Source organism: Gemmatimonadaceae bacterium (assembly GCA_019752115.1).
In the GTDB taxonomy this organism is placed as follows: domain Bacteria; phylum Gemmatimonadota; class Gemmatimonadetes; order Gemmatimonadales; family Gemmatimonadaceae; genus Gemmatimonas.
Genome location: JAIEMN010000002.1, coordinates 115344 through 173014, shown reverse-complemented (window position 1 = coordinate 173014; position 57671 = coordinate 115344). Strand labels below are relative to the sequence as shown.

At 67.9% G+C, this 57671-nt stretch carries 48 protein-coding genes (2 of these 48 cut by a window edge); 30 read left to right on the top strand and 18 right to left on the bottom strand.

Going from position 1 to position 57671, the window contains the following annotated elements; translation table 11 throughout:
• The 7 genes from K2R93_01065 to K2R93_01035 all read left to right on the top strand — a co-directional run.
• Nucleotides 1-494, top strand: partial view of a DUF3857 domain-containing transglutaminase family protein gene (locus K2R93_01065; GenBank protein ID MBY0488403.1) — the 3' portion only. Its footprint begins 1561 nt before the window's first position; 494 of the gene's 2055 nt are visible here — the last part of the coding sequence; its start codon lies off the left edge, out of view; the stop codon is at nucleotides 492-494.
• The gene (locus K2R93_01060; GenBank protein ID MBY0488402.1) at nucleotides 494-1357 is read left to right on the top strand and encodes a neutral zinc metallopeptidase; all 864 of its coding nucleotides are present in this window, start codon (nucleotides 494-496) and stop codon (nucleotides 1355-1357) included. Before K2R93_01065 ends, K2R93_01060 begins: the two co-directional genes overlap by 1 nt.
• A gap of 8 nt (nucleotides 1358-1365) precedes the next feature.
• Nucleotides 1366-2148: a creatininase family protein gene (locus K2R93_01055; protein ID MBY0488401.1), complete on the top strand. Its 783-nt coding sequence runs from the start codon at nucleotides 1366-1368 to the stop codon at nucleotides 2146-2148.
• 142 nt (nucleotides 2149-2290) lie between these two features.
• Nucleotides 2291-3037: a CDP-alcohol phosphatidyltransferase family protein gene (locus tag K2R93_01050; protein MBY0488400.1), complete on the top strand. Its 747-nt coding sequence runs from the start codon at nucleotides 2291-2293 to the stop codon at nucleotides 3035-3037.
• Entirely contained in the window at nucleotides 3034-3504 is a 471-nt protein-coding gene (locus K2R93_01045) for a GtrA family protein (GenBank protein ID MBY0488399.1), read from the top strand. The genes K2R93_01050 and K2R93_01045 overlap by 4 nt, the downstream gene beginning before the upstream one ends.
• Complete coding sequence (locus K2R93_01040; GenBank protein MBY0488398.1) at nucleotides 3501-4841, top strand: aspartate aminotransferase family protein; 1341 nt, start codon at nucleotides 3501-3503, stop codon at nucleotides 4839-4841. The genes K2R93_01045 and K2R93_01040 overlap by 4 nt, the downstream gene beginning before the upstream one ends.
• Nucleotides 4838-6001 (top strand): Gfo/Idh/MocA family oxidoreductase, encoded by a 1164-nt coding sequence (locus tag K2R93_01035; protein ID MBY0488397.1) that lies wholly within the window; start codon nucleotides 4838-4840, stop codon nucleotides 5999-6001. The genes K2R93_01040 and K2R93_01035 overlap by 4 nt, the downstream gene beginning before the upstream one ends.
• A 15-nt stretch (nucleotides 6002-6016) precedes the next feature.
• On the opposite strand, the gene K2R93_01030 is transcribed toward K2R93_01035, so the two are convergent.
• Genes K2R93_01030 through K2R93_01020 form a run of 3 tightly spaced genes read right to left on the bottom strand, consistent with a single transcriptional unit; the run spans nucleotide 6017 to nucleotide 9790 of the window.
• Nucleotides 6017-7159, bottom strand: coding sequence for a PAS domain-containing sensor histidine kinase (locus tag K2R93_01030; GenBank protein ID MBY0488396.1), 1143 nt, complete (start codon nucleotides 7157-7159; stop codon nucleotides 6017-6019).
• On the bottom strand, nucleotides 7156-7866 hold the full coding sequence (locus K2R93_01025) for a response regulator transcription factor (GenBank protein MBY0488395.1): 711 nt from the start codon (nucleotides 7864-7866) through the stop codon (nucleotides 7156-7158). Before K2R93_01025 ends, K2R93_01030 begins: the two co-directional genes overlap by 4 nt.
• Nucleotides 7867-7870: 4 nt before the next feature.
• Nucleotides 7871-9790: an NAD+ synthase gene (locus K2R93_01020; GenBank protein ID MBY0488394.1), complete on the bottom strand. Its 1920-nt coding sequence runs from the start codon at nucleotides 9788-9790 to the stop codon at nucleotides 7871-7873.
• Between the two features lie 60 nt (nucleotides 9791-9850).
• Between K2R93_01020 and K2R93_01015 the strand changes: the two genes are divergently transcribed.
• From K2R93_01015 to K2R93_01005, 3 genes are all read left to right on the top strand, one after another.
• Complete coding sequence (locus K2R93_01015) at nucleotides 9851-11941, top strand: PBP1A family penicillin-binding protein (GenBank protein ID MBY0488393.1); 2091 nt, start codon at nucleotides 9851-9853, stop codon at nucleotides 11939-11941.
• Nucleotides 11942-12104: 163 nt separating this feature from the next.
• Nucleotides 12105-13340 (top strand): ferrochelatase, encoded by a 1236-nt coding sequence (gene hemH, locus K2R93_01010; GenBank protein MBY0488392.1) that lies wholly within the window; start codon nucleotides 12105-12107, stop codon nucleotides 13338-13340.
• 11 nt (nucleotides 13341-13351) lie between these two features.
• Nucleotides 13352-14491 (top strand): NAD(P)-binding domain-containing protein, encoded by a 1140-nt coding sequence (locus tag K2R93_01005; protein ID MBY0488391.1) that lies wholly within the window; start codon nucleotides 13352-13354, stop codon nucleotides 14489-14491.
• A 120-nt stretch (nucleotides 14492-14611) separates the two neighbouring features.
• Here the strand turns inward: K2R93_01005 and K2R93_01000 are convergent, their stop codons facing one another.
• Nucleotides 14612-16222: a GNAT family N-acetyltransferase gene (locus K2R93_01000; protein ID MBY0488390.1), complete on the bottom strand. Its 1611-nt coding sequence runs from the start codon at nucleotides 16220-16222 to the stop codon at nucleotides 14612-14614.
• 133 nt (nucleotides 16223-16355) lie between these two features.
• Here K2R93_01000 and K2R93_00995 point away from each other — a divergent pair, with 133 nt between their 5' ends.
• Nucleotides 16356-17252, top strand: coding sequence for an ABC transporter ATP-binding protein (locus tag K2R93_00995; protein ID MBY0488389.1), 897 nt, complete (start codon nucleotides 16356-16358; stop codon nucleotides 17250-17252).
• Nucleotides 17252-20836: an ABC transporter permease gene (locus K2R93_00990; GenBank protein MBY0488388.1), complete on the top strand. Its 3585-nt coding sequence runs from the start codon at nucleotides 17252-17254 to the stop codon at nucleotides 20834-20836. The genes K2R93_00995 and K2R93_00990 overlap by 1 nt, the downstream gene beginning before the upstream one ends.
• A 162-nt stretch (nucleotides 20837-20998) precedes the next feature.
• On the opposite strand, the gene lon is transcribed toward K2R93_00990, so the two are convergent.
• Nucleotides 20999-23551 carry an endopeptidase La gene (lon, locus tag K2R93_00985; GenBank protein ID MBY0488387.1) on the bottom strand — a complete coding sequence of 851 codons (2553 nt, stop codon included), beginning with the start codon at nucleotides 23549-23551 and terminating at the stop codon, nucleotides 20999-21001.
• A gap of 487 nt (nucleotides 23552-24038) precedes the next feature.
• On the opposite strand from lon, the gene K2R93_00980 reads away from it, so the two are divergent.
• A complete protein-coding gene (locus K2R93_00980; GenBank protein MBY0488386.1) occupies nucleotides 24039-26189 on the top strand; it encodes a serine/threonine protein kinase in 2151 nt (716 codons plus the stop codon).
• A gap of 10 nt (nucleotides 26190-26199) precedes the next feature.
• Nucleotides 26200-28518, top strand: a complete 2319-nt coding sequence (locus K2R93_00975) for a protein kinase (GenBank protein ID MBY0488385.1) — start codon at nucleotides 26200-26202, stop codon at nucleotides 28516-28518.
• Between the two features lie 38 nt (nucleotides 28519-28556).
• Here K2R93_00975 and K2R93_00970 read toward each other — a convergent pair whose 3' ends face one another.
• From K2R93_00970 to K2R93_00955, 4 genes are all read right to left on the bottom strand, one after another.
• Nucleotides 28557-29387, bottom strand: coding sequence for a cyclase family protein (locus tag K2R93_00970; protein MBY0488384.1), 831 nt, complete (start codon nucleotides 29385-29387; stop codon nucleotides 28557-28559).
• A 122-nt stretch (nucleotides 29388-29509) separates the two neighbouring features.
• On the bottom strand, nucleotides 29510-29818 hold the full coding sequence (locus tag K2R93_00965; GenBank protein ID MBY0488383.1) for a hypothetical protein: 309 nt from the start codon (nucleotides 29816-29818) through the stop codon (nucleotides 29510-29512).
• A 13-nt stretch (nucleotides 29819-29831) separates the two neighbouring features.
• On the bottom strand, nucleotides 29832-30686 hold the full coding sequence (locus tag K2R93_00960) for an alpha/beta hydrolase (protein ID MBY0488382.1): 855 nt from the start codon (nucleotides 30684-30686) through the stop codon (nucleotides 29832-29834).
• A gap of 114 nt (nucleotides 30687-30800) precedes the next feature.
• Entirely contained in the window at nucleotides 30801-31205 is a 405-nt protein-coding gene (locus K2R93_00955) for a hypothetical protein (GenBank protein MBY0488381.1), read from the bottom strand.
• Nucleotides 31206-31474: 269 nt separating this feature from the next.
• Here K2R93_00955 and K2R93_00950 point away from each other — a divergent pair, with 269 nt between their 5' ends.
• Complete coding sequence (locus K2R93_00950; protein ID MBY0488380.1) at nucleotides 31475-32617, top strand: hypothetical protein; 1143 nt, start codon at nucleotides 31475-31477, stop codon at nucleotides 32615-32617.
• 101 nt (nucleotides 32618-32718) lie between these two features.
• Nucleotides 32719-33843 carry a DEAD/DEAH box helicase gene (locus K2R93_00945; GenBank protein ID MBY0488379.1) on the top strand — a complete coding sequence of 375 codons (1125 nt, stop codon included), beginning with the start codon at nucleotides 32719-32721 and terminating at the stop codon, nucleotides 33841-33843.
• Nucleotides 33844-33858: 15 nt separating this feature from the next.
• On the opposite strand, the gene K2R93_00940 is transcribed toward K2R93_00945, so the two are convergent.
• Nucleotides 33859-34338 carry a hypothetical protein gene (locus tag K2R93_00940; protein ID MBY0488378.1) on the bottom strand — a complete coding sequence of 160 codons (480 nt, stop codon included), beginning with the start codon at nucleotides 34336-34338 and terminating at the stop codon, nucleotides 33859-33861.
• On the opposite strand from K2R93_00940, the gene K2R93_00935 reads away from it, so the two are divergent.
• The 3 genes from K2R93_00935 to K2R93_00925 all read left to right on the top strand — a co-directional run bounded on the left by K2R93_00935 (nucleotide 34337) and on the right by K2R93_00925 (nucleotide 37199).
• Nucleotides 34337-34693, top strand: coding sequence for a hypothetical protein (locus K2R93_00935; GenBank protein ID MBY0488377.1), 357 nt, complete (start codon nucleotides 34337-34339; stop codon nucleotides 34691-34693). The two genes, K2R93_00940 and K2R93_00935, sit on opposite strands and share 2 nt — an antisense overlap.
• A gap of 62 nt (nucleotides 34694-34755) precedes the next feature.
• Nucleotides 34756-35835 carry an ATP-dependent 6-phosphofructokinase gene (locus K2R93_00930; GenBank protein MBY0488376.1) on the top strand — a complete coding sequence of 360 codons (1080 nt, stop codon included), beginning with the start codon at nucleotides 34756-34758 and terminating at the stop codon, nucleotides 35833-35835.
• Nucleotides 35836-36206: 371 nt separating this feature from the next.
• Nucleotides 36207-37199: a hypothetical protein gene (locus tag K2R93_00925; protein MBY0488375.1), complete on the top strand. Its 993-nt coding sequence runs from the start codon at nucleotides 36207-36209 to the stop codon at nucleotides 37197-37199.
• Nucleotides 37200-37377: 178 nt separating this feature from the next.
• Here K2R93_00925 and K2R93_00920 read toward each other — a convergent pair whose 3' ends face one another.
• Nucleotides 37378-37965, bottom strand: coding sequence for a DNA-3-methyladenine glycosylase I (locus K2R93_00920; GenBank protein MBY0488374.1), 588 nt, complete (start codon nucleotides 37963-37965; stop codon nucleotides 37378-37380).
• Nucleotides 37943-38767 carry a hypothetical protein gene (locus K2R93_00915; GenBank protein ID MBY0488373.1) on the bottom strand — a complete coding sequence of 275 codons (825 nt, stop codon included), beginning with the start codon at nucleotides 38765-38767 and terminating at the stop codon, nucleotides 37943-37945. Before K2R93_00915 ends, K2R93_00920 begins: the two co-directional genes overlap by 23 nt.
• A gap of 62 nt (nucleotides 38768-38829) precedes the next feature.
• On the opposite strand from K2R93_00915, the gene K2R93_00910 reads away from it, so the two are divergent.
• Nucleotides 38830-41493, top strand: a complete 2664-nt coding sequence (locus tag K2R93_00910) for a DEAD/DEAH box helicase (protein MBY0488372.1) — start codon at nucleotides 38830-38832, stop codon at nucleotides 41491-41493.
• 10 nt (nucleotides 41494-41503) lie between these two features.
• Here the strand turns inward: K2R93_00910 and K2R93_00905 are convergent, their stop codons facing one another.
• Together K2R93_00905 and K2R93_00900 are read right to left on the bottom strand one after the other, a co-directional pair.
• Nucleotides 41504-43795 (bottom strand): EAL domain-containing protein, encoded by a 2292-nt coding sequence (locus K2R93_00905; GenBank protein ID MBY0488371.1) that lies wholly within the window; start codon nucleotides 43793-43795, stop codon nucleotides 41504-41506.
• Between the two features lie 7 nt (nucleotides 43796-43802).
• The gene (locus K2R93_00900; protein ID MBY0488370.1) at nucleotides 43803-44945 is read right to left on the bottom strand and encodes an FIST C-terminal domain-containing protein; all 1143 of its coding nucleotides are present in this window, start codon (nucleotides 44943-44945) and stop codon (nucleotides 43803-43805) included.
• Between the two features lie 318 nt (nucleotides 44946-45263).
• Between K2R93_00900 and K2R93_00895 the strand changes: the two genes are divergently transcribed.
• Nucleotides 45264-45878, top strand: coding sequence for a TetR/AcrR family transcriptional regulator (locus tag K2R93_00895; protein MBY0488369.1), 615 nt, complete (start codon nucleotides 45264-45266; stop codon nucleotides 45876-45878).
• 31 nt (nucleotides 45879-45909) lie between these two features.
• Entirely contained in the window at nucleotides 45910-46572 is a 663-nt protein-coding gene (locus tag K2R93_00890; protein ID MBY0488368.1) for a sigma-70 family RNA polymerase sigma factor, read from the top strand.
• A gap of 14 nt (nucleotides 46573-46586) precedes the next feature.
• Here the strand turns inward: K2R93_00890 and K2R93_00885 are convergent, their stop codons facing one another.
• Nucleotides 46587-47219 (bottom strand): hypothetical protein, encoded by a 633-nt coding sequence (locus K2R93_00885; protein ID MBY0488367.1) that lies wholly within the window; start codon nucleotides 47217-47219, stop codon nucleotides 46587-46589.
• 31 nt (nucleotides 47220-47250) lie between these two features.
• Nucleotides 47251-47904 carry a CGNR zinc finger domain-containing protein gene (locus K2R93_00880; protein MBY0488366.1) on the bottom strand — a complete coding sequence of 218 codons (654 nt, stop codon included), beginning with the start codon at nucleotides 47902-47904 and terminating at the stop codon, nucleotides 47251-47253.
• An 88-nt stretch (nucleotides 47905-47992) separates the two neighbouring features.
• On the opposite strand from K2R93_00880, the gene yjjX reads away from it, so the two are divergent.
• A complete protein-coding gene (gene yjjX, locus K2R93_00875) occupies nucleotides 47993-48553 on the top strand; it encodes an inosine/xanthosine triphosphatase (GenBank protein ID MBY0488365.1) in 561 nt (186 codons plus the stop codon).
• 26 nt (nucleotides 48554-48579) lie between these two features.
• Here the strand turns inward: yjjX and K2R93_00870 are convergent, their stop codons facing one another.
• Nucleotides 48580-49497, bottom strand: a complete 918-nt coding sequence (locus K2R93_00870) for a universal stress protein (GenBank protein MBY0488364.1) — start codon at nucleotides 49495-49497, stop codon at nucleotides 48580-48582.
• A 73-nt stretch (nucleotides 49498-49570) separates the two neighbouring features.
• Here K2R93_00870 and K2R93_00865 point away from each other — a divergent pair, with 73 nt between their 5' ends.
• The 7 genes from K2R93_00865 (at nucleotide 49571) to K2R93_00835 (ending at nucleotide 56702) form a co-directional block, all read left to right on the top strand.
• The gene (locus K2R93_00865; GenBank protein ID MBY0488363.1) at nucleotides 49571-50008 is read left to right on the top strand and encodes an acyl-CoA thioesterase; all 438 of its coding nucleotides are present in this window, start codon (nucleotides 49571-49573) and stop codon (nucleotides 50006-50008) included.
• Nucleotides 50009-50051: 43 nt separating this feature from the next.
• A complete protein-coding gene (locus tag K2R93_00860) occupies nucleotides 50052-51320 on the top strand; it encodes a 4-hydroxy-3-methylbut-2-enyl diphosphate reductase (GenBank protein ID MBY0488362.1) in 1269 nt (422 codons plus the stop codon).
• Nucleotides 51320-52003: a dienelactone hydrolase family protein gene (locus K2R93_00855; protein ID MBY0488361.1), complete on the top strand. Its 684-nt coding sequence runs from the start codon at nucleotides 51320-51322 to the stop codon at nucleotides 52001-52003. Before K2R93_00860 ends, K2R93_00855 begins: the two co-directional genes overlap by 1 nt.
• A gap of 2 nt (nucleotides 52004-52005) precedes the next feature.
• The gene (locus K2R93_00850) at nucleotides 52006-53568 is read left to right on the top strand and encodes a bifunctional metallophosphatase/5'-nucleotidase (GenBank protein MBY0488360.1); all 1563 of its coding nucleotides are present in this window, start codon (nucleotides 52006-52008) and stop codon (nucleotides 53566-53568) included.
• A 67-nt stretch (nucleotides 53569-53635) separates the two neighbouring features.
• A complete protein-coding gene (locus tag K2R93_00845) occupies nucleotides 53636-54397 on the top strand; it encodes an SDR family oxidoreductase (protein MBY0488359.1) in 762 nt (253 codons plus the stop codon).
• On the top strand, nucleotides 54394-55611 hold the full coding sequence (locus K2R93_00840; GenBank protein MBY0488358.1) for an acyl-CoA dehydrogenase family protein: 1218 nt from the start codon (nucleotides 54394-54396) through the stop codon (nucleotides 55609-55611). The genes K2R93_00845 and K2R93_00840 overlap by 4 nt, the downstream gene beginning before the upstream one ends.
• The gene (locus K2R93_00835) at nucleotides 55608-56702 is read left to right on the top strand and encodes a phosphotransferase family protein (protein MBY0488357.1); all 1095 of its coding nucleotides are present in this window, start codon (nucleotides 55608-55610) and stop codon (nucleotides 56700-56702) included. Before K2R93_00840 ends, K2R93_00835 begins: the two co-directional genes overlap by 4 nt.
• A gap of 135 nt (nucleotides 56703-56837) precedes the next feature.
• Here K2R93_00835 and K2R93_00830 read toward each other — a convergent pair whose 3' ends face one another.
• Nucleotides 56838-57671, bottom strand: the 3' portion of a protein-coding gene (locus tag K2R93_00830) for a thiolase family protein (GenBank protein MBY0488356.1). The gene runs 333 nt beyond the window's last position; only the last 834 of its 1167 coding nucleotides appear in the window; its start codon lies beyond the right edge, outside the window; its stop codon occupies nucleotides 56838-56840.

The following is a 57671-nucleotide window of genomic DNA, read 5'->3' as shown; positions in this document are numbered from 1 at the left end:
TGGGATTCGATGGCCGTGATCTCACCGCGGCGCCGGATGTGCGCTACACGCTTCGGGTGACCGATGCGGCGCGCCGCGTGGGCACCACGCGGGTGCTGAGTATTCCGCTGGTGATGCGCGGCCCGGCGCGCCAGTTCCGCGCGGCCGTGCGCGAGTTGGAGGGGGCGGGCCCACGGCGCCTGCCGATCGACGGGGCGCGGATCCTGCCCACCATGACCACCGCCCTCGAGTGGCGTGTGACGCTCCCCGAGGGGTGGACGGTCGACCTGCCGGCGCCGGTCGATACGCGCAGCTTCTTTGGGCATTATGAAAGCCAGTGGAGCGTGCGCGGTCGGGAGCTGGTGCTCGTGCGGCGCCTCTCCGGGCAGCGCGGCGTGGTGGGGCCGGAGCGCATGATCGAAGTGCTCGTCTGGCTGCGCACCGTGGGCGCCGACGATCAGGAATTTCTTACGATGAAGCCGGTGGCGACGCGCGCCCCGGAAGGAGCACGCTGATGCGGTGGAGTCCCGGTGGGCGGAGCGACGATCTCGAAGATCGCCGCGGGAGCTCCGGCGGTGGCATGGGGTTCGGCGGCGGCGGAGGCGGTGGCATGCGCCTCGGCGTCGGCGGCATGCTCGTACTGGTGGTGCTCAGCATCGTGTTCAAGCGCGACCTGATCACACCGTTCCTGGGCGGTGGTGGCGTGGGGCCGGCGCCATCGGCCGCCGTGGCTCCGTTAAACGATCCGCGCGAAGAGCAGATGGTGCAGTTTGTCTCGATGGTGCTCGACAGCACGCAGTCCACCTGGACGCACACCATGTCGCAGTACCAGCGCACCAAGCTCGTGCTCTATCGCGATGTCACCGCCACGGCCTGCGGCACGGGGCAGGCGGCGAGTGGCCCGTTCTATTGCCCCGGCGATCAGAAGGTCTATCTCGACCTCAGCTTCTTCAACGAACTCGACACCAAGTTCGGCGCACCCGGCGATTTTGCGCAGGCGTATGTGCTGGCGCACGAGATCGGTCATCACGTGCAGAATCTGCTCGGCACCGAGCAACAGCTGCGGCAGCTGCAGTCGCGCAATCCCGGGCGGAAGAATCAGTTCTCGGTGGCGATGGAGCTGCAGGCCGATTGCTACGCCGGGGTGTGGGCGCATGAGGCGGCGCGGCAGGGGATCCTCGAGCCGGGCGATATCGACGAAGGGCTCTCGGCGGCCGAATCCGTGGGGGATGATCGGCTGCAGCGGATGGCGGGCCGGGCGGTGAGCCCGGAGTCGTTCACCCACGGCTCCTCGGCCGACCGGCGCAAGTGGTTCCGGCAGGGTTTCGACTCCGGCGATGCGCGGTCGTGCGACACCTTCACGGCGCTCAGCCGATGAGCGCGCCCATGCCAAGCAGCTACGCGCCGCGCCCCGGGGTACTGCAGGAGCAGACCTGGCCCGCCATGCGTGAGGGGGCGTGGCCGGTGGCGTTGCTGCCCTTCGGCGCTACCGAGCCGCACAACACGCATCTCCCCTACGGTACCGATACCATCCTTGGCGGCGAAGTCGCCGCGCGGGTCGCCGCCGCGTGTGTGGCCAACGGCACCGGTGTCGTGGCGCTCCCCGCGATTCCCTTCGGCGTGAATACCACGCAGCTCGATCTGCGCTTCACGATCAACGTGATGCCCAGTACGCAGCTGGCGCTGCTGCGCGACGTGATCCGCAGTCTGGAGCCGCACGGCGTGAAGGCACTCGTGTTGCTCAACGCGCACGGCGGCAACGAACTGCGCGCCCTCGTGCGCGAGCTGCAGCCGGAGACGCCGCTGCTCCTCGCCATCGTGAACTGGTGGCAGGCCGGCGATCATGCCACATTCGCCGAGGCGGGCGATCATGCGGGCGAACTCGAGACGGCTGCGGTGCAGCATGTGGCGCCCCAGCTCGTGGTCCCCGACCGCACCACGTGGGGGGAGGGAAAGGCGCGGCCCAGCCGCTTCGAGGGGGTGCAGCGCGGGTGGGCGTGGATCCCGCGGCGCTGGACGCAGGTGACCGACGATACCGGCGTGGGGCGGCCGCACGAAGCCACAGCCGATAAGGGCGCGGCCTTCATCGCCCAGGCGGTAGCCCGCATTGCGCAGTTCTGCGAGGAGTTGGCCACCGCGGACCCGGCGGCCCTCTACCGCGACGGGTGACCGGGCGGGGCTGTTAAGCCCCTGATAAGAACGGAGGGCTAAGGTGACTGGCGTTCGTACCTCGCGCTAAAAACGAGGGACGCCACTCCTCCCGCCTCCCTGGTCTCCGTCTGTGCAATTCTGGCTGCATTCGCCCCTGCTGATGTGGGGGCCTCTCATCGCCGTGCTCGTACTGTTCCTGGGCGCGCTGGCGGTGTTCGCGGTGCAGACCGCGCGCCATGGCCTTGTCACCTCCGCGCGCGCCGCGCAGTTAGGGGACAGCGTCGTCCTGAGCCGCTTCTTCGTGGAGTACGGCCTTTGGATGTTCCGCCCGGCCATCCGGTGGCTGGTGCGGCTCGGGGTGCACCCCGATCACGTGTCGTGGGCTTCACTTTGGCTGCATCTGCTCGCCGCGCTGGCACTTGCCGCCGGCGGATTCGGCGTCGCCGGCTGGGTGCTCCTGTTCGGGGCAATCTGTGATTCGCTCGATGGCGGCGTGGCGCGCGCGCGCGGGCTTTCGAGCGACGCGGGCGAGGTGCTCGATGCGGTGATCGACCGCTGGGCCGAGATGGTCGTGTTCTTCGGCTACGCCTGGTACTACCGGAACGACCCGTTCGGCTTCGTGGTCTCGGTGGCGGCGTGCGCGGGCGCGGTGATGGTGAGCTACACGCGCGCCAAGGGAGAGACGGTGCAGGTGGATGCCAAGATGGGGCTCATGCAGCGCCACGAACGGGCGACCTACCTGATCGTCTCCACGATCTTCTCCACGCTGATCGAAACGTGGTGGCCGTCGGGTGATCCGCCGCGGCATTGGCTGGTGCTGGCGGCGCTGACGTGCATTGCCGTGCTGGCGAACGTCACCGGCATGGTGCGCACGCGCTTCATCCGTCAGCAACTGCGGCAGCGGTGATCCGCCACCTGATGTCGCCGGTGGAAGTCGTGCGCTTCGTGAAGGCGCAGTGTTCCACGGGCATCGCCACGCTGCTCGAGTGGGGGCTGGTGCTGCTCCTCACGCGGCTCGGCCTCTGGTACGTCGGATCGGCCGTCGCCGGCGCGGTCGCCGGTGGCGTGACTGACTTCGCGATCAAGAAGTGGTGGGTCTTCAGCACCCATCGGGCTGAGCCGGCCGCGTCGCCGGCGTCCGCACTCGCCCTGACCGGCGGCGAGGCCATCCGTTATGCAGCCGTCAGCGGCGCCTCTGCACTCTTGTATGGCGCCGCGGTCTATCTGCTTGTCGATCTCCTCCACTGGCACCTCCCCGTGGCCGTCGTCGGCGGCTCCGTGCTGGTGGGAATCTTCTGGAACTATCCCTTGCATCGCTTCTTCGTCTTCTCGCCGGTGACCGCTTCCTCCCCGGTCTCGGGGCACTCCGCATGAATCGCGTTCACCTGCAGACGGCCATTCCCGGGCCGCGTTCTCAGGCGATCGTTGCCTCCGAGCAGCAGCACCTCGCGCCGGGGCTGCAGAGCTTTGCGCTCTGGGCCGGTGTCGCGATGGACCACGGGCAGGGCAGCCATATCACCGATGTCGATGGCAACACGTTCGTTGACCTGATTGGCGGCATCGGCGTCAACGCGCTCGGCCACTCGCATCCGAAGTTCGTGGCGGCGATGCAGGCCCAGGTGGCCAAACTGTCGGTCGGCAGTTTCACCTCCGAGCCGCGCGCCGCGCTCGTCAACGAGCTCACGGCGCTCGCGCCGGCGGGCCTCGATCGGCTGCAGCTGTATTCGGGGGGCGCCGAAGCGGTGGAATCGGCGATTCGCCTGAGCCGCTGCGCCACCAAGCGTCAGGACATCGTGGGCTTCTGGGGTGGCTTCCACGGCAAGACCGCCGGCGCGATGGCGCTCATGGGCTCTGAGGCTCGCCATGGTCTCGGGCCGTTCCCGGTCGGCACGACGCAGATCCCGTACGCCGACTGCTATCGCTGCCCGTTCGGTCTGCAGTACGGCTCCTGCGGCATCGCCTGCGGGGAGTTTGCGCGCAAGGCGATCAAGCAGCAGCCACAGGGGCCGGTGGCCGCGGTGATCATCGAGCCGATGCAGGGGACGGCCGGCAACGTGGTGCCGCCGCGCGAGTTCCTGCCGATCGTGGCCGAAGCGGCGAAGGAAGCCGGTGCGCTGCTGATCGCCGACGAGATGATCACCGGCATGGGGCGCACGGGTACGCTCTGGGGCGTGGACCATACCGGCGTGCAGCCGGATGTGGTGACGCTCGGGAAGGCCTTCGGCGGTGGCTACCCCGTGAGTGGCGTGCTGACCACGAGTGCCATCGCGTTCAGTGAGCCGTGGGCGAAGCCCTCGGGGGCCAGCTCGAGCTATGGCGGGAACGCCCTGGCGGCGGCGGCCTCGCTCGCCGCCATTCGCACCATTCGCGATGACCACCTCGCCGAGAATGCCAAGCGTGTGGGCGCGCACATGGTGCAGCGCCTGCGGGCCATGCAGGAGCGGTATCCGTTCATTGGCGACGTGCGCGGCGAGGGGCTGTTCATCGGCATCGACGTGGTCCGCGACCGGAAGACCCGCGAACCGATCCCGAACAGTGTCATGCGCGAAGTCTTCGAAGGCGCAGTCCGTCGCGGGCTGCTCGCCATGCTGTACACCGCACGCATTCGCCTGCAGCCGGCCCTGAACATCACGCAGGACGCGGCGGACGAGGGGCTCGACCTCCTCGAGGCCTCGTTCGCCGATCTCTCTCGCAGCGGACGGTGGCAATGACGCCGGGCTCCCTCGCGTCCTCACCGCGCCCGTTGCGGGGCGCCCTCATCGGGTACGGCTTCATTGGCGGACTGGGGCATCTCCCCGCCTATCGGGCGCGCACGGCGGCCCGCGGCGATGTGGAGATCGTGGCGCTGGCCGACAGCTGCCCGGCGCGCCTCGCCGATGCGGCGGCGCGCTATCCGGATCTGCGGCTGTATCCGGACCATCGGACGCTGCTCGACGCCGAAGCGGCGGGCCTCGATTTCGTGGACATCTGCACGCCGCCGTGCGATCACGCGCGCATTGCGCGGGAGGCGCTCGATGCGGGGTGTCATGTGCTCTGCGAAAAGCCGCTGACCACCAGCTTCGCGGAGGCCGACGAGCTGCTCGCCCATGCCGCGCGCCGTCGTCGCGTCTTGTATCCCTGTCACAACTACCTGCATGCGCCGGTGGTGCGGGCCATTCGCAGCCTGCTCGATGAGTCGCTCATCGGCCGTCTGCGGACCGTGGCCATGAACACCATGCGCAACACGCATGCGAAGGGTGTGACCGAATGGAACACGCACTGGCGCCGGCACGAGGCGTACAGTGGAGGTGGCATCGTGATGGATCACGGGAGCCACAGCTTCTACCTGCTGTTCGACTGGTTCGGCGCCTATCCGGAATCAGTGACCGCCAAGGTGAACACGCTCGATGGGCAGTTCGACACGGAAGACAACGCGAACATCGTGCTCACCTTTCCGAACGGCATGGCCAACGTGCAGCTTTCCTGGACGTGCGGCGTGCGCAAGGTCCAGTACGCGCTGCACGGCGAGGCCGGCGCCATCACGGTCGACGACGATAATCTCGAGCTGTCGCAGATGCGTCGCACGGCCGGGCCGGATATCGCGCAGGGCGCCGTGCGCTGGGATGTCGACCGCCGGTCGATCGCGTCGCATTGGGGCGATGCGAGTCACACCACGTGGTTCGATGCGCTCTTCTCGCGCTTCAAGGACGCGGTGCTCGCCGGCGACTTCGTGAGCGAGACGGCGCGGGATGCGCATCAGTGCATTGCGGTCATCGAGGCCGCCTATGCCTCGAGTCGCGCCGGGTGCCGCGAGATCGCCGTCGCCGACGTGCTCACCCGCAAGGTGGAGCACGCGCGTGGGGGACGCGCCGGTTCGCTCGTGACGGCCTGACCGGCGCGCAGGCGTCTACTCGTCGTCGGGCTCGCCCAGCGCTTCGCTCCACTCCGCGGCGGGGAGGGCGAGCACAAACTGCGTGGTGCCGGCGGGGCTATCGAGCAGGGTGAGCGTACCGTGCTGCGCCTCGGCGAGGGCCCGGGCAATCGCCAGTCCGAGGCCCACGCCCACGACACGCGACTGCGCGAGCGGCGTCCCGGCGCGCGTGAACGGTTCAAAGATGCGCTCGCGATCGGCGGCCGCGATCCCCGGGCCGATGTTCTCCACCGAAAAGCATAGCGCCGCGTCCCGGCGTCGCACCGCCAGCGTGATGTCGGTGTGCTCGGTTGCGTACTTCGCGGCATTCTCCACGAGATTCACGAGTATGCGGGTCGTGAGCAGCAGGTCGAAGCGCCCGGCCAGCACCTCCTCGCCCATCGGGAGATCCACGTGCAGTGTATGGGACTCGAGCCGCCCCGCACACTCGCGTGACACAGCCCCCACCAGATCTTCCGCCGGATAGGTCTCCACGCGCACCGGCAGCGCTCCGCCGCGGATGCGTGAGTAGTCCAGCAGCTCGCGTACCAGATGGCTCAGCCGCTCGGTCTCGTCGGCGACGAGTTGCCAGTCGTCATCTGCCGAGACGGAGCGACGCTCGGCCAGCGTGCGAATCGTGGTGAGCGGCGTGCGCAGATCGTGCGAGACCGTGGCCAGCAGGGCGTCCTTCATGCGGTTGGCTTCGGCCAGACCGCGGGCCTGTGCCGCTTCGAGCGCCAGGGCGGTTCGCTCCCGCGCCAGCCGCTCAATTTCGCGGCTGCGCGCTTCGGCCAGCTGCGCGCGGGCGCGGGCCACCGTCAGCAGCCGCGCCGCGACGAACGCCACGATGAGGAACGCGATCAGCTCCACAAAGTCGAGCCCACGCGTGATCTGCATGGTATCGAATGGCGTCTTGAAGAAGTACGTGAGCAGGGCAAAGCCCACGACGGCGAGCGTCATGCCGGCGGCGAAGCCGGTGGTGGCGCTCGCGCCGAGGACCACCAGCAGAATCGCGAGCGCCGCGTGGGTCTGCCCCACCGCGTCGCGGGTGGGCACCAGAATGCCCAGCACAAGCGCGAGTGCCGCGCACCAGAGCACCCAGAGCGCCGGCGTGCGCCACCGGGCGGCGTCCGACGTCACGAGGAGGCGTCGGGGGGCTCGAAGCGATAGCCCACACCCGGGTCGGTGACGAGATAGCGGGGCTCGGCCGGATTCGCCTCGATCTTGCGACGCAGGTGGGTCAGATGCACGCGCAGATGGAGACTCGCATCGCCGTACTCCCGATTCCACACGGCCATGAACAGCTGCCGATGCGTCATGGTGCGACCGCGTTGGGCCACCAGCACGCGCAAGAGCGTCCACTCCGTGGGCGTGAGGCGCAGCGGTTCGCCATCACGCGAGGCGATGCGGTGCTGCAGGTCCAGCGTGACGGCGCCCAGTTGCAGCAACGTCGGCGACGTCCCGGTGACGCGTTCGCGCACCCGACGTACGTGCGCCCGAATGCGGGCCACCAGCTCCGTGCTGCTGAAGGGCTTGGTGACGTAGTCGTCGGCCCCGGCGTCGAGCAGCGCCACCTTGTCCTGCTCATCATGCGCCGCACTCAGCACGATGATCGGGACCGAGGAGATGCCCCGGACCGCCTGACAGAGCGCCAGTCCGGGTTGATCGGGAAGCCCGAGATCGAGCACGATCGCGTCGAGCGTCTGCCGCGACGCGATCGCCAGCCCTTCCTGTGCGGTCGCCGCCTCGATCACTTCGGCGGCATGCTCGCGCAACACCTCGCGCAGGGCGTGGCGGACATGCGGGTCATCCTCCACGACCAGGAGGTTCAGGCGCACGTCCGTCATCGGCTCAGTAGTCCACCGGGCGCAGGTACGATTCACCGATCCCCGACTGGCTCACCAGCGCGGTGGCGGGCGGCCGACGCTTCCAGTGCGTGCCGTTGAGCCGCTTCGACACGATCTGAATCTCGTCGGGGGTGAACCCGCGCGCGCGCAGGGCTTCGTGCGAAAAGCCGTGGAGCATGTGGTTCAGAATGTCGTCGGCGCGCGGGTAGCTGATCCCCAGATCGCCCTCGTCCGTCTGACCGACGATGAGATCCGCCGTGGGCGCCTTGGTCACGATGACCTCCGGTACCCCCAAGTGGCGCGCGAGTTGCCACACCTGCGTCTTGTAGAGATCACCGATCGGATTCACGGGCGGCGAATCGTCGGCGTGCCAGGTGAAGTAGCCGAACAGGCGCTCGGTCTTGTTGCCCGTACCGAGAGGCAGGGCGCGATGGCGCGCCGAGAGATCGAAGAGCGCGATCATGCGCGTGCGTGCCATGACGTTGCCCCGACGCGCGCCATCGGCCTCCGGCTCGTTGGCCAGATAGCCATCCACCGCCGGCGAGATGTCGATCGTGCGGGACTCGATCCCCAGGGCGTCGATCACCAGCTGCGCGTGCGCCAGTGACTCGGCGCTGGACGTGCGGTACGGCAGCCGCACACCGATCACGTTCTCCTTGCCCAACGCGCGCACCGCGAGGGCCGCCGTCACCGCGGAATCGACGCCCCCGGAGATGCCGATGACTGCCCGGCCGAAGCCGCGACGGGTCATTTCGTCGTGCAGGAAGCCGGTCAGCCACTCCTCAGCCAGTTCCGCGTCCAGTGCGAGCGGCGGCGGGCCGCCGTGATCCTTGAGCCCCTGCCGGATGACCGGCAGCTGCTCCGGCAAGCCCCGGATGGGGGCCGCCGGGCGCGCCGCCGGTGGAATGGCAAACTCGCCGGTGTGGAAGTCGCGCGCGTGTCGAAGCAGGTCCGCGGCGGCCGGTTCGGGGCCGTCGTATGCCAGGACGGGCGGGACGCCGTCGGTCACCCGGCGCACGTTCTCGAGCACATGCGGCAGTGCCACGCGCAGGTCGCTGAGCAGCGGGCTGTCGGCGCGGGCGCGCACCAGATCGTCGAGATCGACGGTGATCGATACGAAAGACTCGTCCCACACCGGCGCGCGGCTGCGCACGTCGCCGGCGGGGCCTACCAGATGCGACGTCCCGAAGAAGCGCTTGCCACCTTCGGTGCCCACCAGATTCACGAAGCTGGCGAAGACGCCATGCTCTTCGGCGATATCGCGAATGAGCCGCTCCCAGCGCGCCGCGCTGTTCGGCCCCGGAATGCCGTCGGTGCGCGGCCATGGGCCACGCGCCGGCGCTGCCGATGACACGAAGACCACCTGGGCGCCATCGAGGGCGGCAAGCGTCCCGCTGATGGAGTGCCAGGCATCTTCGCAGACGAGCAGCGCGGCCCGCCCCCACGGCGTTTCGAACGCGCGGATGTCGGTACCGCGCTCCACGAAGCGCTCTTCGTCGAAGAGGCCGTACGTGGGCAGGAAGTTCTTGCGGTGCACGTGGCGCAGCACCGGTGGCCCATCGTCGAGGCCGATGGTGATGTACGCCGCAGCATTATGCAGCGTATCCCGCCACCGTTCGTAGAAGCCAATCACGACATCCAGGGGGACCGCGTCCATCCCCGCCGCCGCACACGCGGTGCGGTAGGCGTCATCGAGTTCGTAGGCCAGCGCGCCGGCGGTGAGCGCGACCTCGCGGACGCCGCCTTCGACGAAGTAGCCGGAGAGCGCCGTTTCCGGGAACTGCACGATCTGCGGGCGCGGCTCCAATGCGGCGGCCTGCGCGCACAGTCGGCCCACGCGGGCGAGGTTCGCGGCGGTGTCACCCTTGCGGGGCGCAAACTGACACAGCGCAATCGTAAGCGGTCGGATCGGTTCGACGGACATGCTGGAAAATACGCCCCGAGTCGCCCGAACCGTACCGGCTGAACCGTGTAAAATTCCGCTATGGCTTTTCTCCGCATGACCTGGTGCACCCGTCGCGCCACCATCGCCGCGATGGTGGCCATGTCGGCCGTTCCCGTCCTGCCCGGCGTGCTCCCCGCGCAGGGGGGCGCGCCCGCGGCGAGCGCCCCCGGTGCCGGTACCGGTGAACCGTGGCGCATCATCACCCCGCCGCAGGCCTCGGTGGTGCTCGCCCGAGATGGCGCCGTCATCGGTCAGTTCGGTCGCGAGCGGCGCATCAGTATCTCGGTCCGCAGCCTCCCCAAGTACGTCGGGCAGGCGTTCATCGCGGTCGAGGACAAACGCTTCTACCAGCACGATGGGGTGGACCTCGTCGGCGTCGCCGGTGCGCTCAAGGACGCCGTGACCAAGGGCGAAATGCGCGGGGCCAGCACCATTACGCAGCTCCTCGTGGGCAACATGCACCCCGATGTGATCGACCGGCGGGACAAGTCGCCGGGGCGCAAGCTGCGCGAGCAGCAGGCGGCGCGCGAGATGGAACGTCACTACAACAAGGAACAGATCCTTGAGGCGTTCCTGAACCAGATCTCCTTCGGGCGCGGCGCCTACGGCATCGAGATGGCGGCGCGCCAGTACTTCGGGAAAGGCGCCGCCGAGCTCACACTGGCCGAAGCGGCCAGTCTGGCCTCGATGCCCAAGAGCCCGGTGCTGTACGATCCGGCCAAGTACCCCGATCGCAATCGCGAGCGACGCAACACCGTCCTCGCGCTGATGGCCGCCCAAGGGTACATCACCGCCGCGCAGGCGAGCGCGGCGCAACGGGAACCGGTTCGCACGATCACCCCGAGCGCCGCCGTCGCGCCCTGGGTCACCGATGTCGTGCGCGTGCAGGCCGAACGCGCCGGCGTCCCCGTCACGCAGGGTGGCTATCGCATTCATACCACCATCGACGCCGGCCTGCAGCGCGCCGCGCAGCAGGCGCTCTCGAGCGGCATCGACGAGATCGAATCGCGCCCCGGCTTCCGTGGGCAGCGGTGTGCCGCGCGCGCCGACTCCTCGCCGCCCGCCGGCAAGAAGCCGCGCGTGGACGCCTGCCTCGAGGGGGCGGCCGTCGTGCTCGACCCAACGACCGGCGAAGTCCGCGCGCTCGTGGGGGGGCGTGATTACGCGCGCTCGAGCTTCAACCGTGCGGTCGACGGCAACCGCCAGCCCGGCTCAAGCTTCAAGGCGTTTGTCTATGCGCAGGCCATCGCGCAGGGGCTCACGCCCACTGCCCTCGTCGCCGACACGGCACTGCATCTCCGGCTCGACAACGGGCAGATCTACAGCCCCGACAACGCCGACAACACCTTCCTCGGCATGCTCACGCTGCGCGAGGCGCTGACGCGCTCGCGCAACCCGGTGGCAGTACAACTCGCACTCAGTGTCGGCATGGACTCGGTGACGGCGCTGGCGCGCCGCGCCGGCCTGCGCGCACCGATCGCCCCCTACCCGTCGAGTGCGCTCGGTGCGAGCGTCGTGCAGCCGCTCGACTTCGTGGCGGCCTATGCCAGCTTCGACAACGGAGGAGTCGGGGTCGATCCGCGCTTCATTGCCCGCATCGATGACCGCACCGGCAAGGCCGTGTTCTCGCCGCCGGGCTCGCCGGCGCGCCCCGCCATGGACCCGCGGGTGGCGTTCATCATGCGCGACATCATGACCGACGTCGTGAATCGCGGCACCGCGACGGCCCTCCGGAAGATCGTTCCACCGCAGGTCCGCGTTGCGGGCAAGACCGGGACAACGAACGACAATACCGATGTCTGGTTCGTGGGCATGACCCCGGAGCTCGTGCTCGGGGTCTGGCTCGGTTTCGACAAGCCGGCGATGATCGCGCCCGGCGCTGCCGGTGGCACGCTGGCGGCCCCCATCGCTGGACGGATCATCGCCGCCGCATACGGGAGCAAACCCAGTGGTGCATGGACCCCGCCACCGGGCCTCGTCTCCGCGGAAATGGACCGCACCACCGGCAAGCCCGCCGACGCCAAAACCCTCGCCGAAAACCGCTATACAGAGTGGTTTCTGCTCGGCACCGAGCCCGGGGCGCTCAGCTGGCCCTGGAGCCTCTTCCGGATGGGACCGATCGGTCCATGATCGATCTAATCTAAGTCGTTGATATATAACGACTTATAAAACCCTACCGGAATGTCGGGGAGAATCGTGCGCCAGGCACAGTTTGCCCTACGGAGCATTACGGACGCGAACTGGTAGAGAACCGGAATTGTTTGCGCCGGTTCCAATGCCGATCTATGTGTCCATGACGCCCACTGATGTGCTCCCGTTCCGCCGCCCTGTTGCGACGACGCACCCCGCGGCCCCCGCCACGACCGGTTCGACCCGGGGTGGCACCGGCATCGTGATGATGAACCTGGGTGGACCGGCCACGCTCGACGATGTGGAGCCATTCCTGCTCCGCCTCTTCGCCGACCGGGAGATCATCCAACTCCCCTGGCAGGATGTGCTGGGGAAGTTCATCGCCACGCGCCGCGCGCCCAAGGTGCGCAAGCTGTATGAGCGCATCGGTGGCGGATCGCCGATTCTCAAGTGGACCTCGCTGCAGGGCGAAGCGATGTGCAAGCGGCTCGACGAAATGTCGCCGGAGACGGCCCCGCACAAGTTCTACGTGGCGTTCCGCTACACGCACCCGTTCGCGGATGATGCGCTGCAGCAGATGAAGGCCGACGGCATCACGCGCGCGGTGGCCTTCACGCAGTATCCGCAGTGGTCGTGCTCCACGACCGGCTCGAGCCTGAACGATCTGTGGCGCGCCGCCGAGCGGACGGGAACCAAGGACGCGTTCGAGTGGAGCATCATCGACCGGTGGGGCGAGCACCCGGGCTTTGTGCGCGCCATGGCCAGCGCGGTGGAGGATGGCCTCGAGCAGTATCCCGAGGCCGAACGCGATGACGTGCTGGTGCTGTTCAGTGCGCACTCGCTGCCGCTCAAGGTGATCGATCGCGGGGATGCGTACCCCGCCGAGATCGGCGCCACCGTGAGCCGCGTGGTGGAGGCAATCGGCCTCCGCAATCCGTACATGGTGAGCTACCAGTCGGAAGTCGGCCCGCTCCGTTGGTTGGGGCCGAGCACGGAAACGGTCATCGAGCAACTCGGGCATCGCGGCGAGAAGAATCTGCTCGTGGTGCCGATCGCCTTCACGAGCGATCACATCGAAACGCTGTCGGAGCTCGACCTCGAATACGGGGAGTTGGCCCACAATCTCGGCATGACGGGCTACAAGCGGGCGCCGGCCCTCAACGGCCGCACCGAGTTCCTCGACGCGCTCGCCGATATCGTCTTCGAGCACCTCGCCGAGGGGAAGCCGTTCGGTCCGAACTACCGTCGCAAGTGCCCTGGCTGCACCAACGCGGCCTGCCGCGGTGTGCCGTCACGACTCGCGGCGGCCTCCCCGATGGCGGCGACGGTGGCAACGCCGTCGGCCTGTGTGTCCGCGGCGCATCACGAGGCGCTGGAAGAGTCGGTGGCCGGTCTCTGATCGAGGCGTCCATGTTCCTGCTCCCCTTCCACGTCGTCAGCTGCTCACACGAACACAATGAGCATGATCTGATCGGTCGCCTGCGGCTCACGCCGGAGCGGCTCGAGCAGGCGCTGGTGGCGCTCCAGGGGCAGGGGGCCAACGCGGTGCTGCTCAGCACCTGTCATCGCACCGAGTTGTACTGGTGGGGTGAGGACGACCTCGGCGCGTGGTTCCACGACACCCTCGTCCGCCGTGTGCGCGGCGGCGAGGCGTTGTTCGTGGACCGCGCGGACGCCGACCTGGCGGTGCGGCATCTCTTTGCCGTGACCGCCGGTATGCGCTCGGCGCGCTTCGGCGAGCCGGAGATTGCCGGTCAGCTCAAGCGTGCGTGGCAGGCGGCGCATGATGCAGGCATGGCGCAGGGGCCGATCGATCGCCTCTTCCGGCAGGCCGTGGACGCGTCGCGCCACATTCGCGCGGCGATGGGCACCGACGCGGACCCATCGCTCGGCAAGCGTGTCCGCGACTGCATAGCGCGCCAGGTCGGTGCGTCGTATGACACGACCCGCCCGCGCGAAGTGCTGGTGGTAGGGTCGGGTGATGCGGCCCGCACGGTGCTCGAGGCGCTTCGTCTTGAGCCAGTGGCGGGCGTGCGCGCGACCGTCACCTCGCGCACCGATGCGCGCGCGGAAGCCCTCGCGCACACCTTCCACGTGCCCGTGGCACCGTGGGCCACGCGGGATGACGCGGTGGCGAAGGCCGATGTGGTGGTGTTCGCGGTGCACGTGACATCGCCCATGGTCGGCGGGATGACGCAGGCGCTGGCGCTGCCTCGCCGCGCCAATCGCGCCCTCTGGATCGATCTCGGCGTACCGGGTGCGATCGCGGTGGGCTTTGCGGCCCCCGGCATCGAGGTGGTGACGCTCGACCAGCTCGAAGACGCCGCCGCGCCCGCCATTCGCGAGGCGCGCGCGCGTCGCGCGAGTATCGCGCTGCAGCAAGAACTCGCCCGCTGCGCGCGCGAAACCCACCGCGTGCAACTCGGCCAGCGTCTCGGCGCCCTCGAAGAGCAGGCGGTCGCCTTCGCCACCGCGCACGGCGATGAGCCCGCCGACGAAGTCGCCCGACGAGTGGCGCGATTGGTACTGCGAGAGCTGACGCGCGCCTGAACGGCGGGTACGACGGAAGCCTGTACATCGGAAGCTGAACATCGGAAGCCGAACATCGGGAACTGCGGTTCTCGCCGTCCAGCTCCCGCGGTTCAGCTTCCGCAGTACAGGCTTCCGCCGTTATCGCAGTGCAGTCACCAGCGCCCGCACCACGCCCCGCACCTGCCCCCCGCTGATCGCTCCCATCAGGCAGATCTGCACCCAGTTCCGCGCGCGGAGGTACTCGCTCTCGAACGCGATGTCCCATCCCTGCCCGCGTAGGGCGTCCCCCACGCATTGTGCATCCACCTCCGGGGGCAACGCGATGGTATGCACCACGGGTGATGCGACCGCCGCAGGAGCGAGCACGGTGAGACCGGCGGCGCTGAGCGACTGTCGCAGCCAGGCGCTCCATCGTACGCGCTCCGTGTACGTAGCTGACCAGTCCTTGGCTGTGAGCGCGGCATCGAGCGCTGCGAGCAGGTTGGACGATTGCGTGAAGGGCACCCCGCCTGATGCCACGGCGTAGCCGAGGTCGAGATAGCGCGGGATGTTGGCGTGGGGGGCCGGGGTGTCCTCGTGCAGGACGATCGCGATGCCCGGATAGGCGCCGATAGCCTTCCCGCTGACGGCGCTCGCCATCCACACGCCGGCGAGCGACAGCGGGAGCGCACCCAGGCTGCTGATGGCATCGAGCGCGAGGCGCGCGTCGTGCGCACTGGCGATGCGGCGCAGCGCGTCGAGATCGTTCACCACCCCGGTGGACGTTTCGGAGTGGACCGCCCAGAGCCAGGTGGCCTGCGCTTCGCGCATGGCGAGCTCGACGCCGTCCCAATCCATGGGCTCGCCCCACGGCGCGGACACCACCGTATGCCGCAAGCCGAGCCGACGTGCGTGATCCACCAGACGCTGACCAAACTCGCCGTTCGCGAGCACGACGCCGCGGCCCGGCAGCTGCGCCAGCTGCGCGCCCACGACATCGTTCGCGAGGGTCCCCGAGCCGAGCAGCAACGAGCCGTGACGCGCGTGGGTGCGTGCGCACAGCGCCGCGCGGACCCGCGCATGCTGCGCGAGGAAGTCGGTGGCGCGATGGGAGGTCGGCGGCTCGGCGAAGGCGCGGCGCACGGCGTCGTACATCGCCACGGGTCCCGGCAGAAAGCGTCCACCTGTCGGACGTGCCACCCGCGATGTCAGTGAGGCGGTATCCGGCCACAGCGACGCGCGCGCCGCCACGGTTTCCAACTCGAGATACATCGGCTGATACTCGGCACCGGGCGTCCCGATGCGATGGGCGAAGGGCACGCACCCCATGTGACCATAGAGGGCAAGCTGCCGTGTGGTACCCGAGAGCACACCCAGGTCGAAGCCCTGCCCGACAAAGTGGGCAATGAGCGTTTGCAGCAGGCGCGCGAGGACCCGGGTGGCACGATACGCTGGGTCTACCGCCAGCAGACGGATCTCCACGGCGCGTGTGTGCGGCGGCAGCCACGTATCGATGGGGCCCAGCTTCTGGTCGAGCGAAAAGGGGCGCTGCGCCCGACCGCACACCATGCCCACCACCTCACCGTCGACCTCGTACACGACATAGAGATTCTCGTCGTGGAACCGGTCCACCAGCCGACGCTCGGCGTTCGGCGGGTGCTGCGGGATTTCCTCGACGAACGTGCGGTAGTTGAGACGGTGGATCGCCTCCATGTCGTCGGGCGTCGCGAGGCGCGCCCGGCCAGCCGTGGCCGCGGTCGTTGAGGGCATGGCGTCAACTTGCCCCGCGGTTCGCATTCCCGGAATACGTCAGATGACGGATGGGCTGACACAAAGTTGCCCATCACGCCGTTGGAACGCATCGTAGCGGCCACGCTTGTCCGATTCCTGAACTGCGAGCCATATGACTCTCCGCATCGACCGCATCGCGAAGACCTACCCCAACGGGGTCCGCGCCCTTCACGACATCTCGCTCACGATCCCGCCGGGGATGTTCGGGCTGTTGGGGCCCAATGGCGCCGGCAAGTCGTCGCTGATGCGGACGATCGCCACCCTCCAGCCGCCCGACAGCGGGAGCATCACCTTCCGCGACATCGACGTGCTCAAGGAGCCGGAGCGGTTGCGCTCCCAGCTGGGCTATCTGCCGCAGGAGTTTGGGCTCTACCCCAACATGCCCGCCGAGGCGATCCTCGATCACTTTGCCACCCTCAAGGGCGTCGTGAACCCCGGCGAGCGCAAGGATCTGGTGGGCACGCTGCTGCAGCAGGTCAACCTGTACGACGTGCGCAAGAAGAGCGTCGGCGGCTACTCCGGCGGCATGAAGCAGCGGCTGGGGATCGCCATCGCCCTTGCCGGCAGCCCCAAGCTGCTCATCGTGGACGAGCCCACGGCCGGTCTCGATCCCACCGAGCGCAACCGCTTTCTCAATCTGCTCGCCGACATCGGCGAGGATGTCGTCGTGATTCTCTCCACGCACATCGTCGAGGATGTGCGTGAGCTGTGCTCGCAGATGGCGATCATCAACAAGGGGCAGGTGGTGGTGCAGGGCGAGCCCGAGCGCATTATCGACGAAGTGCGCGGCCGCATCTGGCGCCGCACGATCCCGCGCGCGCAGGCGGATGACTACAAGCGGCAGTATCAGGTGATCTCCACGCGCATGGCGGCCGGTAACACGGTGTTGCACGTCTATGCTGAGTCCAATCCCGGTGACGGATTCGCGGCGATGGAGCCGGACCTCGAGGATGTGTACTTCCACCGCTTGGCGGAGGTGTCCGGCGGACGCGTGCCGGTGGAGGCGTAATGTTCTGGCCGCTCTTTCGCTTTGAACTCCGGAGTCACTTCCGGCGGCCGGTCACGTGGCTGTATGTGGCCATCATGTTCGCCATGGCGTTCTTCACGCTGAGCACCGATGCCTTCCTGCAAGGGCAGGTGCTGGGGAAGGTCAAGAAGAACAGTCCGTACTCTCTGTCGCAGATCTACGGCATCCTGCTGGCCGTCGGCCAGATCATCACCAGTGCCCTGGTCGGCACCACCGTGCTGCGCGACTACGACGCCGGCGTGCACGAGATCCTCTTCAGTACGCGGATCACCCGCGGGGGATATCTGGGTGCCAAGTACGTGGCCGCGTTTCTGGCGATGCTCCTCGTCTTCGCCGCGCTTCCAGTCGGCGCAATGGTGGGGACATTCATGCCGTGGGTCGACACGACCACACTCCAGCCCTTTCAGTTCTGGCACTATTGGCAACCGTTCCTGCTGATCGGGGTGCCGGGCGTCTTCTTTCTGAGTGGTCTGCTCTTCGCGGTCGGGTCGCTGACTCGCAGCAACTTCTCGGTGTATGTGGCCGGTATTCTGCTGCTCGTGGGCTACTCGGTCGGCGACGATCTGGTCCGTCAGCTCGACAAGGATCAGCTCGCCAATCTCATCGATCCCTTCGCGCTGCGTTCGATCGATCTGGTGACGCGCTACTGGACGCCGGTCGAGAAGAATGCTCGCACGCTGCCGATCGTGGGCTTCATCGGGGCAAACCGTCTGCTGTGGGCAAGCATCGGGGCGCTCTTTCTGGCCCTGGCGTTCCGCTTCGTCCGTCTCGAGAAGCATGGCATGACGGTCTCCCGCAAGCGGAAGAAGGCCGAGGAGAAGGCGTTCGCGCCGTCGGCCACGCTGCGGCGGACTGCCAGGGCGTATCCGCCAACACCGGCCTTTGCCGGCTGGTGGAGTGTGACCCGCTTTCACGTGCAGTCGCTCATCCGGTCAGTGCCGTTCCTCGCCATCGCCGCCATCGGCTTCATCAACGTGCTGATGAACGGCTGGTATGCCGATCAGACGGGGCAGAACAAGAGCTGGCCGATGAGCTGGCTGATGGCCGAATCGTCCATCAACAGCGCGTCGCTGTTTATCGTGGTCCTGCTGACGTTCTACGCGGGCGAACTGGTGTGGCGTGAGCGGCAGGTGAAGCTCGATCAGGTGCTCGATGCCGCGCCGGTGCGCTCCTGGAGCATACTCAGCGGCAAGTACACCGCGATGGTGGTGCTGCTGCTCGTTTTCTCCACGGTCTGCATGCTCGGCAGCATGATGGTGCAGGTGCTCAAGGGCTATCCGCACATCGATCTGCCGGTGTACGCGCTGTACGTGTATCTCGCCGACTTCCCCGGCTGGCTGGTGATGACGGCCATCGCCTTTCTGGTGCAGTCGGTGGTCCCCCGGAAACCCATTGGCTACGTCGTGATCATTCTCGTGTGGGTCGGGAATGTCGCCATGATCAACATGGGGTACGACTACCGGCTGCTGCAGATTGGGACATCTCCGGCGTTGCGCTGGTCGGACCTCAACGGGACCGGGCCATATCTGGCCGCGTTCCCCGCGGTGCAGGCCTTCAATGCGTGTCTGGCGTTGCTGTTCCTGTCGCTCACGTACCTCGTATGGCAGCGCGGCACCCAGATGGCCGCGTTCGGCGCCCGACTGAAGGACCGCCTGTCACAAGGTACCGTATGGCTGGCGATGGGCAGCTCGGTCGGTGCCACGGCCGCCGGTGGCGTCTTCTACTACAACGCGAGCATCGAGAACCGCTACCTCACCCGGAAGGAAAGTGAGCGACGGCAGGCGGCCTACGAGCAGACGTGGCGGCGCTATGAGACGCTCACCGCTCCGCATGTGGTGGGCATCGCGCTCGACGTGGACTTCGAGCCGACGGCGGGTCGCGCGCGGGTTGGCAGCCGGTTCACCCTGATCAATCGACAGGCCACGCCAATCGACACCGTGCTCGTCAACGTCGCTGCCGATGCGCCGGGGCTGGCGGTGTCGCTCGACTCACTGGCGTTCGATCGCCCGTTCACCGTGCTCAAGACCGACACGGTCTTCGGCGTGCAGCTCATCAAGCTCGGCTCGCCGCTCCTGGCTGGGGATACGGTGCGCGTGCGCTCGGTGCAGCGCTTCCGCGTGCGCGGGTATCCGAGCGGACAGCCTGATCGCTCGCTGGTGGCCAATGGCACGTTCTTCAATCGAGACAAATTTCCCACCTTCTTCTACGACAACCAGAAGGAGCTGCAGAGCGACGAACTGCGCCGGAAGTACAAGCTGGCACTCCAGCGCCGCGGTAAGCCACGCACCGACAGTGCCTCGCTGTACCGGCAGTCGTTCCTGGCCGACGCCGACGCGGCCACGTTCACGGCAACCGTGAGTACCGATCCCGATCAGATCGCGATGGCGCCGGGCTATCTGCAGCGCGAGTGGACGCAGAGCGGGCGGCGCTACTTCACGTACACGATGGATGCGCCGATCGACAACTTTTTCTCGGTGCTGTCGGCCCGGTGGACGGTCACCAAGGCGCAGTGGCAGAACGTGAGTATCGAGGTGTATCACCATCCGACGCACACGTTCAACGTGCCGCGCATGATCGAGGCGTCCAAGGCGAGTCTGGCGTTTTACTCGCATGAGTTCGGGCCGTATCAGCACCGGCAGCTGCGCATCCTGGAGTTTCCGCGCTATGCCGGCTTCGCGCAGTCGTTTCCGAATACCGTGCCCTATTCGGAAGACATCGGTTTCGTGGCCCGGGTGGACACCACCAACATCGAAGATACGGACCTGCCGTACTTCGTCACCGCGCACGAGATCGCGCACCAGTGGTTCCCGTACCAGCGCATGCCCGCCGACGTGGAAGGCTCGCAGATGCTCTCCGAGTCGCTGTCGGAGTACGCCGCGCTCGTGATCACCGATCGTGCTCACGGGCGGCCATTCACGCAGAAGTTCCTGCGGGCCGAGCTTGAGCGGTATCTCCGTGGTCGGGCGGGCGAGACGAAGGGCGAGCATCCGCTCACGCGCGTGGACCTGCAGAGCTACATCTGGTATCAGAAGGGGTCGCTGGCGTTGTTCGCCCTACGCGATCTCATCGGCGAAAAGGCGCTGCATGGCGCGCTCCGGGCCTATCTAGACGAAGGACGTCAACACCCGGGGCCGCCGTACGCGACGTCGCTCGACCTGATGCGCCATATTCGCGCGGCCACGCCAGACTCCCTGCAGCAGGCGGTGGACGATTACTTCGAAGCGATCACGCTGTGGGACGTGAAGACCGACAGCGTGGTTGCCACGCCGCTGCCAGGCGGGCAGTTCAAGGTCACGGTGATCGGCACGGCCGTGAAGTTCCGTGCCGACTCGCTTGGTACCGAAACGCCCGCGCCGCTCAACGACTATATCGACGTGGGCCTGTTCGACGCGCCCAAGTCGGGCGCGCGCCTCGGCGATGTGATCGCGATCCGCAAGATCAAGGTGACCGGCGGTACGGTACGCGCCGAGTTCACCGTTCCTCGCAAGCCGGCGCGCGCGGGGATCGATCCGTACAATCTCCTGATCGACCGCGTACCGAGCGACAATTCCAAGGACGCGCGGTAGCGATCAATCTGGCTGGCGCGGGGGCCGGGTGTGAAAAAGGCCGCAGGTCTCTGGGCTTGGGAAGCCGAAGGGTTCCCAACCCCGGAGACTGCGGTCTTTTTCATAGCCGGCCTCCGCGCCGCGCCGCGCCGCGCCACGCCACGCCGCGCGCGAACGCCTCGTCTAGACGCCGACCAGCTCCTCGACTGCCGCGGCGGTCGACGCGTCGACCAGCGCGATCTTGAGCACGTCGCGCAGCGTCTCGACCGGGTGGAAGGTGAGCTGCTCGCGCACCTCGTCCGGCACGTCCTCGAGATCGGCCTCGTTGGCCTTCGGGATGATGACGTCCTTGATGCCGGCGCGGTGGGCGCCGAGCACCTTTTCCTTGACGCCACCAATCGGGAGCACGCGGCCGCGGAGCGTGATCTCGCCGGTCATCGACACATCGCGCCGCACCTTGCGGTTCGACATTTCGCTAACCAGCGCGGTCGCGATCGCGATGCCGGCACTCGGACCGTCCTTCGGAATTGCGCCAGCGGGCACATGAATATGCGCTTCGCTCGCGCTCGCCACGCGGTCGAGCGGGATCCCCAGCGCCTCGGCGTTGTTGGTCGCGTACGTCAGCGCCGCCCGCGCGCTTTCCTTCATGACGTCGCCGAGCTGGCCGGTCAGAATCAACGAGATCGGTCCCACGCGAACCACGTCGTCGCCCTCTGAGGTCTTCGGCCGCGTGGCGCCGCGCCGGATGCTCGCTTCCACGAACATGATGTCGCCGCCCATCGGCGTGTAGTACATGCCGGTGGCGATGCCCACCTCGTCGTGTTCGTTGGCACGCTCCGGATGGACCTTCGGGCGGCCGAGGAGATCGCGCACCTCGTCGCTGTCGATCTGCTTGTCGTCGATGGCCGTGGTATCACCCATCGCCACACGACGCGCCACCTTGCGGGCGACGGCACCGAGCTGGCGCTCCAACTGGCGGACGCCGCTTTCGCGGGTGTATTCACTGATGACCTTCATGACCGCCTCGTCGGTGAACGAGAGCTCGCGCTTGGCGAGACCGCTCTCCTCGAGCTGGCGGGGGATCAGATACGTCTTGGCGATCTCCGCCTTCTCCCGCTCGGTGTAGCCGCTGAACTCCACGACTTCCATGCGGTCGAGCAGTGGCCCCGGAATGTTCTGAATGAAGTTCGACGTGGCGATGAACAGCACTTCGCTCAGGTCGAACGGCACGCCCAGATAGTGATCGGTAAACGAGTCGTTCTGGGCCGGATCGAGCACTTCCAGCAGCGCGCTCGACGGATCGCCCTGGTACGACTGTCCGAGCTTGTCGACTTCGTCCAGCAGGAACACAGGATTCTTGGTGCCGGCCTGCTTCATCCCCTGGATGATGCGGCCGGGCATGGCGCCCACGTACGTGCGGCGATGGCCCCGGATGTCGGCTTCGTCGCGGGCACCACCCAGGGCCACGCGCACGTACTCGCGGCCGAGCGCGCGCGCGATCGACTTGGCGATGCTCGTCTTGCCCACACCCGGCGGGCCGTTGAACAGGAGGATCGGGCCACGCGCCATCGCGCGCGCCTTGGCTTCCTTGGTGTCGGTGATCGGTCGGTCGTCGTCGGCGCTGTTCAGCGTCGGCGTCGCATCCGTCGCTTCGCCCTTGAGCTTGGAGACCGGGAATTCGCCGGTCGTGGCGACTTCCGCGGCGACCTGCTGGGCCCGCAGCTGACGGACCGCGAGGAACTCGAGGACGCGATCCTTCACATCCTTGAGGCCATAGTGATCCTCATCAAGGATCTCACCGGCGCGCGCCAGCTCGAGGTGATCGTCGCTCCGCGTGTTCCACGGCAGCTCGGCGATCCACTCGAGGTAGGTGCGAATGACCTGCGCTTCCATGCTTTCGCGACCGGCACGCTCCAGGCGCCCCAGTTCGCGCTCCACCTCGGCGCGCCCCTCCTTGGAGAGGACGAGCTTGTTGAGCTTCTCCCGCAGCTCGGCGATCTCCTTGGAGGAGTCGTCGTCGCCGAGTTCCTTCTGAATGGCCTTGAGCTGCTCGCGCAGGAACATCTCGCGCTGGCGTTCGCCGAGCTCTTCCTGCACCTGGCTCTTGATGTCTTCCTGCGCCTCGAGCAGGCCAATCTGGCGCTGCACGTGCACCAGCACGCGGCGGAGGCGCTCTTCCACGCTGAGCGTTTCGAGCAGCCCCTGCTTCTCGGGCACGGTGAGTTCGATGTAGCCGGCCACGAGGTCGGAGAAGCGGCCAGCGTCCTCGACCGAGTCGAGCACCTGGTGCACCACTTCCTCGGGGAGCCCGCGCTTCTCACCCAACTCGGCCGCGCGCTCGCGCGCTTCCTTATGGAGCGCTTCGAACGCCGGGTCCTTGAGGTTGAGCGGCAGCATTTCTTCGGCTTGCACCGTGACCGCGGTGAGATAGCCGTCGGTTTCCCCGTACTGCAGTGCCGTGGCGCGCTGTTCACCCTGCAACAGCAGCTGCACGCCGCCGAGCCCGCGCTGGATCTGCCCGATGCGGGCAATCACGCCGGTGGTGAAGAGAATGTCCGACGTGGGTTCCTCGGTGTTGTCCCGCTGCGCGACAGCAAAGACCAGCCGGTCACCCTTGAGCGCCGTTTCGATGGCGCGCAGGGTGCCAGGGCGGCCCGCCGCAATAAGGGCGGTGATCCCGGGGAACATGACCGTCCCGCGCAGTGGCAGGACCGGAAGCGTGAGGCGCTGACCCATAATCGACAAATCCTGAGCAGAGAGATGAGGCGACCATCTTCCGGCACGATTCGCACCGTGCGGGAGCCGCCATCCCGGCAGGTCTGGGGAATGTGCACCCGTGCGCTGGCGCCGGCTTGGCGGGGAGGTGCCGGATTGGCGGGAGAGGGACCGGAGGTGGGAGGTCAGACGCGAGTACCCCCTCGGGCTTCAGGTGGAAGGGAAAGAGGAAGTGGGCATCAGGACCGCCGCGGTCCTGACGCCCACCTCCTGTGCTCCTCCCGCCGGATGCCTGAGGGGTTACCCACATCGGTCGTCTGACCTCCCGGGTCCGACCTCAGACCATCCCCGCGTGTCGCTTTGCAACTCCCCGCCCCCTCCCCCCGTAGGGCCCTCCGTCCGGTGTTCCACGGTTCCCTCGGCCTTCGGACGCCACCCGATGCTGTTGTCGGTATCTCCTCGGTGCTACAATGGGGAGTACCGGCCTCGACTCCCCTATTCCACACGCGTGTCCGACCCCTTCGCCCCATCTGAAGACGCTGAACTCCGAGCCCACGTAGAGCAGGCGCTGAGCGCCGCCTACGAGCTCGACTGTGAGATCGGCCGCGGGGGAATGGGCATCGTCTACCGGGCCCGTGACCGGCGGCTCAAGCGCTTTGTCGCGATCAAGTTGTTGCCGCCCGAGCTGTCGTTCCGGCGGGATGTCCGCTCGCGATTCCTGCGCGAGGCGGAAACCGCGGCGCAGCTGAGCCATCCCAACATCGTGCCGATCTACTCGGTCGATGAGGTGGGGAATCTCGTCTTCTTCGTCATGGCGTGCATTGATGGCGACAACCTCGCCAAGAAGCTCGCCACCCGCGGTCCGCTCCCCATCGAGGATGTGCGCCGCTGGCTGCTCGAAGTCGGCGAGGCGCTTGCCTACGCCCATGCGCGTGGCGTCGTGCACCGCGACATCAAGCCCGACAACATCCTGCTCGACGGCATCGACGGGCGCGCGCTGGTCACCGACTTCGGCATTGCGCGCGCCGCGACCGACAGCGCCGATGGCGGCCGCCTCACGGCGACCGGCATGGCGATTGGCACGCCTGCGTACATGTCCCCCGAGCAGGCGTCGGGCGATCGCGATCTCGATGCCCGGAGCGATCTGTATTCGCTGGGCGTCGTGGCGTACCAGATGCTCTGCGGCGAGCCGCCGTTCACCGGCAACACGACGCCGGCGCTGCTCGTGAAGCATCTGGCCGAAGCGCCGATCCCCATCTCGCAGCGCCGCCACGATGTGCCGCCCGATCTGGCCGCCATCGTCATGCGGCTGCTCGAGAAGAACCCCGATCATCGCTTTCAGAGCGCCACCGAGATGGTACAGGCGCTCAAGACGGGTGTGGTCAACGGGGCCTCGCGCGCCGCGATCAATCCCACGTCGCCGGTGAACTTCAACGGCGCCCCCATTGGCGGGATGCCGATGAGCGGGATGTCGGCCGGCATGCCCGGCAATCAATCGGCGGCGCCCGGGTACGCCCCACCGGCGTACACGCCGCGCACGCTCACCAGCGAGCCGGCCGCGCCCATGCCGCGCCCGTTGGGCTTTGGGATGGACGCCACGGTGAATCGCGGCGGCGATCCGGCGTACATGGCTGGGAACGATTTCCGTGGCACGTACACGCCGGATGGCATGTACACGCCCACGGCGTCGGAGCTCGCGCGCTGGAACGCGCCGCAGGTGGTCGCGTATCGCCGCAAGCTCGGGCCGTTCATCTTCTTCGGTCTCCCACTCGCCGGCATTTCGCTCGTCACGAACTCCGAGATCGGCTCCATCCCCACGTTGTGGGGCGTCTATATCGGCTGGAAGTACGCGAAGCTCTGGTCCGACGGTTACGACTGGCGCGATGTGCTGCGGCAGCCGAAGGATCGCATGTTCGGGGAAGTCCTCTCCGACCTCGTCGACAGCGTGACCTCGGTCTTCAGCCGGAAGAAGCGCGATGAGCTCCGCGCGCAGGGCCGGAGCAATCGCAATACGCTGAGTGCCGTGCTCCGCCCGGGCACGCCGCTCCCCGGCATGGTGCCCGTCGCCCGCGGCCTGATGATGCAGCCGCAGGCACCGGTGCGTGACGATGAGCTGGGGGCCTATCTGCCGCTGGTGCAGGGTGCGCGGGCCGACCGCGAAGAGATCGCGCGCCTGTTGGCCACCGTACCGGCCAACGAGCGTTCGCGGATTCCGGATGTCGCCGGTACCGCAATCGATCTCGTGAACAAGGTCGAGCTGATCGCGCGCGATCTGGCGCGCCTCGAGCTCGAGCAGGGGCCGGCCATGCTACAGCGCGTCGAGGCCGAAATCGCCGCGCTCGAGGCCGAGGCCAATCCGCTCGATACCTCCCGCAGCGAAGCCCGGGTGCGTCGATTGGCGCAGCTGCGTCGCGAGCGTCGCGCGCACGTGGACGCCCAGCAGAAGATCACCACGCGCCGCGGCCAGCTGGAAAGCTGCCGCCTTGCCCTCGAGAACGTGCGCCTCGATCTGGTCCGGCTGCGGACGGGCAACAGCTCGGTGCAGAGTGTCACCCTCGTCGCCGAACAGGCGATGGCCATGGCGCGCGAGGTCGACATCGCCGTGCAGGCGGCGAGTGAAGTTCGCGACCTGACCACCGCGCGTTCGGGCACGGCCTGACGGCCCGCCCATGGCCGGTACTCCCATTCCGACGCGTGCCGAAGGCGCGCACGGGGCCGACGCCGCGTTGCTGCGCGATCGGGTCACGGCGGCCATTGGCGATGTCTATCTGATCGGCGAGGAAGTGGGCCGCGGCGGCATGGCCGTGGTCTACGCTGCCGAAGATGTGCGGCTCCAGCGCCCGGTGGCGCTCAAGGTGCTGCCCCCCGAGCTGGCGTTTCGACCGGACGTGCGCGAGCGCTTCGTACGTGAAGCGCAAACGGCGGCACGTCTCAATCATCCGCACATCGTGCCCATCTACGCGGTGCACGAAGTCGGCGGGATGGTCTGTTTCGCCATGGCCCTCGTGCGTGGCGAAAGCCTGGCGGCCCGCGTGCTGCGTGAGGGCAAGCCGTCGTTCGAGTTCATCGCGCGCATGCTCGAACAGGTGGCCGACGCACTCGCCTATGCGCATGCCTGTGGCGTGGTCCATCGCGACATCAAGCCCGACAATGTGCTGATCGATCAGGACAGCGGACGCGCGATGGTGACCGACTTCGGCATTGCACGCGCGGCCGAAGGGGGCTCGCGGCTCACGCAGACCGGCATTGCCGTGGGCACGCCGGCGTTCATGAGCCCCGAGCAGGCGATGGGCGATCGCGAAGTCGACGGGCGGAGTGATGTCTATTCAGTCGGCGTCGTCGGCTATCTCATGGTGGCCGGTAAGCTCCCCTTCGAAGCGAGCAGCACGCCGGCAATGCTCATGAAGCATGTGAGCGATTCGCCGCCGCCGCTGCGCGCCCTGCGTCCCGACGCGCCGCGGGTGCTGGTGGATATTCTTGAACGCTGCCTCGCCAAGCGGCCGCAGGATCGTTTCGAGAGTGCCTTGCAACTGCGTGACGCGCTGCGCCGGGCGCAGCGCGACGGCTCACTCGCCATCCCGGGGACGGTGGACCCGCAGGCGCCCGCGCGAGCGGCGGCGCCCGCCGGTCCGCCGTCGCTCGCGCGCGACGACAAGTACGGCCATCGCAGTGAGGACTGGGCGCCCCGGCGCGTGGCCGAGCCGGCACCCGCGCCGCGACAGCTGCCGGCGCCCGGCGTGCTGCCGCCGATGCCGCAACTGCCGCCCGTGCCGATCAACGGCGACCGCCACGCGATGCGCGAGTGGAAGTCGGACTATCGCGAAGCGATGCGCGACTGGCGCGCGCAGGTCCGCGAGCAGCGGCGCGACATGATGAGCGACTGGCGCGACGGGCAGGCCCCGTGGATGCCCGCGCGAAGCGACGACGAGCTCATCGCCCGCTTCAAGGGGCAGATGATTTCGAGTTTCGCCACGATTGGCTTTCTCGGCCTCGTCAACGCGGTCACGAGCCCGCAATTCCCGTGGGCGATCTTCCCCGCCGGCGGCATCATGCTCGGCGTGGTGGGACGCTACGCCAAGCTGCGTGGCCGCGGCATCACCTGGGGGCAGATCTTTGGCGGAGAACCGGCCAAGTCTGCGCCACAGTCTCCGGAAGGGCTCGCGAAGCTGGTGAAGGGCTTCCGCCGGCATCTGACGTGGCTTGCCGGCTCGGCCGCTGGCGCGATGGCCAGCTTCGCGATCGGCAGCACGTTCCACATCGATCCGATGGTGATTCCGTTCGGTCTCGGTGTCATCGGCACGATGATCGGTGCGCAGCGGTCGCTCGTCGACTGGCTGCAACTGCGTCGGGCCGGGATCTCCGCCGGCGATGCCCTCGGCGACGGCTGGAAGCCGATCGCGGCGCGCGCCGATACGCGCACCGTGGAGCAGAAGGCCAAGGAACGACTCGCCCTCCTGGCGGGCGACAGCGTGCTCGCCTCACGCTACGGTGAGATGGTGCGCAATGCCGTGGAGGATCGCGTCACGATCACCGATGTGCTCACCAAGCTGGGCGACGCCGACAAGGCGCTGATCCCCGACGTGGAGCCCACCGCCGAAGCGTTGCTCGAGCGCGTCGGGGCGCTGGCGCAGGGGCTCGAGCGTCTCGATCGCGATCTCCCCGGTGATGCGTTGCCGCAGCTCGAGGCGCGCGTGCAGGCGGCCGAGGCCGAGCCCGAATCGGCGCCCGATCGGGAGCGGCGCTTGTCGCTGCTCACCCGTCAGCGCGATTCCCTGCGCGAACTCGCCGAGCGCCGCGACACGATGGCGCGTCAGCTCGAGAGTGCGTCGCTGGCGCTGCGGTCGCTGCGCTTCGACATCGTGAAGCTCCGCACCATGGGCGTGGATGCTGCCGTGAACGATGTCACCAGCGCCACCCAGGAAGCGCGTGCGCTTTCGCGCGACCTGGGATACGTCCTCGACGCCGCCAAGGAAACGCGGTCGCTGTAGCGCGGTGGTGTTATCGCGTTCGCGTTATCGCGTTCGCGTTATCGCGGCACCAGCGCGATCGCGCGCAGCGGCCCGCCTGAGCCGCCTTCGATCTTCATCGGCAGCGCGACGACGAAAGCGCCGGTGGGCGGCAGCGAATCGAGATTGGTGAGGTTCTCGAGCCCCGCCACATTCTTGGCCATCGCGAGGCGATGCACCTGGAAGTCGGCGCTCTGACCATAGTCGATGGAGGCGACGTCGGCGCCCAGCACGGCCACCTTGCGTTCATCCACCAGCAGCGTGGCCGCCTGGGGGCTGAAGCTCGGGAAGTGCAGATGATCGGTGCGCCCCGGCGTATCATCGCCCAGATAGGCTTTCTTGTCGGGCCACTTGCTGCTCCACCCGGTGCGCAGCAGGACCATGCTGCCGGCGGGGATCACGCCATGCGTCTTTTCAAATGCGAGCACATCATCGCGAGTGAGCAGATAGTCGGCGTTCTGTGAGGCCGCGGCGCTGATGTCGATCACCACCGCCGGCGCCACGAGCTGCGTGAGCGGGATCTGGTCGCTGGCGTAGCCCTGTTCCGCGAAGTGCGACGGCGCGTCGAGATGCGTGCCGCCGTGCTCCGGTGACGAGAAGCTGTTCGCGCGATAGTACCACCCGCCGGGCGTCTTGCCGTTTGCCTGACTCTTCAGCGCGAAACTGGTCGGTGAGTTGGGCCAGTAGATCGTCTTCGCGTTGAAGGGATGCGAGAGATCGATGAGGCGCAGGCGCGCCAGGTCGAACGCCGGCGCGGTCGCGGCGGCGGTGGCTGCCGGAGCCGGCGCGGTCGTGGTGCACGCGCTCAGCAGCGCGGCGGCGAGGAGGAGCGACGGAGTCGTCGAGGGCATGGATTTCCTTTGAGAACCGAGAGCCGAGCGGTGAGCAGCGAGATGTGCGACATGAGCGGTCTCATCGCTCATCGCTCGATGCGCACCGCTCGGCTCTCGGTTCTCAACGCGATGGATACGCATCAATACCCCCGCTCCTCGAATTCCTGCATGAGTGTCCCATGCCCGTAGCGACGGGCCGCATCCTGTCCTTTGACGGCGGCGGCGCGGGCTTCGTCGTGCCGCCCGAGGGCCACGAGGGTGTCGCAGTAGCGCAGCCATCCATTGCCCTCGTCGTCGTAGCTGGCGAGGTACGACGCGAGCTCGGCGGCCGCTTCGTCGAGCAGGTTGGCCTTGAGCAGTTCGTTGGCGAGCCCGAAGCGGACGAGCGCGTTGTTCGGTTGCTTGGCGGCCATGGCTCGCATGGCATCGAGGCGGGAAGGCGCGGTCATGAGGTCGGTCGGTTCAACGCGTGAGAAGATCCGCCACGGCGGTGCCGAGGCGGTCGGGGGCTTCCTCGGGGGCCACGTGTGCGGCACCGGCGAGGGTAAGCGTCGTCAGGCGGCCGCTGGTTGCCTGCTGCAGCGCGGCCGCGATCCGCTGGGCGCGACTGGTGGACAGGAACGGATCCGTCGCCCCCAGCACGAGCGCCGTGGGGCAGGCGATGGCACCGGGGGCGAGGGCCGCCACGGTATCGCCACGCGACGCGCCCAGCGCGGCGAGCTGCGCACACGCCGCCTGGCGTCCATCGCGCAGCTGAAAGGGCTTGAGATACACATCGAGGGAGCGCGCGCCCACGTCGCGATGCGCAAAGCAGGGGAGGAGCGCGGCGTGCAGCGCCGACGCCAGCCAGCCCGGCGACAAACGACGCCACAGCGGCAGCAACCAGGTGAGTCGGCGTAGCCGGCGCGTGATGGTCGCATCGCGCGGATCGGCGGCCAGCAGCAACGGGTTGACGCACATGAGGTGCGCCACGCGCTGCGGTTGCTCATGGGCCACGCGGGCGGCGATGGCCGCGCCCATGCCGTGGCCAATGAGCATCGCCTGGCGGACGCCCATGACATCCAGGAGCTGGGACAGCCGCTGCGCATGAGCGGCCACGGTCATGGCATGCGCACCCGGCGGATCGGAGCGGCCATGGCCCAGCAGATCGAGCACCAGCACGCGATGCCCCTTGGGCAGGCGAGGGAGCACATCCTGCCAGAGGTGCGACGAGGTGAAGGCCCCATGCACGAGCACCAGCGGATGTCCGGCGCCCCGCTGCCCGAAGGCATAGCAGTAGAGGCGGACCCCATCGAGGTCCACGAATTCGCCGCGCATCAGCGACGCTCAGGGCAGGCGCGGACGCGCACAAGGGGCCACATGGCGCCCACAATATAAAAAGCGGGGACGCCGTAGGGCGTCCCCGCTGCACAACCGGACCGTGCGCGTGGTTTAGACGCCGCCGCGGCCGCGGCCCTGCGGCATGTTCTTGACGTTCTCGTCGAACTTGGCCTTGTCGGCGTCGCTCGTGAGAATCGCCTTGAGCGCCGCGTTGCGCTCTTCGTTCATTTTGCCCATCTGCTCGCGCATCGCGGACATGTCACCGCCACCGCTGCGCGCGGCCTGCATCATCTCCTGCTGCTTCTTCATGCCGTTCATGAGCACTGTGTCCGCCTTGGCCGACTGCGCCGGCGAGAGCGTGATGCCGGCGAACAGCTGCTCCTTCTGGCGGGCCATGCGCTGCTCGGGCGACATCTGCATGCCGCCACCGCCACCGCCACCGCCACCCTGGGCGTACGCGGGAGCAGCAACAGCGAGGACCGCAGCGGCGGCGATCAGGCGAAGCGTGTTCTTCATGGGGGGAATCCGGTGGGGAGGTTCAACGCACGCGGCGCGTTCGCGCCAGCGAGGGCAGGACACCACGATGCTATACCGGTGTCCCGTCCCGGGTGTTGGGGGACGTCTGAAATCTTGCCCGGTTCGGGAAACCCCGTGGTGCGACCCGTCACTTTCGCAAATTCGTGGGGTGACGCGTACCCCAAACCTCTGGCGAAGTCGGCGGCTGGGCATACAATAGCGTCATTGTGACTGTCCCTCCTGTGCCGACGCCCCCTTCCGAGACGGGCATGCTGCCGGTCCCCGGCGAGCTGCTGGTGCCGCGCGTCGTTCCGCCGCCGCCGCCCCCGCCGCCCCCACCGGTGACGGTGCCGGCGACCTGGCTGGTGGAGCAGGGCGCGCCGGTCATCGTGTACCGGGTGCTCCGAGAGCTCCTCCACCGGGAGCCGGCGTCGTCGTCGTGGCCGCTCCTGCCGTATGCGAGCCGCCAGGGGTGGCACCTGCTGGGGCAACAGGACGGCGATGGCACCTGGAACGATCGGATGCTCGCCATCCCCGCAGGGACCTCTCTGGTTGGCGTCGGCACCATTCCCGCCTACCGGCGGCTGCTCGAGCTGGGCTGGGACGCCGACTCGCCCGCGCTCGCCCACACCAAGCGGCTGCTCTTTCGCTTGCTGGCGCAGGACGACGATCCGACGGTGCTAGCGGAGCTCCGCCCGCCCGGTGACGACGAAGAGCTGGTGCTGCGGGGGCGCCTTCTGCTGCGCGAGGCGTCGGCGGCGGCGCTCGCGCAGGCCGGCTACGAAGCCGATCCGCGCCTGCGCGGGGCGGCGCGCCGGCTCATCGATCGCGTGTACGGGTTCCTGCGCTCTCCGCTGGCGCTCAAGCCGTGGGTGCGCGTGGGGAATCAGCATGTCCTCCACGCCGACGCGGCGCCGCCGAGCTTCCACCTGCTCCAGATGCTCGCCTACATGCCGCAGTTCCGCAGCGAGCACAGCGAGTTCATGGAACGGCTGTACACGTACCTGACCGAGGCGTGGCCCCGCCAGGCGATCGTGCAGCACATCGGGCCGCATATCGTCGAGCAGACGCATCTGGTCCCTGGCGACTTCCTGGCAACGCGGGGCGACCTCGACGGGGATATGCCCAGCGCGCTCGCCTGGCTGGAGCTCATGGCTCGCCTGGGCTTCCTGGGGCGGCACGAGGGGTGGCAGCGGCTGCTCGACCGGACCCTCGACGACCGCGATCGCCGCGGGGTGTGGACGCCTCCCCGGTCGGTCGTGATGCCGGCGTCGGTCCCGGCGTGGAGCTGGCCGCTGCTGCCCCTGACCGACGGCGGCGCCAGCGGCGACCCGGCAGCACTCTCGGTGGACGTGACCTTCCGCCTCGCCCTGATCGCGCAGCTCGCCGGCCGGACGCTCGAGTTCGTCTGATCCGGGGAATCAGGCCGATCCGGTAGCCTTGCCCGCCCGGGACCTTGTTAGGTTTCGGGACACACATGACTGTCATCGATCCAGATACGCTCGTCGGCGATGTGACCTTCGCTGACTTGGGGCTGGCCCAGCCCCTGCTCGACGCCCTGCGGGATGCCGGATACGAACGGCCCACGCCGATCCAGCGCGAAGCGATTCCGCTCGCGCTTAAGGGCCGCGACCTCATCGGCCTCGCCCAGACCGGGACCGGCAAGACGGCGAGCTTCACGCTCCCGGTGGTCCATCGCCTGCTGGGCGGGCCGCGACGCACCCGCGTCCTCGTCCTGACGCCAACACGCGAGCTCTGCCTCCAGGTGGAGGAGAGCGTGCGGAAGTATTCCAAGCACGCGCCGGTGGACTGCATTCCGGTCTACGGGGGCGTCGGCTACGAACCGCAGGAGAAGGCGCTGCGCCGTGGCGTCGATGTGGTCGTCGCCACGCCCGGTCGCCTGCTCGATCATCTTGAGAAGCGCAACGTCGACTTCACCTATCTCGAGACGTTGGTGCTCGACGAAGCCGACCGCATGCTCGACATGGGCTTTGCGCCGCAGATCAACCGCATCGTGGAGCAGATCCCACGCTATCGGCAGACGCTGCTCTTCAGTGCCACGATGCCCCCCGAAGTCGAAGCGCTCGGTCGCAAGTACCTGCGCAAGCCGGTGGTGGTGCAGGTGGGGCGTCGCTCGAGTGCGGCCACGACGGTCACGCACGCCGTCTATCCGGTGCCGCGTCACCGCAAGAATGACCTGCTGGTGCACCTGCTCAAGGCCGATGACCACGACTCGGTGCTCGTGTTCACCCGCACCAAGAGCGGCGCCGATCGGGTGGTCCGCGATCTGTCGCAGGCCGGCGTGAAGGCCGGTGCGATGCACGCCGACAAGTCGCAGAAGGAGCGCATGGCCGCGCTCGAAGACTTCAAGTCTGGGAAGCTGCGCGTGCTCGTGGCGACCGATATCGCCCAGCGCGGACTCGATATCTCGGGCATCTCGCACGTGATCAACTTCGACGTGCCGCAGCAGCCTGAAGACTACGTGCACCGCATCGGGCGCACGGGGCGCGCGGCGAGCACCGGCGATGCCTACACGTTCATGAGTGCCGAAGAGATCGGGATGGTGCGCACGATTGAACGGACGATCGGGCAGGAGATTCCCCGCATCAGCGTGCCGGGGTTCGACTTCGGGACGTAAGGCGCTTTCCGTGCGCTATTGGCGGCTGACGCGGCCCAGACGCGACACGGTGATGGTGTCAGCGGCCTGGCCACGCCGGACGATCAGGCGGAGGTTGGCGGCGCCGTAGCCCAGGCCGGTCGGCGCGTACGCCAGGGAGTCGCGGCTGCTCTCGAGGCGGACGCCGTCGGGGAGCACGGTGCGCGCGAGCGTGTCACTCCCGCTGTGGACGACGGCGCGGCGGGCGCTCGCTTCGATGCGGACGGCGGTGAGTTGTTGGCGCGCGAGTGCGATGTCGCGGGCGGTCCCGATGAGATCCACGAGCTCCTGCGACGCGCTGGCGACGGCGATACGGTCGAGGAGTGGCAACCCCGGCGCGACGGCGAGCGCGAGCAGCAGGCCGGTGACTGCCAGCACGGCGAGCTGTTCGGGGAGCGTGCGGCCAGCGCGTGCGGACGCTCCGGGAGCGCGGGGCGGCAATTGCGGCGGCCGGTGAGGGGCGGGATGTTGAGCCATGGCCACAACCTTGCCCCGTGACCCGCAGACCATGTCACCAAATCGTCGCGCGTTGGATCATTCTGTTTCACGGCCGCTTTCACGCCGGAGGCGGGTCCTGCTGATGTTGGGGGGCGTTGCCGCCTCCCTGGTCGCCTGCAACACGGCCATCCCCACCCCGACGTCCGATCTGACCTCTGGGCAGGCGCTGGTGGATCTGAACGCCCAGTTGGCCCAGTTTCGCGAGGATAACGCGTTGCTGCAGGCCCAGATAGACTCCCTCCGGGGGGCGGTGGCCTATCAGGACACCATCCTGCGGCAGTTGGCCGCCGGCGCGAACGTGCCGATGCGTCCGCCAGCGGTCCCTATCCCGTAATGGCTGACCACGGGGGTACATTTCAGTAACTCCCCCCCACCACCTGATTCATTTTCAGAAACATGCGGATTGCCATCTCCACGGGCGGCGGTGACGCCCCGGGCCTCAACGCGGTCATCCGGGCTGCGGTCCTGTCAGCTCGTACTCGCGGTTGGGATGTGCTGGGCATCAAGCGCGGCTTTGCCGGCCTCCTTGGCGAAGACGAAATCGTACCGCTCACCGTCGACAGCGTGCGTGGCATCGCGAGTCAGGGCGGCACGATCATCAAGACCACGAACCGTGGCAGTCCGTTCGCCTATCCCGTGCAGAAGCCGGATGGCACGTGGACGCACATCGATCGCTCCGACGAGCTCGTCGAGAACGCGCGCAATCTCGGCATCGAAGCGATCATCTCCATCGGGGGCGACGGGTCGCTCGCGATTGCGAAGCAGCTGTCCGAGAAAGGCGTGCGTGTCGTGAGCGTGCCCAAGACAATCGACAACGATGTGGCGTGCACGATCACCACGTTCGGGTTCGACACCGCCGTCAACACGGCGATGGAAGCGATCGACAAGCTGCACACCACCGCCGAGTCGCACGATCGCGTGATGATCCTCGAGGTGATGGGACGCGAAGCGGGCTTCATCGCGCTGCACGCTGGTGTCGCCGGCACCGCCGACGTGATCCTGATCCCCGAAATCGAGTGGGAGATCGACAAGGTCTGCGAGAAGATCATGGCCCGTGATGCGAGCGGAAAGCGCTCCAGCATCGTGGTCGTCGCCGAAGGCGCCAAGGCCAAGGGTGGTCAGGAGTCGATCATCGGCGCCTCGCTCCCGGGCCAGGAGCGTCGCCTCGGCGGTGTCGCCGAGCGGCTCGCTTTCGACATCCAGCGACTGACCGGCAAGGAGACCCGCTCGATGGTGCTGGGGCACCTCCAGCGCGGTGGCTCCCCGACCGGCTACGACCGTCTGCTCGCCACCCGCTTCGGCGCTGCCGCCGTGCAGGCCGTTGCCGACAAGAAGTGGGGGCACATGGTCGCCCTGCAGTCGCCGCACCTGGTCACGGTGCCGATCGCCGAGGTGCTGCGCGAAACGAAGCGCGTGGACCCCAAGCACGACATTGTGCAGACGGCGCGGATGATTGGGATCAGCTTCGGGGATTGAAGGGCTGGGGTTTTATGACCTGAACCCCCGAGGCATCAGGGGGAAGGGATAGAGGGAGTGGGCGTCAGGACAGCCGAACGGCAGTCCTGACGCCCACTCCCTTTGGTCCTCCCCCCTGACCCCTGAGGGGTTCCTCATCGCTCACCGCTGTCCTCAGAAAACCGACCGCTGTCCCCCGCCACGGACACCCCCTCCGTGACCTCCCGGACCTTCCCCCTGTCCCTAGGGTACCGAACTGCCGATACTTACGGGGCTGCCCCTGGCCTTGACGCCCTGTGGCACGCACTGGCACGGCGGATGCCCTTCTCGATACCAACGGTGCGGACCGACGCGGCATCGCACCGGGTTCGGGTCTTAGTGGAGGTTGGAGCATGATGCGTACATCCTGGCGGCTCCTGGCAACGATCGCGGCGCTGTTCACGACAGCGACGGCGGATCGGGCGTGGGCGCAGTCATCGAAGAGCGACAAGGACGCCAAGGGCGAAGTCCCGAAGGAGTATCTGCCACCGGCGGGGATGTGTCGCGTGTGGGTCGATGGCGTGCCGGCCAATCAGCAGCCGGCGCCGACCGACTGCGCGACGGCCGTGAAGAACAAGCCGGCCAATGCGCGCGTGATCTACGGCGAGGACAAGTCGAAGGGGAAGAAGGTCGACGAGCTCCCGATCAAGAGCCTCAAGGCGGGCGAGAAGAAGGGGCCGCCGCTCATTCCACCCGTCGCGCAGATGGATCCACGGGCACGGGATGCGTTTGAATCGAAGAAGATCACTGACGAACAGCTGTTCGGAGACCAGCCGGCGAAATCCTCGCCGGCTTCGTCGTATCCAGGCGGCGCATCGTCACCGTCGGGGCCCATGGGGTCATACGGCGGGAACCCAAACGGGAACGGCTATGTCACGCCGGGCGGCGTGATCGTGCCTGGCGCGGCGATCGATCCCCGCTACTTCAATCAGGGGCAGCGGCCACCGGGCACGGGCTCGTCGGTGTGCCTTGACCGCGATGGCGATGGCTGGTGCGATGATCTGCGCTACGGTCCGCCGGTGTGCCAGGATCTCGACAAGGATGGCCGGTGCGACGATCTGCCGGAGTACGCCTCCCGCGCCTTCCCGCAGGTACTGCCGGCCATGCGTTCGGCGCTCGATGTGATTCAGGGGCGTCCGAGCCAGGAGATCATGCAGTGGCTGGGCACCAACGAATTCATCGTGCGCATCCCCGATCAGGGGCGCGGTGGCGTACCCTGGCGCGCGATCTTCCTCGACACCAACAACCAGCTGCTGCAGGTGTGGACCGATCAGAACCGCGACGGGCGCGCAGATCGCATCGAGATCTTCAAGAATGGGCAGCGCGTCAAGCTCATACAGCGCTGAGGGAGAGCGCTTCGACGCTCATCGAGCGAACCGACGGTTGGTACTGGTCACCGGCACCGCATTCCAGGGGTCAGGCGGGAGATGTCAGGGGGGAGTAACTCCTCCCTGACGTCTCCCCCCTGACCCCTGAAGTGCAGTGTGCGTGACCGGCACGCCCCGGCGGACGCACCACCATGCGTCAACGCGCTCTCGCGACACAATCTGCCAAGTGATCATCCACCAACCCCACCGCTTGCATGTACGCGTAGCAGATGGTGGTGCCGACGAACTTGAAGCCGCGCTTGATGAGCGCCTTGGAGAGCGCGTCGCTCTCGGGCGTGCTCGTGGGCACATCGCGCATGCGCGCACGCGGCGTCACGATGGGCGTGCCGTTGACGAACCGCCAGAGCCACGTGTCAAAGCTGCCGAACTCCGCCTGAATGGCGAGAAAGGCACGCGCGTTGGTGACGGTGCTCTCGAGTTTGCCGCGGTGCCGCACGAGGCCGGCGTTCTGCATCAGCGTGTCGATCCGGGCCGGCGTGAAGCGCGCGATGGCGGCGACATCCCAGTGGAGGAAGGCCTCGCGATAGTGCTCACGCTTGGCCAGCACCGTACTCCAGCTGAGGCCGGCCTGCGCGCCTTCGAGCGTGAGAAACTCGAAGAGCACCCGGTCATCGTGTACCGGCACGCCCCACTCGGTGTCGTGGTACACGATGTCGAGCGGTTTGACGGCCCAGCTGCAGCGCACGACGCTCGGTGCTGCGTCAGCCGGGTTGGAGGTCGCCATAGTGCTTCTCCACGCAGGCATCACAGAGGCCATGCGACAGCCGGGTCCCGCGCTGGCGGCTGACGAATACCTCCAGCGGCTGCCACTGCTGCTGCTCGTCCTGCACCGCGCGGCAGTGCATGCAGACCGAGACGAAAGTGCCAAGGGCGCTGGCGAGCTGCGATGACGTGGTGGTGATCGCCTGCAACTCCGTTGCGTATGCCTTGCGGAAGTAGATCGCAAAGAGGCCGAAGGCGATGAGCAGCAGGAACACCGAGCTCGCGGCAACGGCGACCACCAGCATGGGGGAGCCGTTGGGCAGCAGCGGCGCGACCGTGGAAATCAGGGCGTACGCCGCCAGGGCGACCGCGGTGCCGCTGCGCTCGGCCATCGGCAACGAGGGGGTGCGCGCCAGCAGGAAAGCGGTGGGCAGCAACACGAGCGCTTGCACCGCGAGCGTGATTGTTGTGCCGACATGCCAGTCGTGTAGCACGGCCACGATGGCTTGGCTCACGGCGGGGATCGCGGTCGCAGCGGCCAGTATCCATCGGGTGCGCAGCGGCGGGCGCTGCAGCGACCAGACTCCGGCCAGCAGTGTCACGGCAAAGCCTGTCCGCAACACCGACTTCACATAATCCGGGAGCGGCTGCGCATCGGTGTACAGGGCGTTGCCGACATAGCGGAGCAGCAGCAGCCCCCACGCCAGCGCCCAATACCGGGCCAGACGATCTCGGCGTACGGTCGCCAGATACGTGAACACGAGCAGACCGATGCCCGCAACGATGGTGGGCAGCCCGCTCCGGAAAATGTCGAGGCGTTGCACACACAAAAGCTATGATGGGCCGTGGTCGCCCGCGAGGGTGCACGCGCCATTAGCTTTCTCGCGTGCGCTCACCTACGGACCGCTTCCTGCCGCCCGGCCCGCCGACCTCCGGCCGCGTCCTCGTCATCGCCCCCACCCGCGCGGCCTGCGAGACGATCGAGCTCGCGGTCGGCCTGCACCTCGAGACCTACCTCGAGCGAACCCGCGGCGCCGATGTGCGGCGGCTGGCCGCCAGCGGCGAAGGGTTTGGTATCGTGGCCGGAACCGGCAGCGGCAAGACGCTCGCCATTCGCCCGATCGCCGAAACGATCCTTGGCACCACCGATCTGCGCGTCGGTGTGGTGAATCGCGAACGCGAGGCCACCCCCGAGACGCCGACCTGGAACGTGGTGATCATCACCACCGGGATCGCGCGCCGCTGGTTTCAGGACGGCGACATCCTGCCGAATGACACCCTCATTGTCGACGAGATCCACCAGACGAGTGCGGAGCTCGAGCTCTGTCTCGCGCTGGGCAAGCGGGTGGGCTGTCGCTTCATCTGGCTCTCGGCGACCGTCGATCCGAGCTTCTACGCGCGCTATCTCAACAGCGCCGAGGTGCTCGAGGTGTACGCCTTCGACGAGAGCAAGGCGGCCAAGGTCGAGGTGGAGCGCAAGCAGCCACTGACCTTCCTCGACGATCGGTTTCTGCAGAAGCTCGCGCGCTCCGAACGGGGCGTGGGCATCTTCCTGCCGACGCGCGCGAGCGTGGAAGAGGCGGCCGAATGGGTGCGCAGCCGTTCTCCGCGCATCTCGGCGGCGCACTATCACGGGGGCGAGCCCATTCGCGTCATCCGGCCGTTTCTCGAGGGGGAGGTCCCCAAGCCGTTCTTTCTCGCGATGACCGCCGCCGGACAGAGTGCGCTCAATGTGCCCGGGCTCGATACGGTCATCATCGACGACACGCGCTTCACCAACGTGATCGACAAGGGGCGCAACGTGCTCACGCGCGTGCACCTCGGCGCCAATGAAATCCTGCAGATGGCCGGCCGCGTGCACGGCCGCGTCGCCGGCGGGCGCGTGTTCATTCTCAGCGATCGCGACATCCGCTTCGAAGCGCTGCGCCCCACCGAGCCCGACTTTCAGCTGGCGGGCGATTCCGAGCGCGTGGCCCTCACCTGCGCCGATCTCGGCGTGCGGGCCGATACGCTGGATCTGCCGGTGCCGCTCGACCGGGTGGCGTATCGCAAGGCGATCAGCCATCTCGAATCGCGCGGGCTGGTCGAGAATGGGCGCCTGACGGCCTATGGTCGCGCGGTGGAGGCGCTGCCGGTGGAGCGGGCGTGGGGCGAGCTCATCGTCAATGGCGACGACGAGCTCCTGCCCGTGCTGGCCGTGATGAGCGGCGTGGAGTCGCTGCACCGCATGACACGCGAGGGGCGTGATCTGGAAGGGCTGGTGGTGCGCGGCAGCGATCATCTCACTGCGTACAACGTGTACGCCGAGGGATTCCGCGTCGCCGGGTACATCGGCGATGTGTACGGATTGCCGCGCCACCTGTTCGAGGCGGAGCGCATCGCGCACTGGGCGGAGCAGCGCGGCGTGCTCGTGAAAGCCCTTGAGGACGCCGCGCTGGCGATGGCCAGCGTCTATCGCTCGGTGGGGTTGCCGCTGCCGTCCACGCTGCCGATCGCCGGCCATGCGACGTATCGCAAGTTCGGGGATCTGCTCGCGCGCTACATGCCCTTCGATCTGGTGATCGAGGAGTCCACCGCCGACGGTCAGGAAGCGCGCGTCAGCAAGACGAGCGTGTGCGGGTCGTGGGGCGCGGTGGCCGGCACGCTGCGCTACTTCGCCGACCGCTTCGGCGTGCCGCGCGCCAGCATCGAGGGAACGCAGCTCTCGATGGAGCTCGTCAAGCAGTACGCGCATCGGCATGAGCCGGAGCTGACGCTCGATCCGGAGCGCAAGCACGCGCCGGTCCAGCTGCGGCGGCGCGTCACCTACTACGGCTTCGAGCTCTCACGCGAAACGGAGCCGCTACCGGTCTTTCCGCCGGAGCTGGCGGCGGGCGCGCGGCATCTGCTCGCGGAAGCGGCAGCGCGCGGGGAGCTGCGCCACGCGGGCGTCCGCCGCAACCAGCCGATTGTGGACGAGGTCCGCGAGGTGTATCGCCGGCTCGGCGGCACCACACCGCGGCTCGGGCAGGCTGAGCTCACCGCCTGGTACGAGCAGCGGATGGGCGACGCGACCGATTGGGAGACCATTCGCGCGTTGCCGTTGCTGCTCGATCGCCGCGACTTCCTCACCGAGGCGCAGCGCGACGCCGCGGCGGCGTTGCCGGATGCGGTGGAGATCCGCGACCGCACCGTGGGGCTCGAGTACGACATCGAGGAACACGATTCGCGGCTCGTGCCGGTGGTGCGGCTGCGTTTGCCGGAGAAGCTCGCGCGCACGCTGGTGGTGGAAGAACTTCCGGTGCTCGATCGACCGCTGCGGTTCGTGGTGCCGCGTGGGCAGCGCGGCTCGGTCCGCGCCGACACGCTCCTCGAGGTGCAGGACAAGCTCGATGAGCCGTTCACCGACTTCGAACGGCGCGGCGGTGATCGTGACCGCGATCGCGAGCGTGGTCGCGGGCGGCCGCAGGATCGGGATCGCGGCGGGCCCGGTGGCAGCCACGGGGGGGGCCGCGGCGGCAAGTCCGGTGGTGGTCGCCGTCATCCCGCCAAGGGACGTCGGCGACGCTAGGGCAGCGCGCTCAGGCCAAGCGGCGCGGGGCGTTGCTGGGGAACAGCGGCCGCACCTGGCGCGCGTCGTCAACGAACCGCTCCACTTCACTCGCGCCGATGGGCCGGCTGTAGAGATACCCCTGGCCCAGATCACAGCCGATGCTGTGCAGGAACTGTTGCTGTTCGTCGCTCTCGACGCCCTCGGCGACGACTTCCATCGACAGCGACTTGGCGAGCGAGACGATCGTTCGGACAAAGGCCGCCTCGCGATCGCCCTGCTCGATGCGCGAAACGAAGGAACGGTCAATCTTGAGTTCGTCGACCGGGAAGAACTGGAGCTGGCTGAGTGAGGAGTAGCCGGTGCCGAAGTCGTCGATGGCGAGCCGTACGCCGAGCGTCTTGAGGGCGTTCAGCTTGCGGAGCGCCTCGTCGAGATCCGACATCACGTCGCTCTCGGTGATCTCGAGGACGAGGCGCCGCGGGTCGAGGCCCGAGATCTGGAGCGCCGTCCGGACGTCGTCCACCAGCGCCTCGCCGTCGAGTTGTCTGGCGGCGACGTTGACACTGATCGACATCGCTTCGAGCCCCAGGCGATTCCAGCGCGCCGCCTGAATGCAGGCCTCCTGCATCACCCAGCGCCCGATCGAGACGATCATGCCGGTCTCTTCGGCGATGGTGAGGAACTGCGTCGGATTGATCAGCCCCTTGGTGGGGTGCTCCCAGCGCACCAGCGCCTCGAACCCTTGCACCTGCCCGGTGGCGATCTGCATGAGGGGCTGGAACTCGAGCAGGAACTCGCGCCGGTCGATGGCGAGGCGCAGGTCGGATTCCAGCTCCAGCCAGGCCATCGCCTCGACGTGCATGCTGCGATCGAACTGCTTGACACAGGCGCGTCCCGAGGTCTTCGCCGCATACATCGCCACATCGGCGTTGCGCAGCACGCTCTCTTCGTCTTCCTCGGGCTCCGCAATCGCGATGCCGATGCTGACGCCCACCACGACTTCGCGCCCGCGGATGCGCATGGGCATGCGGAGTAACGTGAGCAGGCGCTCGGCGAGCATCCGCGGATCGTCGCCCTGTTCCACGACTTCGATGACCACCGCGAACTCGTCGCCTCCCAGACGTGCTACCGTTTCGCCGGCGCGCACCGTGCTGGCAATGCGGCGGCCCACGATCTGCAGCAGCTCGTCGCCCACCGCGTGGCCCAACGAGTCATTGACGCGCTTGAAGCCGTCAAGGTCGAGGAGAATGACGGCCACGTGCGTGCCGCCGCGGCTCCGCCGTTCGAGCGCATGGCGCAGGCGATCACGGAAGAGCACTCGATTGGCAAGCCCAGTGAGCTCGTCCTGAAAGGCCTGCTTGACGAGCTGGCTCTCCATGCGCTTCCGCTCGGAGATGTCCTGAATCATGCCAATCAGGCGCGTGGACGCCCCGATACTGACGCGGGAAACCGTCAGCTGCCCCCACACCAGATGCCCTTCCTTGTGGAAGAAGCGCCGTTCCACGGTGACGGCGTCGCGTGCACCAGCCCGGAGTTCGACGGCGAGATCGCGTGTGCTTTCGACATCTTCCTCGGGTGAGAGCGAGGTGGCCGGCCGGCCGATGATATCCTCCGGCAGCCATCCCAGCAGCGCTTGCGACGCCGGATTGGCCTCGAGGATTTCGCCCTCGAACGACAGCACGTGAATGGCGATACCGGCATAATCAAAGAACGCGCGGAAGCGCGCTTCGGTCTCGGCCTGTGCTCGCTGCGATTCGCGCTCGGCGGTACGGTCTCGCGCGTGGCTGAGGAAGACCATCTGTCCGTCGAGCGCCACGGAGTGGATCGTCAGCTCGATCTCGAGGCGGCGTCCATCACGCGTGAACATGGGCAGTTCGGTGGTGACTCCCTCCGGCGGCAGCGCCGCGCCCAGCCCGACGAGCGCGGGCATCTCGAGCGATCCCGGCCCGCGCAGGTCGAGCGCATCGATGTTCCGGCCGAGGACCTCGTCGGCGGTCCATCCGAACAGGCGCTCGGCCTGCTTGTTCCACGCGCGGACGGAGCGATCGCTGGCATCAATGGCAAAGACCGCGAGCGGGCTTTCATCGAACATGGCCCGGTAGCGCTTCTCGCTCTGTTCGATGCGCTCATACCGCTCTTCGAGTTCACGCGACAGCGCGTCCATCGCGGCGGCATTGAGATCGCGCTCACGATCGACATCGCGCAGCAGTTCGCTCACGGCCCGCAACACAGGCGCGAGCCCCCCGGCTGGCTCCTGCCCGCCGAAGTGACGTCGCAGCTGACGCTGAATGAACGGGTGCAGTGGCCCCTGCTCGCTCACGACGGGTTCAACGCTCGCGGATGGTGGTGACGGTCATGGTCTGATTGTGCAGCACCGCGTGCGCAAACTCGCGCCCGTCGGAGGGCGGCGCAATTTCGCCGTTGCTATAGAACCCGGCGATCACCGAGGCACCGCTTTCGCGCGCCACTTCGTCGATTTCCTCGTCGACGCGCGTGCGGAGCACCGCGCGCCGCCCGATGCAGGAGATGCACAGCGCGAAGCTGTCGCCCGCCGAGCCCGCGGGCTTGGCGATCTCGGCGGCGCGCGCGGCGCCATCGAGCAGTTTGTCGCTGGTGGTGCGCATCAGCCGGACCTTGCTCCCGACGGGAATGTCACCGGCGAAGTTCAGGGTGCCGGTGGCGTCGTCGATGCCGAGAATGGTGCGCACCGCGATGGGGGCGTCGGGAGCCGGGCGCACCGCCAGCGGAAAGAGCAGGGCCGATCCTGGGAGCTCGGCGACGAAATCGCCGAGGTATCGCTTGTAGACGTCGAGCGCCCGTTCGCCGTCGAGTTCGTGTACGGAGGCGATGCCGGCTGCGGTCACGACGCGTTCCGGGCCGAAGAGATCCCAGCCGCCGACCGAGCCCGTGCCGATGTCGATGTGCGCGCCCGCGAGTCCAACGGCGACCAGCCGCTTCTCGGTGGGTGGTCCGTTGAGGCCGACCACTGATCGCGAGAGCAGGGTTCCATTCGACGCCAACCCGCCACTGATGCGGACGTCCGCCCCAACATGCGTGTTCAGCGTCTCCAGAAACGCCGCGGCGTTGAAGGTGATCCCCTCGGCGAAGATCAGGACGTGGCGCAGTTCGTCGATGGCGCGCAGGCGCTCGCCCAACTCGTGGCCGAGGGCGGCGCTGCTTTCGATCGTCACGCCGTCGACCACCACCGGATGGACGGTGGTGGCCTGCTCGAAGGTCAGAAACGCCACCACCGTGGGGGTGTCCTGCACCAGGCCATTGACGATCTGTCCGCCACCGGAGGCGTAGACGTGCTGGGCCTGCGGGCAGTGTGCGGCGATCTCGTGGAACCAGCAGGCGCCGGGCGCATCCACGGGGCCGAAGCTGAGGATCAGGTGAGCGGAGGCCTCATCCGGGCCGAGTGGAGCGGACCATCCCGCGGCGGGGGTCCAGGAGAGGCTTCGGGCTTTCATGAGCGCGCACGAGAGAGGGGGGAGGCCTAGGGCCGTCATCGACTGCCGTAGCAAGTATCGGCAGCTCGTCCCGCATCTGAACGTGTATTCATCGTGCGCCGGACGCGCATCGTGGCCCAAAATGTTGTCAGTCGCAGATTTACAGTTGGTGTGCCTGTTTGATAGGACCGATCGGTCCTAGCCGTCCGGAATCGAGGATCCGGGCTGCTGTCGGCGCGTTTGTGGGTTGAAAAAACTAAGTTGTTGATTTGTATAGTCTTAGTATTTCCACATCCCCCCTCTTGCGCTTTGGACCACACGGTCCTATCATCAGGCATAATGTCAGACCGCCGCACGCAAATCCTCGACGCTGCCGCCACGCTCATCTCCGAACGCGGATTTACGTCCACGTCCGTCGACGATGTGATCAAGGGCGCGAAGCTCAGTGGTAAGAGTCATTTCTACCACTACTTCAAGTCCAAGGAAGAGCTGGGTTACGAAGTGCTCAATCGGCAGTTCGAGCGCTTCGCCGAGCGCGGTCTGGCGATCCTGCGCGAGCCGATGATCGATCCGCTCGAGCGCCTGTACCTGTTCATCGACGCCGTGGTGGCGTTGCAGTCGGAAAGCGGCGGCCGCCGTGGGTCGCCGTTCGGGAACCTGGCGGCGGAGCTCGCTGACGCGCACGAAGGGTTCCGCGTGCGTATCGAGGCGGTGTTCGAGCGTTGGGCGAGCCAGATCCGCTCGCTGCTCTGGGAAGCCCGTCCGCAGTTGCAGGACGATGTCGATGCGGTGCGGCTGTCCCGCTTCATCATTGCGGCGCTCGAGGGCGCGGTCCTGATGACGCGCGTGAAGCGCGATCTCTCCGTGCTGGAGGGGATCGCGGCCGATCTGAAGCGGTTCATTGCGATGCACGTGCGGGAAGGGGCGGCGCAGGCGAGCCGCGCGGTCGAATAGCGCGGTCCACAGGAGAGCGAACATGGTGAGCATGGACGAGACGACGATGGCTCAGGCGGTGTCGCGCCTGGACGCCGAGGAGCCGGCAGGGCGCCCCGAGGATCGCGCCGCACGCCGGGCGCAGTTCGAGCGCGAGGCGCTCGTGCACCTCGATGCGATGTACTCGTTTGCGCTCAAACTCGCGCGCTCGCGCGACGACGCCGAGGATCTCGTGTCGGACACCCTCCTGCGCGCCTTCGAGCGCTGGGAGCAGTATCACCTCGGGACGAACATCCGCGCGTGGCTCTTCACGATTCTCTATCACGTGTTCGTGAGCCGGAAGCGGCGCATCGACGCGCGCGAAGTGCAGCAGCCGGAAGACACCGAGGGGTGGGCGCTCTTCGAGGCGGTCGGTGAAGCGGATCCGGAAGGCCGGTTCTACGATTCCTTCCTCGACGACGAGATCACCGCGGCCATCCGTGGTCTTCCCGAGGAGTATCGCTCGGCGGTCGTGTTGAGCGACCTGCAGGGGCTGCGCTACGCCGAGATCGCGAACGTGCTCGGCGTGCCGGAGGGTACCGTCAAGTCGCGCCTGTTCCGCGGTCGTCGCCTGCTGCAGCGCAAGCTGGCGAACTACGCCGTAGAGATGGGCTACCTGAAGGAGTCGGTCGTACGGGCGGTATTGAGCCCCGTCACCATGGTCGGTAGCGCCTGAGCGCTACGCGCTGGTCAGAGCTGCTTCAGCTCGACCAGCGCCCGTTCCACCGTGTCGCTCCAACTGGCGAGCTGGCGCCGCAAGGCCGCCAGCTCGCTTCGTGCATCGGTAGCCTGCTGCGCCGCGTCGTCGTGTAGCGACATCAGTTCATTCAGCCGATCGCGCATGACCGCGACTTCGGCCGCGAGATGATTGCGGTCGCGCTCCGTTTCGTCGAGGAGTTCGTGCACCCGCGCACGGGTTTGGGTGAGCAGCGTGCACATCGATCGCCACGCATCACGCTCGAGGACCAGCTGCTGCCGCGCCGCCGTGTCTTCGGCGAGCTTCTCGCGCAACTTGACCAGCCGCTGTACGAGCGTGCCGTTCCCGTTCACCGACGTCGCCGGCCCCAGAATGGCCAGCGCGGCCTGCAGCTCGCGATCGAGTTCGGCCGCGCGCCGCGCGTATTCATCGCGCGCGCGCCGGGTCTCGTCGAGCGTAGCCAGCGCCTCGCGCAGCGCGCGCAGTTCAACGGCAATGCGCCGCACGCCACGCACGTCCCCTTCGGCGACCAGCCATCGTAGCGACGCCACGAACCCCCGCTCAAGCGTGAGATCGGGGTCGGCGATGGCTTCGATCGCGCTGGAGGGGGTGCGCGGGGTGGTCATGCCAGGCGGGCGGTCCGGTGCACCCTGGCCATCATGCGCCGCTGCTCCCGACACGGGCCCGATGGCGCGCCGCCTTGGCGCGGTTGCCGCAGGTACCCATGTCGCACCAGCGACGCAGACCATTTTTGGTCCCGTCGAAGAACACGCGATGGCAGCGCGGATCGGCGCAGCGGCGCACGCGCGAAAGCTCGTCGAAGACGAGCGCGTCGGCGGCGGACTCCACAATGGGGATCATGAGGCCCGCGAACGCATCGCCCGTCGGCACGAAGCTGCGCGTAAAGCCGCCGTCGGGCGCCGCTTCGAGGCGGCGCGTCCCGGCGCTGCGCCCCAGCACGCGATTGATCTCGATCACCGCGTCGTCGCGCACCCGATCCGTGCTGGTCCCGCGCTCGGCGAGGGCGCGAAGCGCCGCGCGAACGCGCCGCGCATCCACCAGCGTGGCCGCCGCGGCCGCCGGCTGCAGCACCGCGCGACGACGGATCCCTGCCGCGCGCTCGTCATCCACGGCGGCATGCTGCTGCAGCCACGTCAGGAGTGCCTCGAAGTCGCGCAGCAGATCGCCGCCGGGCGTCTGCGCCGCCGCGTCGGTGTTCACGAAATCCAGCCAGAGCCGCGTCCGGGGGCGCTCGGCGCCGAGCGGCCGTTCCCGTGCATCGGCCCGTCGCATGGCGGTGGAAGCGGGCATTAGTGTGATGAAGGTCTCAGGCAGTCCCTAGTCTTACTCGTCTACGTGGCTGCGAGCAAGCGTTTTGCCCTTTTCCCGGTTACCTCGCGTGACATTGTACCCCAGCAACGATCGCTTTTCCCGCGTCATCGTGGGCTCGACCAACCCGGTGAAGATCGCGGCCGTGCGCGCCGTTGTGGCGCGTCTGGCCCCGGACGCCACCGTGCAGGGGCTCGCCGTTGAAAGCGGGGTGCCGGCGCAGCCGTTTGGAGATGCGGAGACACAGGCCGGGGCCCGACAGCGCGCCCGCGCCGCGTTGGCGAACGGACAGGGCACGCTCGGTGTCGGCCTGGAGGGCGGCGTGGTAGAGTTGCCCGACGGCAGCATGCGCAGCTGCGCCTGGGCGGTCGTCGTCGATGCCGACGGACGCGAGGGGGTTGGCGGGTCGCTCGCCATGCCCCTGCCGGCGGTCGTGGCCGCCCGCATCCGCGCCGGCGAGGAGCTGGGTTACGCGATGGACGCGGTCGCCAACACGGTCGGCACGAAGCATGGTCGTGGCGCGGTCGGGATCCTCACCGCCGGCCTGATTGATCGACAGGGCGCTTACGAGCCGCTGGTCACCTATGCGTTGGCGCCCTGGCTCGCGCCGGAGTTCTTCGCCGCGCGGTAGTGCACCGCGTGGGAACGCGCGGCGCGCTAATGCCCAGCCGCGTGTGGTCGATACGCCAGCACCGGCACGTGGGTGTGCCGGATGAGCTCATCGGTGGTGCTGCCCAGCATGAACCGCGCGAAGCCGCCACGGCCATGCGTGGCGATGGCAATGGCGCCGGCGTGCAACCGCGTCGCTTCGCCGAGGAGGGCGCTCGACACACTCATGTCGTCGAGCGCGGCGGACGTGGTCCCGACTGGAGCGTTCGCCGCGAGCCGCGCGAGGTACTCCTGACGCCCGCCGCGTTCGGCCTGCAGCGCCGTATCATCGACGAGCAGTGTGTCGGTGCCAAACGGCGCCATGGGGACCGCGTGCGGCACGCTGACGCCCACGAAGTGCAGCGGCAGTCCGGTGGCCTCGGCGAAGGCGCGCGCGTGCGGCAGCATGGCCTCGGCGAACGACGAGCCGTCGAGCGCGCACACGATGGGACCTGCGGGGAAGGCCGGCACCACCGCATCATGTTCGGCGCGCAGGAGGAGCACGGGGCGCGTGATCCGCGTCAGAAACGTGGTGGCCACGCTGCCGAGGCGGAGGCGCTGGAAGCCGCTCCGCCCATGCGTGGTCATCACGGTGAGATCGGCATCCACCCGCTCCACGTAGCGTTCCAGCGCATCGGCGATGCTCCCCTCGAGCATCGCGCCAATCGCCGGGATGTCCATGGCGCGGAGCCGCTCGACCGCCTGATCGAGGGTCCGGGCGTCGGCCTCGCGGTGCTCCCGCTCGAGGGCGGCATCGTAGATCGGTACCGCGACTTCGCCAGCCACAAACGGGATGTACGCCGAGGGATCGTGCACCATGGCGAGATGCACGGTGGCCGCCGTCCGACGCGCCAAATCGACCGCCAGGGGGAGCGCGGTGGCGCTGAGCGCCGAGCCGTCGAAGGGCACAAGGATGGTCCGGTACATAGCTTGAGCATGGCATCAAATCAGCCCGCCAGCCAGCGGGAATCCCCGACACCGAGTCACCGCCTCGTCACGCATGACGCCGCCCCCTTTTCGCTTTACCGAACGCGTCCGCTGGGCCGATGTTGACCTGGTGGGCATCATGCGCTTCAGCGCCGTGACGCGGTTCATCGAGATGGCCGAGCAGGAGCTCCTGCGCGACGCCGGCATGCCCTTCAGTGAGCTGTTCGGGCCGGATACGGTGTGGATGCCCCGGCGGCATCTGGCCATCGAGTATCTGGCGCCGGCGCGCATCGACGAGCTGCTGACGGTCGAGGTGTGGATCTCCAAAATGGGCACGACCTCCCTCACCTTCTCGTGTGAATTGCTGCTCCCCGATGAGCGAGTGGTGGCGCGGGCGGCCATGGTGGTGGTCTGCGTGACAACCGCCTTTGAAAAGCGCCCGCTCCCCCGGGTGGTGCGGGAAAAGCTGGATCCTTATCTGATCGCCTCGGAGAGCCCCCCGCCGGGTTGAGTCGGGAGGGGCTCAGGCCCCCCGAATCGGCTAGATTTCCGGGATGTCCGAGACTTCCACTCCGTCCCCCGCGGCCACCGCCGGGGACACGTATGTGCGCAAGGGATTTGGCCTCAAGGCCGAAGTGCAGGATACCCTCGCCGCCGACTACACCGGTCATCTGGTCGACCTGCTGCGCGCCCGCGAGTACACGCTGACGGTGGGCGAGACGACGATCCGCCTGGCCCGCGAGTTCGGGTTCTGCTACGGCGTCGAACGCGCGGTGGACTACGCGTATCAGACGCGCCTCAAGTTCCCCGACAAGCGCATCTTCCTGGCCGGCGAGATCATCCATAACCCGCATGTGAATGCCAAGCTGCGCGAGATGGGGGTCGTATTCCTCTCGGCGAGTGGCAAGGGTTTTGACTATGCGCCGGTGGCCAAGGAAGACGTGGTGATCCTCCCGGCGTTCGGCGTGACCATCCAGGATTTTCAGACGCTGCGCGAGCTCGGCTGCGTGATCGTGGACACCACCTGCGGCTCGGTGCTCAACGTGTGGAAGCGCGTCGAAGTGTACGCCCGTGACGGGTTCACCTCGCTCATCCACGGCAAGTACTACCACGAGGAGACGCGCGCGACTGCCTCGCAGGTGGAGAAGTACGCCAAGGGGCACTACCTGGTCGTACGCGACATGGGCGAGGCCGAGCTGGTGATGGACTACATCGAGGCGAAGGCCGGCGGCACGCCGCCGCGTCCGGCGCTCTCGCGCGAGGCATTTCTGGAGAAGTTCGCCGTGGCGGCGTCGGATGGGTTCGATCCCGACCTGCATCTCGATCGCATCGGCGTGGCCAATCAGACCACCATGCTGGCGCGTGAGTCGCTCGCGATCGGCGCCGCGGTGGGTGAAGCGATGGCCCGGGCGTATGGCGAGGCGCACAAGGCCGAGCACTTCCGTACGTTCGATACCATCTGCAGTGCCACACAGGACCGGCAGGACGCGGTGCAGGAACTGTTGCGCGAACCGCTCGATCTGATGGTCGTGGTTGGGGGCTACAACTCGAGCAATACGATCTCGCTGGCGGCGCTCTGTGCCGAGCATGTGCCCACGTATCACATCGCCGACCCGGACGAGATCGATTCCGACGGCAACGGCGTGCGCTACCGGCGCATCCACAAGCACCACTACGAAGACACGATGCAGCCGTGGCTGCCCACCAGCGGCCCGTTGCGCGTGGGGATCACCGCCGGCGCGAGCACGCCCAACAACAAGATCGGCCAGGCGGTGGCGCGGGTGTTTGCCATTCGCGGCATCGATCCGGCCACGGTGGTGTGATGCGCGGGACCCTCGTGTCATTCGCGGCGAATGGCGGCACCGCGACCGGCTATCTGTCGCTGCCGCCGTCGGGGCACGGGCCCGGCCTGTTGGTGCTGCAGGAGTGGTGGGGGCTCGTCGATCACATCAAGGACGTGGCCGATCGCTTCGCCGAGGCGGGCTATGTGGTTCTCGCGCCGGATCTGTATCGGGGGGAGTCGGCTGGCTCGCCCGACGAGGCCCAGCGCTTGATGATGGCGCTCGACATGCCGTTCACTGCGCAGGCGTTGCGCGGGGGCGCCGAGTATCTGCGCGCGCACCCCGCCGTTGCGCCCCGGCGCGTCGGGGCGCTGGGGTTCTGCCTCGGTGGTCAGCTCGCGCTCTTTGCGGCCACGGCGCATCCCGATGTGATCGACGCGGTGGTGGACTTCTACGGCGTGTTCAATCCGCGCGTGCCGGTCGATCTGACGGCGCTGCGGGCGCCGGTGCTCGCCCACTTCGGACGCACCGACAAGAGCATTCCGGTCGAGCGCGCCGAAGGGTTGCTCGCCGACATCACGGCGCGCGGCGTGCCCGTCGAAGGGTACTTCTACGACGCGGGGCACGCGTTCTTCAATGACGCGCGCGCCGTGGTGTACGACGCCGCAGCGGCGCAGACGGCGTGGACCCGCACGCTCGACTTTCTCCAGCGGACGCTCGGGTGACCATGACGCGATGGATGCGGCTGCTGCGTGTCGCGATGGCCGGTGGGGCGGCGCTCGCCGCCTTGGCGTGTCACCGGGGCGTGACGCCCGCGCGTGGCGGCCTGTCGTCGTCGAAGACGCCGGTCACGGTGCGGATGCTCCTCGTGAACGATGTCTACGTCATCGATACGCTTCGTGATGGCAGTGGCGGCCTGGCGCGCGTGGCGGGGCTCCGGGATTCGCTCGAGCGAGTCACCGGTGACCGGGTGCTGTTGCTGTTGGCCGGCGATGTGCTCTCGCCCAGCGTGCTCGGCAAGTGGTACCTCGGCGCGCAGATGGTCGACGGTCTTAACGCGGCCCGTCTGGACTACGCCACGTTGGGCAATCACGAGTTCGACATCTCGCGGGCCGCCCTCGGCGCACGTCTGAGTGAATCGCGCTTTCGCTGGCTCTCCGGCAACTGCGCCGACGCCACGGGCGCGCCGTTCTCTGGCGTGCGCGGGTGGGATACGGTCCGGGTGAACGGCGTGAAGATCGGCCTCTACGGCACGACCGTCGTGCGCGATTATCCGAGCTACGTGAAGTGTCGGAACGCCGACAGCGCGACCACGCAGCTGGTGGATACGCTGATCGCGCAGCGCAGTGACCTCGTTGTGGGGCTCACGCACCGCTACATCTTCGAGGATGCGCGCACCCTCGAGACCGATCCGCGCATCCAGGCCATTCTCGGCGGGCACGAGCACGACGGCAAGCGCGTCGTCGTGAACGGGCGCGTCGTGGTCAAGGCGATGTCGAATGCCCGTACGGCCGTGTTGGTGACCTTCACCCGCGGTCCGAATGGGTGGGTGACGCGCGACGAGATGGTTCCAATCGACCGTCGGCTCCCGCAGCAGGCCGCCACGCGCGCGGTGGTGGCGCGGTGGCGCGATACACTGACCCAGCGCATCGGCCCCGATCGCGTGCTCGGTGTGGCACCGGAGGCGATCAATGCGCTCGACTCAATCTCCCGCAAGGGCGAGTCGCGCTTTGGTGATCTGGTGGCGGATGGCATGCGTCTCGGGACCAAGGCGGATGTGGCGCTCATCAACTCGGGCGCGCTACGGTTTGACGATGTGATGGCCGCGGGCCCGATCACGCGCCACATGATCGAAGGCATCTTTCTCTTCGCCGACGAGACGCGCGCGGTCACCTTCCCGCTGAGCGGTGCGCGGTTGCGCGCGGTGCTCGAAACGGGCGTGCGCCAGGGCGGGCTGGGTGACGGCCCCTACCCGCAAGTGAGCGGCGTCCGATTTACCATCGATGGGACCCGGCCGAGTGGCTCGCGCATCGTAGGGGAGCTGCGTCGGGATGATGGGCGCCTGATCGCGCCGACCGATACGCTGCAGGTGACGTTTGTGACGTATCCAGCGTGCCGTGGCGGGGACGGGTACAGCATTCCCGAAGCGGCAGCGGCGTGCGCGGCGGTCGCGGCGAATCCGGCGGCGGCACCGCGCACGGTGGATCTCGTGCTGCGCCACCTGGAAGGGATGGGGGGGCGAATTGTGGCGCCGGAGGTGGGGCGGGTGACGCGGGTGGATCGGCGGTAGGGGCGGGCCAACTGCGGGAAGACGTACTGCGGGAAGACGTACTGCGGATCTTTGGCGAGGGGTGACGATGCTTTCGAAGTTCCGGTTGGATGGACGCGTGGCGATCGTGACCGGTGCGACGCGGGGGATCGGTTTGGCGATCGCCAGTTCCCTTGCTGAGGCGGGCGCACGCCTCGTGGTCTCCTCGCGCAAGGCGGAGCATGTGGACGCGGCCGTCCATGAGTTGCGGGGGAAGGGCGCCGAGGTGGTGGGGGTGGTGTCGAACATGGGGAAGGCAGCCGATGCGCACGAGTTGGCGGCGCGCGCGGTGGAGCACTTCGATGGGATCGACATCATCGTGAACAACGCCGCGACCAATCCCATCTTCGGGCCGCTGCAGCAGGCGACCGACGAAGCGTTCGACAAGATCATGGCGGTGAACGTGAAGGGCCCGCTGGAGCTGTGTCGCACGGCGCACTCGGTGATGGCGGCGCGTGGTGGTGGCGCCATCGTGAACATCTCGAGCATCGGCGGGGTGTCGCCGGAGCCCGGGCTCGGGCTCTACAGCGTGAGCAAGGCGGCGCTGATTTCACTCACCAAGGTCATGGCCCAGGAATGGGGTGCCGAGGGGATTCGCGCCAACGTGATCTGCCCGGGGCTCATTCGCACGAAATTTTCGCAGGCGCTGTGGCAGGATGACCAGATCGCCAATCAGATGCTCGGTAGCCAGCCGATTCAGCGGCTGGGGGAACCGGAGGATATCGCCGGCCTCGCGCTGTTCCTCGCCTCCGATGCGTCCGCCTACTGCACCGGCGGCGTGTATCTCGCCGAAGGCGGGTACCTCTCGTGAGTCACGCCACGGCCGCGATCAGCACGGAAGAGATCGGCGCGATGCTCGAGACCGCGCGGCGCTTCGTGCGCGAGGAGCTGGTGCCACACGAAGCCGAGTTGCTGCACGGCTCATGGGCGGCCATCACGCCGCGTCTGGAGCAGCTCCGCGCGCGCGCCCGAGCGCTCGGGTTGTGGGCGCCGTTTCTCCCCGAGGCGTATGGCGGCGTGGGGCTGCCACTCGATGCCTATGCGCGCCTGAGTGAAGTACTGGGCTGGACGCCGTTTGGCCACTACGTGTGCAACTGTCAGGCACCCGACGTGGGCAACATGGAGCTGCTGCTCCAGTTCGGCACCGACGCGCAGCGGGCGCAGTTTCTGGAGCCGCTCGCCCGGGGAGAGATCCGCAGCTGCTTTGCGATGACCGAGCCGGAGCATGCCGGCTCCAATCCGGTCTGGATGTCCACGCGCGCGGTGCGCGATGGAGACGAATGGGTCATCATTGGCCACAAATGGTTCACGAGCAGCGCCGACGGTGCCGCCTTCACCATCGTGATGGCGGTGACCGATCCCGATGCAACCGCCCCGCATGCGCGAGCGAGTCAGATCATCGTGCCACTGTCCACGCCGGGCTTCACGCTGGTGCGGAACATCTCGGTGATGGGTGAGGCGGGTGGTGGGTGGGCGAGTCACGCTGAGGTGCGCTTCGACGGTGTGCGCGTCCCGGTGGCCAATACGCTGGGGGCGCCGGGAAAAGGGTTTGCACTGGCGCAGGAGCGACTCGGACCCGGTCGTATTCACCACTGCATGCGCTGGATCGGGGTGTGCGAACGTGCCTTTGACCTGATGTGCCGCTACGCGGCCACGCGCGAACTCGCGCCGGGCGACCTGCTGGCGAGCAAGCAGCAGGTCCAGATGTGGATCGCCGACTCGCGCATCGCCATTCATGCGGCCCGGCTGATGGTCCTCGATGCCGCCACGCGCATGGCGCGTGAGGGGCAGGAGGCCGCCCGCGAGGAAGTGGCGTACATCAAGGTGTTCGTGGCGAACACGCTGCAGCAGGTCCTCGATCGCGCCATCCAGGTGCACGGCGCGCTGGGGATGACCGACGATACGCCCCTCGCGTGGTGGTATCGCCATGAGCGCGCCGCGCGCATCTACGATGGCGCCGATGAAGTGCACAAGACGGTCATCGCACGGCGCGCGCTCAAGCCGTACCTCGGCGGGCGCGCATGAGTGCGCGTCCCACGCCCGTCCACGGCACCGTGGCCATCCGGGCGGGTGAGGAGATCGACGCCGATGTGCTGCGTGGCTGGCTCACCCATGCGGCGCCCCACACAGTGCCCGCCGGGGCGGTGCTGACGATTCGGCAATTCCCCGCCGGCTTTTCGAATCTCACCTATCTCGTGACGGTGCATCACGAGCATGGCGAGAAGACGTTCGTGCTGCGGCGTCCACCGTTCGGTGCCCCCGGCGGTGTGGCGCACGACATGCCGCGTGAGCATGGTATCCTCGCCGCGCTGCATCCGCTCCGGGTGCCGGTCCCGCGGCCGGTGGCGGTGTGCACGGATGCGGCGGTCATCGGTGCGCCGTTCTACATGATGGAGCACGTCGAGGGATTGATCCTGCGTGGCGCCCTGCCGCCGCTCCTTGCCGAATCGCCCACGGTCGCCACGCAGCTCGGCGCGTTGTCGCGCACCTGTGCCGAAACCCTCGCGCAGTTGCATGCGGTCCCCATCGCCGGGACGTCGCTCGCGTCACTCGGGCGCCCCGAAGGCTATGTGCAGCGCCAGGTCGAGGGATGGATCAAGCGCTGGCACACGTCGCGCACGGAGGACGTGCCCGCCATGGACGACGTCGCGGCGTGGCTCTCGGCGCATCGACCACCGGACAGCGGCGTGTCGCTCGTGCACAACGACTTCAAGCTGGACAATCTCGTCCTCGAGCCCGACGCGTCGCGCGTGCGCGCCATCCTCGACTGGGAGATGGCCACGATCGGCGACCCGCTCATGGATCTCGGGACCACGCTCGCCTACTGGGTCGAAGCCGGTGATGCTCCGATCTTCCGCGCGCTCGGACTCGGCGTGACCGCCATGCCCGGCGCCTACACCCGCGCACAGTTCGTGGCCGCCTACGCCGACGCGCGCGGCATCGCCGTGCCGGACGTGCGCTTCTATGTGGCCTTCGGGCGCTTCAAGGTGGCCGTCATCGCGCAGCAGATCTACGCGCGATTCGTGCGCGGGTTGACGACGGACGCGCGGTTTGGGCGATTGGGAGAGGTGGTGGAAGCGCTGGGAGGGGCGGCGCGTTCGGGGGTTGAGGGCTGAAGGGCGGAAAGACGTACGGCGGGAAGACAAGCGGCGGGAAGACGACCCGCGGGAAGCGACAGCACCTCTCGCTGTTCGTCTTCCCGCGGTTCGTCTTCCCGCCGTACGTCTTTCCGCCCTTCAGCGGTTGAGCCGTTAGCCGTACACCTCAAACACCCCCGCCGCTCCCATCCCTCCCCCAATACACATCGTCACCATCCCGTACCCGCCGCCGCGACGCTTGAGTTCGTGCACGAGCTGCGTCGTGAGCTTGGCGCCGGTCGCGCCGAGCGGGTGACCGAGGGCGATGGCGCCGCCGTTCACGTTGATGATGTCGGTGGGCAGGTCGAGTTCCTTGATCACGGCCAGCGCCTGCGCGGCGAAGGCTTCGTTGAACTCGATGAGCTTGAGGTCCTTGAGTGTGAGGCCGGCACGCTTGAGCGCCTTGGGCACCGCCTTGATCGGCCCGACGCCCATGATGTCGGGATCCACACCGCCCACGGCGAAGCTTACGAAACGTGCGAGGGGCGCGATGCCGAGCTCCTTGGCCTTGGTGGCGCTCATGAGCAGCACCGCCGCCGCGCCGTCGGAGTAGGGGCTCGCGTTGCCGGCCGTCACAGAGCCCGTGGGCACGAAGGCGGGGCGGAGCTTGGCGAGGCCTTCGGCGGTGGTGTCCGCGCGCGGGCACTCGTCGGTGGCATACAGCACCTCCGTCACCGTCTTCTCGGCGCCCTTCCACGCGTAGCGCTTGGTGGCGATGGGCACGATCTCCGGCGCAAACACACCCGCCGCCACGGCCGCCGAGGCGCGCTGCTGGCTGCCAAGCGCAAACGCATCCTGCTGCTCACGCGTGATCTCCCACCGCTTCGCGACGCGCTCGGCGGTGAACCCCATGCCGATGTAGCTCTCGGTGATCTCGGGAGAGAGGCGCGTGTTGTAACCGCTCATCGGAACCTGCGACATCATCTCGATGCCGCCGGCGAGCACCGC

Coding starts and splice junctions, on each gene's coding strand:
- K2R93_01060 (MBY0488402.1), top strand. CDS start 494: ATGCGGTGGAGTCCCGGTGGGCGGAGCGACGATCTCGAAGATCGCCGC.
- K2R93_01055 (MBY0488401.1), top strand. CDS start 1,366: ATGCCAAGCAGCTACGCGCCGCGCCCCGGGGTACTGCAGGAGCAGACC.
- K2R93_01050 (MBY0488400.1), top strand. CDS start 2,291: ATGTGGGGGCCTCTCATCGCCGTGCTCGTACTGTTCCTGGGCGCGCTG.
- K2R93_01040 (MBY0488398.1), top strand. CDS start 3,501: ATGAATCGCGTTCACCTGCAGACGGCCATTCCCGGGCCGCGTTCTCAG.
- K2R93_01035 (MBY0488397.1), top strand. CDS start 4,838: ATGACGCCGGGCTCCCTCGCGTCCTCACCGCGCCCGTTGCGGGGCGCC.
- K2R93_01025 (MBY0488395.1), bottom strand. CDS start 7,866: ATGACGGACGTGCGCCTGAACCTCCTGGTCGTGGAGGATGACCCGCAT.
- K2R93_01020 (MBY0488394.1), bottom strand. CDS start 9,790: ATGTCCGTCGAACCGATCCGACCGCTTACGATTGCGCTGTGTCAGTTT.
- K2R93_01015 (MBY0488393.1), top strand. CDS start 9,851: ATGGCTTTTCTCCGCATGACCTGGTGCACCCGTCGCGCCACCATCGCC.
- hemH (MBY0488392.1), top strand. CDS start 12,105: ATGACGCCCACTGATGTGCTCCCGTTCCGCCGCCCTGTTGCGACGACG.
- K2R93_01005 (MBY0488391.1), top strand. CDS start 13,352: ATGTTCCTGCTCCCCTTCCACGTCGTCAGCTGCTCACACGAACACAAT.
- K2R93_01000 (MBY0488390.1), bottom strand. CDS start 16,222: ATGCCCTCAACGACCGCGGCCACGGCTGGCCGGGCGCGCCTCGCGACG.
- K2R93_00995 (MBY0488389.1), top strand. CDS start 16,356: ATGACTCTCCGCATCGACCGCATCGCGAAGACCTACCCCAACGGGGTC.
- K2R93_00990 (MBY0488388.1), top strand. CDS start 17,252: ATGTTCTGGCCGCTCTTTCGCTTTGAACTCCGGAGTCACTTCCGGCGG.
- lon (MBY0488387.1), bottom strand. CDS start 23,551: ATGGGTCAGCGCCTCACGCTTCCGGTCCTGCCACTGCGCGGGACGGTC.
- K2R93_00975 (MBY0488385.1), top strand. CDS start 26,200: ATGGCCGGTACTCCCATTCCGACGCGTGCCGAAGGCGCGCACGGGGCC.
- K2R93_00970 (MBY0488384.1), bottom strand. CDS start 29,387: ATGCCCTCGACGACTCCGTCGCTCCTCCTCGCCGCCGCGCTGCTGAGC.
- K2R93_00965 (MBY0488383.1), bottom strand. CDS start 29,818: ATGACCGCGCCTTCCCGCCTCGATGCCATGCGAGCCATGGCCGCCAAG.
- K2R93_00960 (MBY0488382.1), bottom strand. CDS start 30,686: ATGCGCGGCGAATTCGTGGACCTCGATGGGGTCCGCCTCTACTGCTAT.
- K2R93_00955 (MBY0488381.1), bottom strand. CDS start 31,205: ATGAAGAACACGCTTCGCCTGATCGCCGCCGCTGCGGTCCTCGCTGTT.
- K2R93_00950 (MBY0488380.1), top strand. CDS start 31,475: ATGCTGCCGGTCCCCGGCGAGCTGCTGGTGCCGCGCGTCGTTCCGCCG.
- K2R93_00935 (MBY0488377.1), top strand. CDS start 34,337: ATGGCCACAACCTTGCCCCGTGACCCGCAGACCATGTCACCAAATCGT.
- K2R93_00940 (MBY0488378.1), bottom strand. CDS start 34,338: ATGGCTCAACATCCCGCCCCTCACCGGCCGCCGCAATTGCCGCCCCGC.
- K2R93_00930 (MBY0488376.1), top strand. CDS start 34,756: ATGCGGATTGCCATCTCCACGGGCGGCGGTGACGCCCCGGGCCTCAAC.
- K2R93_00925 (MBY0488375.1), top strand. CDS start 36,207: ATGATGCGTACATCCTGGCGGCTCCTGGCAACGATCGCGGCGCTGTTC.
- K2R93_00920 (MBY0488374.1), bottom strand. CDS start 37,965: ATGGCGACCTCCAACCCGGCTGACGCAGCACCGAGCGTCGTGCGCTGC.
- K2R93_00900 (MBY0488370.1), bottom strand. CDS start 44,945: ATGAAAGCCCGAAGCCTCTCCTGGACCCCCGCCGCGGGATGGTCCGCT.
- K2R93_00895 (MBY0488369.1), top strand. CDS start 45,264: ATGTCAGACCGCCGCACGCAAATCCTCGACGCTGCCGCCACGCTCATC.
- K2R93_00890 (MBY0488368.1), top strand. CDS start 45,910: ATGGACGAGACGACGATGGCTCAGGCGGTGTCGCGCCTGGACGCCGAG.
- K2R93_00885 (MBY0488367.1), bottom strand. CDS start 47,219: ATGACCACCCCGCGCACCCCCTCCAGCGCGATCGAAGCCATCGCCGAC.
- K2R93_00880 (MBY0488366.1), bottom strand. CDS start 47,904: ATGCCCGCTTCCACCGCCATGCGACGGGCCGATGCACGGGAACGGCCG.
- K2R93_00870 (MBY0488364.1), bottom strand. CDS start 49,497: ATGTACCGGACCATCCTTGTGCCCTTCGACGGCTCGGCGCTCAGCGCC.
- K2R93_00865 (MBY0488363.1), top strand. CDS start 49,571: ATGACGCCGCCCCCTTTTCGCTTTACCGAACGCGTCCGCTGGGCCGAT.
- K2R93_00860 (MBY0488362.1), top strand. CDS start 50,052: ATGTCCGAGACTTCCACTCCGTCCCCCGCGGCCACCGCCGGGGACACG.
- K2R93_00855 (MBY0488361.1), top strand. CDS start 51,320: ATGCGCGGGACCCTCGTGTCATTCGCGGCGAATGGCGGCACCGCGACC.
- K2R93_00850 (MBY0488360.1), top strand. CDS start 52,006: ATGACGCGATGGATGCGGCTGCTGCGTGTCGCGATGGCCGGTGGGGCG.
- K2R93_00845 (MBY0488359.1), top strand. CDS start 53,636: ATGCTTTCGAAGTTCCGGTTGGATGGACGCGTGGCGATCGTGACCGGT.
- K2R93_00835 (MBY0488357.1), top strand. CDS start 55,608: ATGAGTGCGCGTCCCACGCCCGTCCACGGCACCGTGGCCATCCGGGCG.